Annotated in this window: 50 protein-coding genes, 1 tRNA gene, 1 other RNA gene, 2 pseudogenes and 1 riboswitch (1 of these 55 only partly in view); of the genes and pseudogenes, 35 read left to right on the top strand and 19 right to left on the bottom strand. The window is 40.8% G+C overall.

The features are described 5' to 3' along the window. The 3 genes from glyA to ACYQ0H_RS02905 form a co-directional block, all read left to right on the top strand. On the top strand, positions 1-420 hold the 3' end of the coding sequence (glyA, locus tag ACYQ0H_RS02915; RefSeq protein ID WP_459811345.1) for a serine hydroxymethyltransferase. The gene continues 828 nt to the left of window position 1, outside the view; the window shows 420 of its 1,248 coding nt (coding positions 829-1,248); its start codon lies beyond the left edge, outside the window; the stop codon is at positions 418-420. A 166-nt stretch (positions 421-586) separates the two neighbouring features. Next, the gene (locus tag ACYQ0H_RS02910) at positions 587-763 is read left to right on the top strand and encodes a hypothetical protein (RefSeq protein WP_459811344.1); all 177 of its coding nucleotides are present in this window, start codon (positions 587-589) and stop codon (positions 761-763) included. 18 nt (positions 764-781) lie between these two features. After that, positions 782-1,036, top strand: a complete 255-nt coding sequence (locus tag ACYQ0H_RS02905; protein ID WP_459811343.1) for a spore coat protein — start codon at positions 782-784, stop codon at positions 1,034-1,036. Positions 1,037-1,164: 128 nt separating this feature from the next. Here the strand turns inward: ACYQ0H_RS02905 and ACYQ0H_RS02900 are convergent, their stop codons facing one another. From ACYQ0H_RS02900 to ACYQ0H_RS02880, 5 genes are all read right to left on the bottom strand, one after another. Continuing rightward, positions 1,165-1,812 carry a GyrI-like domain-containing protein gene (locus ACYQ0H_RS02900; protein WP_459811342.1) on the bottom strand — a complete coding sequence of 216 codons (648 nt, stop codon included), beginning with the start codon at positions 1,810-1,812 and terminating at the stop codon, positions 1,165-1,167. Positions 1,813-1,817: 5 nt separating this feature from the next. Next, a complete protein-coding gene (locus ACYQ0H_RS02895; RefSeq protein WP_459811341.1) occupies positions 1,818-2,189 on the bottom strand; it encodes a DUF3795 domain-containing protein in 372 nt (123 codons plus the stop codon). A 79-nt stretch (positions 2,190-2,268) separates the two neighbouring features. After that, positions 2,269-2,619, bottom strand: coding sequence for a pyridoxamine 5'-phosphate oxidase family protein (locus ACYQ0H_RS02890; RefSeq protein WP_459811340.1), 351 nt, complete (start codon positions 2,617-2,619; stop codon positions 2,269-2,271). Between the two features lies 1 nt (position 2,620). Beyond that, on the bottom strand, positions 2,621-3,070 hold the full coding sequence (locus ACYQ0H_RS02885) for a GyrI-like domain-containing protein (protein ID WP_459811339.1): 450 nt from the start codon (positions 3,068-3,070) through the stop codon (positions 2,621-2,623). A 63-nt stretch (positions 3,071-3,133) separates the two neighbouring features. Further along, positions 3,134-4,036, bottom strand: coding sequence for a helix-turn-helix transcriptional regulator (locus ACYQ0H_RS02880; RefSeq protein ID WP_459811338.1), 903 nt, complete (start codon positions 4,034-4,036; stop codon positions 3,134-3,136). A gap of 270 nt (positions 4,037-4,306) precedes the next feature. Between ACYQ0H_RS02880 and speD the strand changes: the two genes are divergently transcribed. The 10 genes and pseudogenes from speD to nspC all read left to right on the top strand — a co-directional run bounded on the left by speD (position 4,307) and on the right by nspC (position 12,152). After that, the gene (gene speD / locus ACYQ0H_RS02875) at positions 4,307-5,116 is read left to right on the top strand and encodes an adenosylmethionine decarboxylase (RefSeq protein WP_459811337.1); all 810 of its coding nucleotides are present in this window, start codon (positions 4,307-4,309) and stop codon (positions 5,114-5,116) included. A gap of 44 nt (positions 5,117-5,160) precedes the next feature. Then, positions 5,161-6,648, top strand: coding sequence for an aminotransferase class I/II-fold pyridoxal phosphate-dependent enzyme (locus ACYQ0H_RS02870; protein ID WP_459811336.1), 1,488 nt, complete (start codon positions 5,161-5,163; stop codon positions 6,646-6,648). Between the two features lie 15 nt (positions 6,649-6,663). After that, a complete protein-coding gene (speE, locus tag ACYQ0H_RS02865; protein ID WP_459811335.1) occupies positions 6,664-7,512 on the top strand; it encodes a polyamine aminopropyltransferase in 849 nt (282 codons plus the stop codon). After that, on the top strand, positions 7,505-8,353 hold the full coding sequence (speB, locus tag ACYQ0H_RS02860; protein ID WP_459811334.1) for an agmatinase: 849 nt from the start codon (positions 7,505-7,507) through the stop codon (positions 8,351-8,353). The genes speE and speB overlap by 8 nt, the downstream gene beginning before the upstream one ends. A gap of 64 nt (positions 8,354-8,417) precedes the next feature. Continuing rightward, positions 8,418-9,002, top strand: a complete 585-nt coding sequence (locus ACYQ0H_RS02855; protein WP_459811333.1) for a hypothetical protein — start codon at positions 8,418-8,420, stop codon at positions 9,000-9,002. A gap of 31 nt (positions 9,003-9,033) precedes the next feature. Further along, positions 9,034-9,132 (top strand): annotated as a pseudogene (locus tag ACYQ0H_RS02850) (DUF1963 domain-containing protein); the annotation flags it as partial. Positions 9,133-9,178: 46 nt separating this feature from the next. Continuing rightward, positions 9,179-10,381 carry a saccharopine dehydrogenase family protein gene (locus ACYQ0H_RS02845; RefSeq protein ID WP_459811332.1) on the top strand — a complete coding sequence of 401 codons (1,203 nt, stop codon included), beginning with the start codon at positions 9,179-9,181 and terminating at the stop codon, positions 10,379-10,381. Positions 10,382-10,504: 123 nt separating this feature from the next. After that, a complete protein-coding gene (locus ACYQ0H_RS02840) occupies positions 10,505-10,738 on the top strand; it encodes a hypothetical protein (protein WP_459811331.1) in 234 nt (77 codons plus the stop codon). A 14-nt stretch (positions 10,739-10,752) separates the two neighbouring features. Further along, complete coding sequence (locus ACYQ0H_RS02835) at positions 10,753-11,013, top strand: hypothetical protein (protein ID WP_459811330.1); 261 nt, start codon at positions 10,753-10,755, stop codon at positions 11,011-11,013. A gap of 8 nt (positions 11,014-11,021) precedes the next feature. Beyond that, positions 11,022-12,152 (top strand): carboxynorspermidine decarboxylase, encoded by a 1,131-nt coding sequence (gene nspC / locus ACYQ0H_RS02830; RefSeq protein WP_459811329.1) that lies wholly within the window; start codon positions 11,022-11,024, stop codon positions 12,150-12,152. Between the two features lie 56 nt (positions 12,153-12,208). Here nspC and ACYQ0H_RS02825 read toward each other — a convergent pair whose 3' ends face one another. After that, positions 12,209-12,991, bottom strand: a complete 783-nt coding sequence (locus ACYQ0H_RS02825) for an HAD family hydrolase (protein WP_459811328.1) — start codon at positions 12,989-12,991, stop codon at positions 12,209-12,211. A 537-nt stretch (positions 12,992-13,528) separates the two neighbouring features. On the opposite strand from ACYQ0H_RS02825, the gene ACYQ0H_RS02820 reads away from it, so the two are divergent. Then, positions 13,529-15,790 carry an LTA synthase family protein gene (locus ACYQ0H_RS02820; protein WP_459811327.1) on the top strand — a complete coding sequence of 754 codons (2,262 nt, stop codon included), beginning with the start codon at positions 13,529-13,531 and terminating at the stop codon, positions 15,788-15,790. A 399-nt stretch (positions 15,791-16,189) separates the two neighbouring features. Here ACYQ0H_RS02820 and ACYQ0H_RS02815 read toward each other — a convergent pair whose 3' ends face one another. Further along, entirely contained in the window at positions 16,190-17,221 is a 1,032-nt protein-coding gene (locus tag ACYQ0H_RS02815) for an NlpC/P60 family protein (protein WP_459811326.1), read from the bottom strand. 426 nt (positions 17,222-17,647) lie between these two features. Between ACYQ0H_RS02815 and hrcA the strand changes: the two genes are divergently transcribed. From hrcA to rnpB, 5 genes are all read left to right on the top strand, one after another. Continuing rightward, positions 17,648-18,676 (top strand): heat-inducible transcriptional repressor HrcA, encoded by a 1,029-nt coding sequence (gene hrcA, locus ACYQ0H_RS02810; RefSeq protein ID WP_459811325.1) that lies wholly within the window; start codon positions 17,648-17,650, stop codon positions 18,674-18,676. Then, positions 18,657-19,250 (top strand): nucleotide exchange factor GrpE, encoded by a 594-nt coding sequence (grpE, locus tag ACYQ0H_RS02805; protein ID WP_459811324.1) that lies wholly within the window; start codon positions 18,657-18,659, stop codon positions 19,248-19,250. The genes hrcA and grpE overlap by 20 nt, the downstream gene beginning before the upstream one ends. A gap of 55 nt (positions 19,251-19,305) precedes the next feature. Next, a complete protein-coding gene (dnaK, locus tag ACYQ0H_RS02800) occupies positions 19,306-21,168 on the top strand; it encodes a molecular chaperone DnaK (RefSeq protein ID WP_459811323.1) in 1,863 nt (620 codons plus the stop codon). Positions 21,169-21,298: 130 nt separating this feature from the next. Continuing rightward, complete coding sequence (gene dnaJ / locus ACYQ0H_RS02795) at positions 21,299-22,438, top strand: molecular chaperone DnaJ (RefSeq protein ID WP_459811322.1); 1,140 nt, start codon at positions 21,299-21,301, stop codon at positions 22,436-22,438. A gap of 342 nt (positions 22,439-22,780) precedes the next feature. Further along, an RNA gene (gene rnpB / locus ACYQ0H_RS02790) (RNase P RNA component class A) lies at positions 22,781-23,131 on the top strand. A gap of 106 nt (positions 23,132-23,237) precedes the next feature. Here the strand turns inward: rnpB and ACYQ0H_RS02785 are convergent. From ACYQ0H_RS02785 to asd, 4 genes are all read right to left on the bottom strand, one after another. Further along, positions 23,238-25,349 carry a PTS sugar transporter subunit IIABC gene (locus ACYQ0H_RS02785; protein WP_459811321.1) on the bottom strand — a complete coding sequence of 704 codons (2,112 nt, stop codon included), beginning with the start codon at positions 25,347-25,349 and terminating at the stop codon, positions 23,238-23,240. A gap of 270 nt (positions 25,350-25,619) precedes the next feature. After that, positions 25,620-26,378, bottom strand: a complete 759-nt coding sequence (dapB, locus tag ACYQ0H_RS02780; RefSeq protein WP_459811320.1) for a 4-hydroxy-tetrahydrodipicolinate reductase — start codon at positions 26,376-26,378, stop codon at positions 25,620-25,622. A 58-nt stretch (positions 26,379-26,436) separates the two neighbouring features. Continuing rightward, positions 26,437-27,327, bottom strand: a complete 891-nt coding sequence (dapA, locus tag ACYQ0H_RS02775) for a 4-hydroxy-tetrahydrodipicolinate synthase (protein WP_459811319.1) — start codon at positions 27,325-27,327, stop codon at positions 26,437-26,439. A gap of 40 nt (positions 27,328-27,367) precedes the next feature. Then, on the bottom strand, positions 27,368-28,450 hold the full coding sequence (gene asd / locus ACYQ0H_RS02770; protein WP_459811318.1) for an aspartate-semialdehyde dehydrogenase: 1,083 nt from the start codon (positions 28,448-28,450) through the stop codon (positions 27,368-27,370). Positions 28,451-28,624: 174 nt separating this feature from the next. Further along, a riboswitch (Lysine riboswitch) is annotated at positions 28,625-28,814 on the bottom strand. A 135-nt stretch (positions 28,815-28,949) separates the two neighbouring features. Between asd and queA the strand changes: the two genes are divergently transcribed. From queA to ACYQ0H_RS02750, 4 genes are all read left to right on the top strand, one after another. Then, positions 28,950-29,993 carry a tRNA preQ1(34) S-adenosylmethionine ribosyltransferase-isomerase QueA gene (queA, locus tag ACYQ0H_RS02765; protein ID WP_459811317.1) on the top strand — a complete coding sequence of 348 codons (1,044 nt, stop codon included), beginning with the start codon at positions 28,950-28,952 and terminating at the stop codon, positions 29,991-29,993. 168 nt (positions 29,994-30,161) lie between these two features. Next, positions 30,162-30,245 (top strand) — tRNA-Leu (locus ACYQ0H_RS02760). 205 nt (positions 30,246-30,450) lie between these two features. Next, on the top strand, positions 30,451-31,617 hold the full coding sequence (locus tag ACYQ0H_RS02755) for an FtsX-like permease family protein (protein WP_459811316.1): 1,167 nt from the start codon (positions 30,451-30,453) through the stop codon (positions 31,615-31,617). Between the two features lie 5 nt (positions 31,618-31,622). Beyond that, a complete protein-coding gene (locus tag ACYQ0H_RS02750) occupies positions 31,623-32,816 on the top strand; it encodes a hypothetical protein (protein WP_459811315.1) in 1,194 nt (397 codons plus the stop codon). Positions 32,817-32,976: 160 nt separating this feature from the next. On the opposite strand, the gene ACYQ0H_RS02745 is transcribed toward ACYQ0H_RS02750, so the two are convergent. Next, positions 32,977-35,943, bottom strand: coding sequence for an ABC transporter permease (locus ACYQ0H_RS02745; RefSeq protein WP_459811314.1), 2,967 nt, complete (start codon positions 35,941-35,943; stop codon positions 32,977-32,979). 41 nt (positions 35,944-35,984) lie between these two features. After that, positions 35,985-37,037: an efflux RND transporter periplasmic adaptor subunit gene (locus tag ACYQ0H_RS02740; protein WP_459811313.1), complete on the bottom strand. Its 1,053-nt coding sequence runs from the start codon at positions 37,035-37,037 to the stop codon at positions 35,985-35,987. Positions 37,038-37,385: 348 nt separating this feature from the next. On the opposite strand from ACYQ0H_RS02740, the gene ACYQ0H_RS02735 reads away from it, so the two are divergent. Further along, positions 37,386-38,264 (top strand): leucine-rich repeat domain-containing protein, encoded by an 879-nt coding sequence (locus ACYQ0H_RS02735; protein WP_459811312.1) that lies wholly within the window; start codon positions 37,386-37,388, stop codon positions 38,262-38,264. Between the two features lie 108 nt (positions 38,265-38,372). Here ACYQ0H_RS02735 and ACYQ0H_RS02730 read toward each other — a convergent pair whose 3' ends face one another. The 3 genes from ACYQ0H_RS02730 to ACYQ0H_RS02720 all read right to left on the bottom strand — a co-directional run bounded on the left by ACYQ0H_RS02730 (position 38,373) and on the right by ACYQ0H_RS02720 (position 43,252). Then, on the bottom strand, positions 38,373-40,991 hold the full coding sequence (locus tag ACYQ0H_RS02730; protein WP_459811311.1) for a hybrid sensor histidine kinase/response regulator: 2,619 nt from the start codon (positions 40,989-40,991) through the stop codon (positions 38,373-38,375). A 136-nt stretch (positions 40,992-41,127) separates the two neighbouring features. Next, the gene (locus ACYQ0H_RS02725) at positions 41,128-41,493 is read right to left on the bottom strand and encodes an Hpt domain-containing protein (protein WP_459811310.1); all 366 of its coding nucleotides are present in this window, start codon (positions 41,491-41,493) and stop codon (positions 41,128-41,130) included. 85 nt (positions 41,494-41,578) lie between these two features. Beyond that, complete coding sequence (locus tag ACYQ0H_RS02720; protein ID WP_459811309.1) at positions 41,579-43,252, bottom strand: putative bifunctional diguanylate cyclase/phosphodiesterase; 1,674 nt, start codon at positions 43,250-43,252, stop codon at positions 41,579-41,581. 563 nt (positions 43,253-43,815) lie between these two features. Here ACYQ0H_RS02720 and ACYQ0H_RS02715 point away from each other — a divergent pair. The 9 genes and pseudogenes from ACYQ0H_RS02715 to ACYQ0H_RS02675 all read left to right on the top strand — a co-directional run. After that, positions 43,816-44,535 (top strand): LytR/AlgR family response regulator transcription factor, encoded by a 720-nt coding sequence (locus ACYQ0H_RS02715; RefSeq protein WP_459811308.1) that lies wholly within the window; start codon positions 43,816-43,818, stop codon positions 44,533-44,535. 381 nt (positions 44,536-44,916) lie between these two features. Then, a complete protein-coding gene (locus ACYQ0H_RS02710; protein WP_459811307.1) occupies positions 44,917-46,869 on the top strand; it encodes a glycoside hydrolase family 5 protein in 1,953 nt (650 codons plus the stop codon). 21 nt (positions 46,870-46,890) lie between these two features. Continuing rightward, positions 46,891-49,266: a hypothetical protein gene (locus ACYQ0H_RS02705; protein WP_459811306.1), complete on the top strand. Its 2,376-nt coding sequence runs from the start codon at positions 46,891-46,893 to the stop codon at positions 49,264-49,266. 348 nt (positions 49,267-49,614) lie between these two features. Next, positions 49,615-50,805, top strand: coding sequence for a hypothetical protein (locus ACYQ0H_RS02700; RefSeq protein WP_459811305.1), 1,191 nt, complete (start codon positions 49,615-49,617; stop codon positions 50,803-50,805). Between the two features lie 257 nt (positions 50,806-51,062). After that, positions 51,063-52,400 carry a hypothetical protein gene (locus ACYQ0H_RS02695; protein ID WP_459811304.1) on the top strand — a complete coding sequence of 446 codons (1,338 nt, stop codon included), beginning with the start codon at positions 51,063-51,065 and terminating at the stop codon, positions 52,398-52,400. A gap of 136 nt (positions 52,401-52,536) precedes the next feature. Beyond that, the gene (locus tag ACYQ0H_RS02690; RefSeq protein ID WP_459811303.1) at positions 52,537-52,971 is read left to right on the top strand and encodes a hypothetical protein; all 435 of its coding nucleotides are present in this window, start codon (positions 52,537-52,539) and stop codon (positions 52,969-52,971) included. Between the two features lie 144 nt (positions 52,972-53,115). Continuing rightward, a complete protein-coding gene (locus ACYQ0H_RS02685) occupies positions 53,116-53,367 on the top strand; it encodes a spore coat associated protein CotJA (protein ID WP_459811302.1) in 252 nt (83 codons plus the stop codon). Then, positions 53,360-53,614, top strand: coding sequence for a spore coat protein CotJB (locus ACYQ0H_RS02680; RefSeq protein ID WP_459811580.1), 255 nt, complete (start codon positions 53,360-53,362; stop codon positions 53,612-53,614). Before ACYQ0H_RS02685 ends, ACYQ0H_RS02680 begins: the two co-directional genes overlap by 8 nt. After that, positions 53,614-53,814 (top strand): annotated as a pseudogene (locus tag ACYQ0H_RS02675) (manganese catalase family protein); the annotation flags it as partial. The gene ACYQ0H_RS02680 and the pseudogene ACYQ0H_RS02675, both read left to right, overlap by 1 nt. Before the next feature lie 28 nt (positions 53,815-53,842). On the opposite strand, the gene ACYQ0H_RS02670 reads toward ACYQ0H_RS02675, so the two are convergent. Further along, entirely contained in the window at positions 53,843-55,351 is a 1,509-nt protein-coding gene (locus ACYQ0H_RS02670; protein ID WP_459811301.1) for a recombinase family protein, read from the bottom strand. Between the two features lie 276 nt (positions 55,352-55,627). Beyond that, complete coding sequence (locus ACYQ0H_RS02665) at positions 55,628-56,173, bottom strand: tetratricopeptide repeat protein (protein ID WP_459811300.1); 546 nt, start codon at positions 56,171-56,173, stop codon at positions 55,628-55,630. Positions 56,174-56,394: 221 nt separating this feature from the next. Between ACYQ0H_RS02665 and ACYQ0H_RS02660 the strand changes: the two genes are divergently transcribed. Next, a complete protein-coding gene (locus ACYQ0H_RS02660; protein WP_459811299.1) occupies positions 56,395-56,586 on the top strand; it encodes a helix-turn-helix domain-containing protein in 192 nt (63 codons plus the stop codon). Positions 56,587-56,868: 282 nt separating this feature from the next. Here the strand turns inward: ACYQ0H_RS02660 and ACYQ0H_RS02655 are convergent, their stop codons facing one another. Further along, on the bottom strand, positions 56,869-57,204 hold the full coding sequence (locus ACYQ0H_RS02655) for a helix-turn-helix transcriptional regulator (protein ID WP_459811298.1): 336 nt from the start codon (positions 57,202-57,204) through the stop codon (positions 56,869-56,871). A gap of 209 nt (positions 57,205-57,413) precedes the next feature. Between ACYQ0H_RS02655 and ACYQ0H_RS02650 the strand changes: the two genes are divergently transcribed. Beyond that, entirely contained in the window at positions 57,414-57,617 is a 204-nt protein-coding gene (locus ACYQ0H_RS02650; protein ID WP_459811297.1) for a helix-turn-helix domain-containing protein, read from the top strand. The last annotated feature ends 54 nt before the right edge of the window (positions 57,618-57,671 follow it).

Raw genomic sequence — 57,671 nt, 5'->3', positions numbered from 1 at the left:
GGAGAGGCGCTCAAACCTGAATTCAAGGCCTATGCGGAGCAGGTAGTAAAGAACGCACAGGCTCTTGCAAAAGGTCTTGTAAGCAGAGGCTTTAATCTTGTTTCGGGCGGCTCTGACAATCATCTTATGCTTGTGGATCTTCAGCCGTTTAATATTACGGGAAAAGAGCTTGAGAAAAAGCTTGACGAAGTTTATATAACAGTAAACAAGAATGCTATCCCTAATGATCCTCAGAGTCCGTTTGTAACCAGCGGTGTAAGAATCGGAACTCCTGCGGTTACTACAAGGGGACTTGTTGAAGAAGATATGGATAAGATCGCAGAGTGTATTTATCTTACCGCTGCTGATTTTGACAATAAGGCTGACGAGATAAGAGCCGTTGTAAAATCAATCTGCGACAAGTATCCGCTTTACGAATAATAATTATAATTTGATCATAACAAAAGCTTTTCTGTAACTTCGTTTAGTTATAGAAAAGCTTTTTTTGTGCAATGAAATGCTTATTAGAGTTTTTTCTGAAAACAAGGTATAAGAGGCTTTCGGTTACACATAATATTACCAGAAAATTTTAAGGAGGTCATAGATCATGACAACTAAAGAATTATTGTATATCGAAGACGCGCTAGGCCATGAAAAATACTTTATGTCTAAGTGCAAGGAAACCGCTGCTCAGATTCAGGATCCTGAACTTAAATCCTGTATAGAAATGATGGCTCAGAAGCATCAGCAGCTTTTTCAGAGCTTTTACAGCTTGCTTTCATAATCAGAGGAGGAAATTATAATGGACGATAAAAATTTAATGGAAAATATTCTTTTGCTTGAAAAAGGAGTATGCGATCTGCTTATGCACGGAACGATAGAGTCTACTACTTCAAACGTTCATCAGACGTTTAATACAGCTTTGGGCAGCGCGCTTAATATGCAGGATCAGATTTACGATAAAATGACAGCTAAAGGCTGGTATCCTACCGAACAGGCAGAGCAGAATAAGGTTTCAAAGGTAAAGCAGAAATTCAGCAGTCAGTGTTCAGGCTAAGGAAAAGAAAAAAAGATTAAAGCGCCGGGTTAATATAGATCCGGCGCTTTTGTATTCCTGTTTTCTATTATAGCTTAAAAGAAATTCATAACTGCAATCGCTTCATCAAACGACAAATCAGATATGTTCTAGTACCTTTTTTCCTTTATCGGATGCCTGATAACCGTTTTCAGTTTTTCAGCCGCACATCTTCTCGGGTCGGAAAGATAGATCTCATGGTGCAGACGCTGCTCTGAAAGATCCTCAGAATATCCGTTTTCTTCAGCAAAGCGTTTCATACGTTCTATGCTTTCAGGCTCATCATCATATGAACCCTTGTGCATTATCTGAACGCATAATCCCTCTTTCATTTTTATAAGCCTAGCCTTTGACAGATCAAGCTCAGGTTTTTTCTTTTGCAATGCTGTTTTTGCGGCTTCAAATACCTCCTCAGTCACAAATTCCGGCTGTCGTATCATTGAGATCCATTTGAATTTCGATTTATCAGTAACGTTCAGACCGTCAAAGGCAACTCCGTTTGCATACCAAAGTCCCTCAAGCGGCGGTATGACATACTCGAAATATCCTTCAGGCTGCGTACCGTTCATTTTTGACATTTTAATGCTGTATGATAGAGCGTACAGTATATTCAGAGCCTCTCTGTATTCTTTGCAGATATTCGGGTCACCCTCGCCGTTAACAGCTATATAAAGCATTTCCGGAACGTCTATGATCGACGGCTTTGTCTTAGGTCGGTATAGGTCCTTGTATTCTTTTTTGTAATCAAGCTTGTCCATTATTTTCACCCCTTTTCAATAAAATTCATAAGTGCAGAAATATCTTTAAAATCATCGTAATCGCCGTTTATTCCGCTGCGGTGATAAACGACACCTTTTTTCTCGTTTCGTTCAAGGCAGTCCAGCAGATGTTCTTCGCCGTATTTCCTTGCGAATTTTGTAAATGCCAAAGGCTTTATTTTGCCTAAAAGTCCTTTTCGGCAGTCTGTATCATCACACTCATAGCAATGTAAAATTTCTTTCTCCAAAGAACATTTTCTGTTTTCACACCGATCATTGTCGGGACATTCACCCGAGTTACAGCCGCCGCAATGCTCATTTTCTGAGCATAGGCAGCAGGCAAGACCACATCTTGCAATTCCAAGCTCACGTTTCATTGTTCATCTCTCCTGTATGTATGATTTTCAAAGTCCCACTGCTCTGTATACGGCTTATCATCCTCGTAAATCCAAGACGTTACAAGCCTCGGTGTAATTTCAAGCACACATTCATTGGCAGCTTAGACCAGCGTAAAACAGCGTCGGGGAAATACCGCTTCATTGCAGTGATGAAGAATTCATTGTCATAAGGTTTTCCTATAATTCGGCAATTCCCCTCTAGTGAAAAATTATTTACACACAAGGATATATTTGGGTTTGCCTTGATCTGCTGACATTTAAGATAACGCTCGTCCGTTTGGCAGTAAAGCTTTCCGTCAATGACAACCACGCTAATTGCTCTTGAAGTAACACTGTTTTCCGCACAGGCTGCTAAAACCATAACGCCGTGACTGCCGAGTTTGTTCCACAAGCTATAAATACTATCCATATTACTTTAATCCTATATAAATATGTATTTCTGCATTTTCACAGTCGCTGTTCTGATATTCTTCAAAATCACATATAAAGGAACGATCCAAGTCCATTTTCCATAGCTCCTGCCAAAACTTTTGAACAGCAGTCAGCATATTACCTTTGACGATAAATTTTGCATATCTGCCAAAAGGTATTTTGCACACATCAAAGCTGTCGGTAGTATTGCTCTCTGCTTCACAGGCAACCATGACAGTATAATCGCCGGTTTCGTTTGAGGCGTAATCTGTATAGATACCCATAGACTTGCTGCCTGTCTTTTTGGAAATAGCAGGGTAGCCCTCTTCGGAATAAAATTTCTTCCACAGGTTTCCTATAACCTGTTCCATGTCGGGAGAAGTGTTGTTTGTACGTGCCGAAAAACCAACGACAGTTTTTTCTGCTAAGGTTACAATTTCATAATTCATAATAATTACCTCGTTTCATATTTGATACGGCAATTATATCACAGCAAATATGACAGCAGTATGTCAGGTTTGATATTTGTCAGAAATATTTTTCAGCAGCTCCGCAAATTCCGTTCTGAACTCAGGCGGTGAAATTATCTCTGCATATTCACGAAAGCCTAAAATATATGAATAGAACGACGGTTTATCAGACCAAGTGAAAGTAATAATAATGTTTCCGTTTTCGTCCTCGTTAAAATTTTCTGTGCCGAATTCGTCAACGATACGCCATTTCACCGACTTGTCGAATTTCACCGCTGCGGATATTTCACCCTTTGTATGTCGCAGCTTATCACATTTGTATTCGGGAATTTCCCGCTGTGAAAAGGTTTCGTCTGTACATTTAAGCTCTGTCATTCTTGTAAGCTTAAACATACGGTAGTCCTGCCGCTTGCTGCAAAATCCCCACACATACCAGCTTGACCACTGAAAAACCAAGCGGTAAGGCTCGATACTTCGCTGCTCGGTGCGTTCGGGAGAATAATATCTGAACGTAATAAGCCTGTACTGTTCAATTGCGTCTTTAATAAGCTCAATCTTTGATGACACAGCGTTTTTATTCCACGCAGCAAGGTCGATTATTATGTGATCATCGGCATTTATAGCGCTGCTTACGGAAAGCTTATCCATAAGCTGACGGTAGCGGTTTGTTCCGCTAACGCTGTCAAGGCTTTTCAGTCCTGCAAAGATCGCTTTCATTTCAGCTGATGAAAGCAGAGTGCGGTCGATTTTGTAGCCGTCCATAATGGAGATACCGCCGCCCTGACCCTGTGATGTAACGATTGGGATTCCCGACTTGCTTATATCGTCAATGTCACGCAGGATCGTACGGCAGGATACCTCGAATTTATCTGCAAGCTGGTTGGCGGTTATTTTGTCCTGCTGTAATAATATTGATAAAATGCCTATAAGGCGGTCGAGCTTCATAGCTGATTAATCCTTTGTTTATTTATTATGTAAGTGATCTTCTGAATTAATTTTACCATAAAGCGACTGCGGTTTCAATATAGAAGGATATAGAATTTAATTAAACGGAGCAGTCTGCCTCTTATTCTGAAAAATCTGAAAAATTATATAAAAAACTATATACAACTGAATAAATATGTGTTATAATGACACTGTATATTGATAGCTGTTTTCAAGTGCGGTACAATTATCCGCCGTGCTGTAAAGCAGAGTATTATCTGAAAGGAAGGGATGTTAGGGTTGGAGCAGAAGCTTACTCTGTACGGGTTCAATAACCTTACAAAGACCCTTAGCTTTAACATCTATGATGTTTGCTATGCTAAAAGCGAGAGAGAGCAGAAGGATTATATTGCCTATATTGACGAGCAGTATAATTCAGAGCGTCTGACAAAGATTCTGTGCGACGTAACGGAAATGATAGGAGCGCGGATACTTAATATATCAAAGCAGGACTATGAGCCGCAGGGCGCTTCGGTCAATGTTCTTATTGCCGAGAAGGAGCTTGACGAGGACTCGATAGATATTTCCTGCAATATGGGCCACTATACTGCCGAGCATAAGACGGTTCATGCTCATCTTGATAAAAGTCATGTTACAGTTCACACATTTCCTGAATATCACCCTGACAATTCAATATCTACCTTCAGAGTTGATATTGACGTTTCGACCTGCGGAACGATCTCTCCTTTGAATGCGCTTAACTATCTTATAGGAAGCTTTGACTCCGATATTATTACTATAGATTACAGAGTAAGGGGATTTACGCGCGACGTTCTCGGCAAGAAGTTTTTTATTGATCATAAGATCAATTCTATACAGGAGTATATAGATAAGAATACGCTGAACAAATACGACGCTATAGACGTAAACGTATATCAGTCGAATATTTTTCATACAAAGCTGCTTATAAAGGATATAGAGCTTCAGAATTATCTTTTCAAAAAGGACGTCTACGAGCTTTCTCCCAAGCAAAGACTTGATATAACCGACAGTCTCAGACGTGAAATGATAGAGATATTCAGCGGTATGAATATCTATTAGTTTTGTTTATGTCAGGAGCAGGGAGCTGATTTGCAGGATCTATTATGCTTGAAGCTTCCGGCTTCTCAGGAAAGGAAACTGGAAAATTGGAACTTACTCAAAATAACGCTCCGATTTACGAAGCTTTGCAGAAGCACCTTAAAAACAGGGTCGTAAGGCTTGACGTTCCGGGACATAAGGGCGGACGTATGAATAAGGAGCTGAGAAGCTTTTTAGGCGAAAACTGTTTAAAGTCAGATGTGAATTCTATGAAGCCGCTTGACAATCTGTGTCATCCGGTTTCTGTTATAAAGGAAGCTGAGGAGCTTGCAAGCGAAGCTTTCGGGGCAAAGCATACTTTTTTCATTGTAAACGGAACTACTGCGGCGGTTCAGGCTATGATATTTTCCTCCTGTAAAGCGGGAGATAAGATAATTATGCCCAGAAACGTACACAGAAGCGCGATCAATGCTCTGGTCGTATGCGGAGCAATACCTGTTTATGTAAATCCCGGCACAAACAAAAGGCTGGGAATTCCACTCGGTATGTCTGTTGAAGATGTTGAAAAGGCAATAAGGCAGAACCCGGACGCAAAGGCCGTGCTTGTCAATAATCCGACCTATTACGGAATATGCTCTGATATAGAACGGATAGTAGAGCTGGCTCATTCAAATAATATGCTGGTGCTTGCCGACGAGGCTCACGGAACTCATTTTTATTTCGGAGATGGTCTGCCTTGTTCCGCAATGAAAGCGGGTGCGGATATGGCGGCGGTAAGCATACACAAAACAGGAGGCTCTCTTACACAGTCCTCCTTTTTGCTGTGCAATAATAACGTATCCGAGGGCTATGTAAGGCAGGTCATAAATCTTACACAGACTACCAGCGGTTCATATCTTCTTATGGTCTCGCTTGACCTTGCAAGAAAGAATCTTTCTCTAAACGGCAGAGAAATGTTCAGAAAAACCGTTGATTATGCGTCCTATGCAAGAGAAGAAATAAATAAGATAGGCGGATACTATGCGTTCGGAGAAGAGCTTGTAAATAATGACGATATATATGCCTTTGATAAAACAAAGCTTTCGGTCCATACCCGTGCCATGGGTCTTGCCGGAGTAGAGGTATACGATATTCTTAGGGACGACTACGATATTCAGATAGAATTCGGTGATATAGGCAATATACTTGCAATAGTTTCAGCGGGAGACAGGGAGCTTGAAATTGAACGTTTTATCTCAGCACTTTCTGAGATAAAACGGCTTTACGGAAAAGACCCGTCCGGAATGTTCGACCACGAATATATTAATCCTACGGTCGTTCTTGCACCTCAGCAGGCCTTTTACAGCAATAAGAGATCTGTTCCTATCAAGGAATCCTGCGGTATGATCTGCGGGGAATTTGTAATGTGCTATCCTCCCGGTATACCGATACTTGCTCCGGGCGAAAGGATCACTGCTGAAATCCTCGATTATATCGCCTACTGCAAGGAGAAGGGCTGCTTTATGACTGGTACAGAGGATATGGAGATAAATTATATAAATATTGTTGTGTAGAAAGGCGGAAATATAATGGAGCTATGGTTTACCGAAAAGCACACGGACGACGTTAATTTTACAATCAAGGTAAAAAAACAGCTGTATTCTGCAAAAAGCTATTATCAGCAGATAGATATTCTTGATACATTTGAGTTCGGCAGAGTGCTTGTGCTTGACGGCTTCATAATGCTTACTGAAAAGGACGAGTATATATATCATGAAATGGTTACTCATGTTCCTATGGCGGTCAATCCCGATATCAGAAATGTTCTGGTAATAGGGGCGGGCGACGGCGGTACGATACGCGAACTTACAAGATACGATACAATTGAAAATATAGACATGGTCGAAATAGACGGACAGGTCGTGGAGGTATGCAAGGAATATCTTCCGCAGACAGCCTGTAAATTCAATGATCCCCGAGTAAATTTATATATTGAGGACGGACTGAAATTTGTAAGAAGAAAGAGCGGTGAATATGACCTTATAATTGTAGATTCAACCGATCCTTTCGGACCGGGAGAGGGATTGTTTACAAAAGAGTTTTACGGCAACTGCTTTAAAGCGCTCACCGACTGCGGTATTCTTATAAATCAGCATGAAAGCACTTATTACGACAGCTACGTTGATATGGTAAAAAGAACTCATAAGAGAATCGGAAGCGCTTTTCCTGTAAGCATGGTTTATCAGTCGCATATACCCACTTATCCGTCAGGTCACTGGCTTTTCGGTTTTGCCGCAAAAAATCTGCACCCAGTATATGACTTACAGGCTGATAGATGGGAAAGTTTAGGACTGAAAACAAAGTATTACAATACAGATCTGCATAAAGGCTGTTTTGCCCTGCCAAACTATGTAAAGGAGATATTGGCAGATGAATAAAAACGTTTATACTTTTATAGGCTGTGACTGCGAATATGAGGATGCAAGGATCGTGCTTTTCGGAGCGCCCTATGACAGTACTACCTCATTCAGACCGGGTACAAGATTCGCTTCCTCTGCAATGAGAAACGAAAGCTTCGGAATAGAAACCTATTCGCCTTATCAGGATAAGGATCTGCTTGATATAAATGTGTTCGACAGCGGAGATCTGGAGCTGCCTTTCGGAGATCCCTCTCAGGCGCTTAATGATATTGAAGAATGTACTGAAGAAATTTTAAACGACGGAAAAATTCCCTGCATGATAGGCGGAGAGCATCTTGTAACGCTTGGCGCAGTCAGAGCCGCCGCTAAGAAATACATGAATCTGCATATAGTTCATTTTGACGCGCACGCCGATCTGCGTGACGATTATCTTGGTGTAAAAGAGTCCCATGCCTGTGTGCTTCACAGGTGCTGGGATATTGTGGGCGACGGGCATATTTATCAGTTCGGAATACGCAGCGGTGACAGAGATGAATTCGTTTTTGCACAGGAGCATACCTGCATGAACAAATTTAACTTCGGCACCCTTGAAGAAGCTGTACAAAAAATTGGACAAGAACCTGTGTATTTCACTCTTGATCTGGACGTTCTGGATCCGTCTGAATTTCCCGGAACAGGTACTCCCGAAGCCGGAGGCGTAAGCTTTACTCAGCTGCTGAACGCGGTAAGAGAGGTTTCAAAGCTTAATATTGTAGGTTTTGATGTCAACGAGCTTTCGCCGGTTTACGACCAGACGGGAAGATCGACGGCGTTAGCCTGCAAGATACTGAGAGAAATACTTCTGGCGTTTTATAAATAAAGCTGCACGATTTGAACGGAAATTTAACGGCTTAGCGATGTCTTTCAGCTAGGAGGTTTTGACGATGGGTGTAATTGCCGGTGGAGATAAAAGCTTTTCTTTAAAAGATGCAGAAGCCTTTTTTAAGAGATTTGATGGGTTTGGATTTCATATGAGTCGTGAAGAGCCTGACAACTACAGCCGTTTTAAACAAATGAATATCGGAGAAGCTGCTCTTGAGAAGTGGCGGCAGGATATTATCGGCGGATATTTTGAAAAGCTGGATGGCAATGACGATGACCGGCTTTGGTCATATCACGACAGGATAATTGCCGTTGCGTTCTGCACAAGCACCCGCTTTGAAGAGAATGCCGCAAGGCTTTTAAACGATATGGAAAAGCTTGAAAGCACACTTTCAAAGCAGCAGAAAATTTTAATGATAGAAAATATGGCAGGCAGAAACGCCTTGCACTCCGATTCAGGTGTGCGGTTTATCTGTGAAAGAACGAAACAGCGTGAACAAATGATTTCGGTTATGCAGTCGTTTATGAATTTCGATTGCAGCGATAGAGATAATCTTAAGCAGGGCGGCTGGAACAGGATTCAGGATAGGTTTTTGGCAGCTGTCAGGTCATACGGTGACGCTGTGAAGGCTTACAAATCGTGTTGATACGGGTGATTGGATCGTTACCTTCAGGAATATGTGCGGCGACTGCGTAGTAGAAAATTTCTTTATAAACAGAGATGACTTGAAAAAGCGTGATTTCAGCAAGGTTTTATATAACTGGAACTGCTGCTGAAAAAGAATACAAATTTTGATTTTATATATGAGAGGACTGATTTAATATGTCAAGAGCATTAATTATTGGCGCAGGCGGAGTTGCAGGAGTTGTAATTCACAAGTGCTGTCAGAACAGCGAGGTTTTTACAGACATCTGCATTGCTAGCCGTACAAAGGCTAAGTGCGACAAATTTAAGGAGGAGCTTCAGGATAAGACCTCAACCAATATAACCACAGCGCAGGTTGACGCTGATAATGTTCCTGAGCTGGTCGCTCTGATCAAGGAATATAAACCCGACATCGTTATTAATGTTGCACTGCCTTATCAGGATCTGCACATTATGGACGCTTGTCTGGAGTGCAAGGTCGACTATCTTGATACAGCGAACTACGAACCTGAGGATACTGCAAAGTTTGAATACAAATGGCAGTGGGCTTATAAGGAACGCTTTGAAAAGGCGGGCATTACCGCCGTTCTTGGCTGCGGCTTTGATCCGGGAGTTACGGGAGTCTTCTCAGCTTATGCTCAGAAACATTACTTTGACGAAATAAATTATATTGATATTCTTGACTGTAACGGTGGAGATCATGGATATCCTTTTGCAACAAATTTCAATCCCGAAATAAATATAAGAGAGGTTTCTGCAAAGGGAAGTTACATTGAGAACGGCAAATGGATTGAAACGCAGCCTATGGAAATAAAAAGAGTATATAATTTCGATCAGGTGGGTGAAAAGGACATGTATCTGCTTCACCACGAAGAGCTTGAATCTCTTGCTCTAAATATAAAGGGAATAAAAAGAATCAGATTTTTTATGACCTTCGGACAGAGCTACCTTACACATTTGAAATGTCTTGAAAATGTTGGAATGACTTCAATAGAACCTATCATGTATGAAGGCAGAGAGATTGTACCGCTTCAGTTTTTAAAGGCGGTCCTGCCGGATCCGGCTTCACTTGGTCCGAGAACTGTCGGAAAAACAAATATAGGCTGTATTTATCAGGGAAAAAAGGACGGCAAACCTGTTAATTACTATGTTTACAATGTCTGCGATCATCAGGAATGCTATAAGGAGGTTGGATCACAGGCTGTTTCATACACAACCGGGGTTCCTGCTATGATCGGTGCAATGATGGTGCTTACAGGCAAATGGAAAAAAGCTGGAGTTTACAATGTTGAAGAATTTGATCCGGATCCTTTTATGGAGGCTTTGAATAAATGGGGACTTCCTTGGAAAGAAAACTTTGATCCGGTTTTGGTAGACTGATTTGTGTTAATTAATGCCCCCTGTCTTTCAATATAAAAGAATGACCGCTGTTTAACGGACATCGGTACATTGCATAAGGCGGGAGGCATTGAATTGCTTATGCATATTAATTAGGGGGTTATTATGAAAATTGAAGAAGCGTTATCACGTTTTATCGGACAGGAATGTCTTATTTATGTTTGCTGCAATACGGCGACCGGATCGGTTATCGAATGTACCGTTACGGAAATAGGCGACGGTTGGCTTCGGGCGGAGCAAGAGGATAAGACGGAAAGCATTGTAAATATAAACAATATAGTCAGGATCCGTGAATATCCCCGAAATAAGAACGGAAAAAAGAAAATCGTTTTTGACTAGAAAGGACATTTAAAATGCTTATTTTACTTGACGATATAAAGTTTAATGATAAAAATGATTTTTTCCTTTATATAAATCATTTCTTTAAGGATAAGGAAATTTTAAATGAGGACGCATTATACGATCATCTTGCTGAAACGAGTGAACATCTGGAGTTTATTATTAGCGATTTTGACGAGGTAAAAGAAGAAGGCAGGACCTTTGCAAATAAAATTATGAAAATACTGCTTGACGCAAGAAACCGTAACAGGAATATAAAATTAACGATAATGTAGAGGTAGAAATGTTTGATTTGAATAATGTAAAAACCCCCTGTTATATTGTGGATGAAGCCGAACTTATGAGAAATCTTGAAATACTAAGAAATACTGCCAAAATATCGGGCTGTAAAATACTGCTGGCTCAGAAGGCTTTTTCTATGTATTCGGTATATCCGCTTATTTCGAGGTATCTTGACGGAACTGCTGCAAGCGGACTTTTTGAAGCAAAACTGGGAAGAGAGCACTTCGGAAAAGAGGTCCATGTTTTTTCTCCGGCATATACAGAAGATGAAATGGATTCGCTGGTAAAGATCGCCGATAATATAGTTTTCAACAGCTTTCGTCAGTGGGATAAGTATAAGTATAAGGTCAAGAGCTGCGGAAGAAATATTTCCTGCGGAATAAGGGTCAATCCTGAGTACTCGGAAATAGATACGGAAATATACGACCCGTGTGCGCCTAACTCCAGATTGGGTGTAACGGCGGATCAGTTTGACGAATCAAAGCTGGGCGGAATAGACGGACTTCATTTTCATACTTTGTGCGAGCAGGACTCTGATACTCTTAAACGAACGCTGACGTATTTTGAGAAAAGCTTCGGCAAATACCTTTATAATATGAAATGGGTAAATTTCGGCGGGGGTCATCATATTACACGCAAGGATTATGATATTACAACTCTTGTTGAATGTATAAGCTATATCAGTAAAAAATATGACGTTCAGGTCTATCTGGAGCCTGGGGAAGCAGTAGCTTTAAATGCAGGCTACCTTGCGGCTCAGGTGCTTGATGTAGGGGTCAACGGTATGAATTACGCTATTTTGGATACATCTGCCGCCTGTCATATGCCTGACGTGCTTGAAATGCCGTATCGTCCTTTCATTATGGGTTCAGGAATGCCAGGTGAGAAAAAGCATACCTATCGTTTCGGAGGACCTACCTGCCTTGCCGGAGATATAATAGGCGATTATTCCTTTGATTCTCCGCTTAAAGAAGGAGACAGGCTTGTGTTCTGCGATATGGCTATATATTCAATGGTAAAGAACAATACTTTTAATGGTATGCCGCTTCCGTCTATTTATCTGAATACTGCCGACGGAGAACTCAGGCTTATAAAAAGCTTCGGATATGAGGATTTTAAATCACGGCTTTAAGTTAAATAAAAAGCGCCTATACGGACAGATATCCGTAAGGCGCTTTTGCTATATGATTATTTTATCAGCCTGCTGATCTCTTTTGTTACGGAAAATTCGTTATTTGTACCCGTGGAAAAGTTCGCAGTCTTTTTTACCATAGGGTGAGCGTTTTCCATTGCAAAGCTGTAGTATGCGTGTTCAAGCATTTCAATATCGTTGAGATAGTCGCCGAATGCCATTGTTTCTTCATATGAAGCACCAAGCTTATTCTGTAGTATCTGAATACCTCTGCCCTTATTTATTCCGGGATTCATTATATCTACCCAGTAATATCCGGAAAGTGATACTGTAAGATTGCTACCGAAGCGGCTGTTAAGAACAGGCAGACCGTTTGTTTCAATACCGTCCTTTCCGTAAATTGCTATCTTGAATATATTGTCCCGGCAATCGTAAAGCTTTTCCATGTATACGGTATTATTATAATACCTGGCAACCTCCTGCTCGTATTCAACGCTTTTAGAACTGTAGTAGGTTCCGTTCTCGCCGCATAGCAGAGGGCATAATTCGTTTTCATAGCAGGTCTTCAGAATTTCATGTACCGCTTTCTGAGGAATTACTGAACGGCTGATGATCTCTCCTTTATCAACGATATATGAGCCGTTGTCGCAGATGAAAGAAATTTTTTCGGCAATAAAGCTGAACTGATCGATAAGTGCGGAATAGCTGCGTCCGCTGGAAACAGCAAATGAAATTCCTTTTTTGTCAAGTATATCAATAATGTCTGTAAAGTCAGGCGGAAGCTGTTTTTCGTCGTTTACCAATGTTCCGTCAATATCGGTCGCTATCAGCTTTATCATAAATATCAATTCCTTTCGGCATAGGAGATCAGTCAGCTGCAAACTATAGTAATTATATAATATTTGAAATGAAAAATCAAATGTGAAATATATCCATATCAAAATGTACTGAAGCTGAATTAAAGTATTAGTTGCTGCAATGCATAAATATTTGAGTATATAGTTGAAAAAATCTATTAAGATCAACGTTTGATATGATAAATAATAGTGTTTTTTTACAAATTACACAGTGAAAAACTTTCAAATTTCAATGTTTTGCCTAAGAAATGCAAATTTCTAATTATTTACAAAAATTTTGATTTATGATGGATTGTGAAAAACGGCTGAAAGTTTATCTGTTTGTGTTGACATTGCAGTAAAATAAAAGTAAAATAGATATGGTGAAAAAATTATTCAGAACGGTTTGGTGCGGCTAAACGTTTTGTATTTTGCTATACTTGACTTTTTTCAAAAAAAGAATTACAATAATGTTTATGGTCAATCAGATTATGCGGGGCATAGATCAAAAAGCGCCGCCGTATAGAAAAGGAGAATAAAATGGGAAAAATATTGAAATCAGCGCCAGGCCATATAAAGGCTTATGTTTGCAACAATGTGCTGTTTCTGACCTTTGTTTTGTCATCGCTTATCAATTCGTTTTTATTGAGAGCGTTTACCGTAAAGTTCAGCTATAATCAGGTAAAGCCGCTTCTTGCGGATATTGCTGCAGTGCTTTTTATCGGTTTGTTTGCATATTGCTTCAAACCAAAACGCAGGTTTGTATATTATATGATCTGGACGTGCGTTTTTGCTTTGCTTTCTGCGGGAAATTCGATTTATTATACAAACTATAAATCTTTTATTTCCGTTTCGCTTATTTCCACAGCTTCTCAGCTGGGAGGGGTAATAGACGCAGTTACCGAAAATATAATGGAGCCTAAGGATCTTATATTCCTCTGGTCAATATTATTTCTGATCGCTGAGTATGTTTTTATCCGCAGGAAGAATCCTGATTATTTTATAAGGCTTCAGGAAAAAAAGCTGGGCAAAAAGTACGCTTTGGGAACCTTGGCGGTTTCTGTAAGCGTAGCAGGGATCTTTGCAACTACGCTTACCGGTACGGATGTATCCCGTCTTGCAAAGCAATGGAACAGGGAATATGTTCTCGGAACCTTCGGACTGTATACATATCAGATCAGCGATACTGTTTCCTGTATACACGCAAAAGTCAATATGATGCTTGGTTTCGATGAAAGCGAGCAGGCGTTTAAGGAATTTTACAACGATAAGGATGAAGTCGATAAGGTAAGCAACGATAATGAATATTCAAATATCTTCAAGGGTAAAAATGTTCTGACTATACATGCCGAAAGTATTCAGCAGTTTGCTCTTGATACCTACATGAACGGAGAGGAGCTTACTCCTAATCTGAACAAGCTTGCCAGGGAGGGTCTGTATTTCTCTAATTTTTATGCTCAGGAAAGCGTCGGAACTAGTTCGGACAGTGAGTTTACTTTTTCAACCTCGCTTATGCCTGCGTCAAGCGGAACTGTAGCTATAAACTATTGGGACAGGGATTATACCTCTATTCAGAGTATGCTTAGAGATATGGGCTATTATACGTTTAGTATGCACGGTAATAACGGGTCTTATTGGAACAGAATGAACCTGCATAATTCTCTTGGCTATCAGAAGTTTTTTAATTATACTACCGATTTTAATATTGATGAAACTATAGGTCTTGGTCTTTCCGATAAATCGTTTTTCAATCAGGCAGTTCCTAAGATCAAAGATATTGCGGATCAGAACAAGAACTTTTACGGAACTCTTATAATGCTTACCAATCATACTCCTTTTACGGATATAGAGAGGGTAAGCGATTTCGATGTGGATTTCAAGTATAAAAAATACAATGAGGAAACCGGTCTTTATGAGGAGATATCCGCTCCTTTCCTCGAAGGAACTAAGCTTGGCAGCTATTTCAAGTCGGTTCATTACGCCGATGAAGCTATCGGTCAGCTGATGGAGGAGCTTGATGAGCAGGGTTTGCTTGATAATACTGTTATTGTGATCTACGGCGACCACGACGCTAAGGTTAAGGAAGAGGAATATGAGTATTACTATAACTATAATCCTTTTACCCAGGAAGTTCTGAGCGACGATGATGACGGATATATTCCGGTAGATGATTTCTATTACAATATAAACAGAAAAGTTCCGTTTATAATCTGGTCTAAGGACGGAGGCTATGAGCCTAAAGAGATCACTCAGGTAATGGGTATGTACGACGTTCAGCCTACTTTGGGAAATATGCTGGGCTTTGAGAATAAGTATGCGCTCGGACATGATATATTCTCTATTGGAGATGATGAAGAAAATATCGTTATTTTCCCAAATGGAAATTTCCTTACCGATACTATTTATTATAACAGTCAGAAGGAAAAGTATTTTGATATAACCGGTTATGAAAATGTTGCAAAATATGCTTCCTGCAATCAGGTCTATAAGGATACTCCGAACCCTATCTATTCTGAGGAAGTGCACGGTATATATAAAACCGCCAAGGACGAGGTTTACGGACGTGAAGCAGCGGATCTGAGAATTAATGACGGAGTGGTCGATGAAAATTATATAAGCGAGCTTTCCAGTTACTCAGAGGAAAGAATAAATATTTCAAACGCTATAATCTATTATGATATGATAAATAAAACCGACCAGGGCTTCGGCGACGGAATGAACTCGACTGATGTGGGCAAGGATAAATTCTCGATCTTCTCTCCGCCTTCAGCAGACGAGCGCGACAGATTGTTTGCAGCCTGATCACCTATATAAGATAATTATCAGTAACGTCCGTATACTTTGATCGGTATACGGACGTTTGTTTTTAGTCAGTTTAATTTTTCAGCCTATTAGTTTCCTCCCGGTCCGTCGCGTCTGTCCCTTTTGTCAGGTTTTGATTTCTGGTGAGTTGTTACCCATTGGTTGTTGCCGGCAGATTTCTTGTTTTTATCAGACATATTTTTTGCCCATGCGCGGAATATTATATACTGCTGAAGGTTCGTGCATGGACTTGCCTCCTTTCCGAATTTAGTTTTTGCCGGATAATAAGGAAGTATTCTTAAAAGGCGTTTTAATATTTATATAAAAACAAACCGGACTAAATGAGGCAAATTGCCGCAACAAGTCCGGTTTTAGAATTTTCAGTTATAAAACTAAAATTTATATCAGTCTTCTGACAGTATTAACTCTGTAATATTTGAGATAGGATATAGGCTGTATCTTTATTCCGTCCCTTGAATTCATAGCGTGGACCATTTTATCTCCGCCTATATACATTGCCACATGACTGTAATTGTTAAGAACAAGAATATCACCCGGTTTCATGTTCTTTACGCTGACGGATTTTCCCTTTGAAGCCTGAGTTCTTACGCTGTGGGATATCTTTACTCCGATTTTTGAGTATGCCTGCATAGTCAGTCCGGAGCAGTCGGTAGCCTTAAACGAAGAACCTCCCCAGACATATCTTCCTCCGTTCATGCTTGCGGCATAATCGCTTACTATTCTGCGTTTGGCTTCGCTTTCGGATATTCGGTATACGTTTTTCCCTCCGTCAAGCTTTGCATATTTGCCTTTATATTTTCCCTCTGTTATTTTTATGTATGTTCCGCTGTATGTTTTCTGAGGCAGATATGAAATCAGCGTTCCCTTGGCGTTGGAAAGCCGGCTTACTGCTGATTGACGTGAGTCTGTTTTCGATGACTTGACCATTTTCTTGTTTTTTGCGGTGTACAGCTGAGTTCCTTTGTTTATGCAAAAATAAGTTTTCGACTTTGTTTTTGCTTTTATTGTAGATGAATAAGCTGATTCCTTTCCGTTATTTACCGCCTTGACCTTTATGCTGTAGTTAGTTGAGGGTTTAAAGTATTTTCCGTTATGATAAAGATTTATCGTATTCTTGTTCGACTTGACTTTTGACAGATTTACTTTGACAGACAGATGACCGCTTACATATACATTAAATACTGTTCCCGATTTGTATGAAGAAGCATTGTCGATAAGAATTTCAATTTTGTCTCCATAAGTAGTTTTAACAGAAATTTTCGGTTTAGATAAAGAAGCATCCGCAGCGGAGGCGGATATAACAGTTATTTCTGAAATTCCGGTGCTTTGTACAGGAAAAACAGCTCCCGTTATCACCATTGCCGTTATTAGTGCAGTAACTGCGATTTTTTTGAATATAATAATTATCACCCTTTCAAGTTCTGCGCTGTTTGTGTTTAAATTACAGCGTAATAAATCAGCCGTTATCATCTGCATATATAATTATATCAGATTTTCGGCCTATTTACTACTTTTCTGAAATAATTTCGTACCCTTGCTGTAACCTATGTAACCATTTTGTAATTAATTTAGTTGCATTGCACAAACAAAATTACATAAAAAGTAAATAATGCTGTTTATTTCATGCGTCTGCTGCTTTATTTTAAGCTTGTTTAGGTATATTGTGTATGATTGCACAAAAACCTGCTGATAATAAAAATAAAATTTAGTAAAAAAATATTTTAAAACCCCTTGACAAAGTATTAAAAAGGGTATAAACTATAATTAGCACTCAGAGATAATGAGTGCTAACACTCTGAAATATTAAGTGCTAAATAATCGGGCAGGTGAGAAAGGGTGGACGGCCGAAAATTAAAAATTCTGACGGCGGTTGTAGAGGAGTATCTAGTAACCGGAGAACCTGTCGGATCCAGGGCGATAATGTCATATGTAAATGCGTCGTCGGCAACGATACGAAACGAGATGGCGGAGCTTGAGAAGCAGGGCTATCTGGAGCAGCCTCATACGTCAGCCGGCAGGATCCCGACTTACCTCGGATACCGTGTTTACGTTGACAATCTGATGGAAAACAATCAGCTGAGCGAAGACGAAAAGCGCCGTCTGGACGCAATGCTTCCCGAAGGTGCGGTTACCGAAGAGGATCTGGTGCAGTCGGCTTCAATGGCTTTGGCGGAGCTTACAAAATGCGCTGCGGTAGTCGCCAATGCAACTCCTAAATTCTCTGTAATTTCAAAGGTAGAGGTCATACCGACGGGAAAGAGAATGTATGTTATCCTTATGATAACCTCAAACGGTACAATAAAGAATAAGGTGTGCAGGCTGGAGTTCGATCTTTCACATGAGCAGCTTGAATTTTTTGATAATTATCTTCAGCAAAATCTTCAGGGAGTTCCGCTTGGAGAAATCTCGGAAGAAATGTTTGAAAGTATAAAAACTGCAATGGGCACATATATGATGACTTTAGCTCCGCTGGTTTCAGAATTGGTAAAGCTTTCAAAGGAACTTGTAGCTCAGGATATTTCTGTTGCCGGTGCGGCTAATCTGCTTACCTGCAAGGATTTCAACCAGAACGAGATCATAAGTTTCCTTGATAATAAACGGGAGATCATGTCATTTATAAACGAAAGCTTCAGCGGCTTGCAGGTTATGTTTTCTCCCGAAAAGGACGAATTTGTAATACACAATTCATCTATTATTGCGGCTCCTTTCCGAAAGGACGGCAGACAGGCGGGCGCTTTGGGACTTATAGGTCCTATGAGAATAGATTACGCAAAGTTTATTCCCTATCTGGAATATTTTTCACAGCGCATAACCGATCTTATATCCGAAAAAGGTGATGAGTCCGATGAGGAAGAAAAAATCTAAGAAAGGCGGGCGTAATAAATTGGCTGACGAGAAAGAAATCTTAGACGAGCAGGAAAACAAAGAACAGGAAACACAGAAGAAGGAGGCTGCGGCTGAAAAAAATATTGAAAGCGAAGCCGGAGAACCGGAGAAAACCGAGGAGGAAAAGCTTAAAGAGCAGCTTGACGCCGCTAACGATAAGTATTTAAGACTTATGGCGGAGTATGATAATTTCAGAAAGCGTTCAGCAAAGGAGCGGCTTGAGATCACCGATACCGCAAAGGGAAATGCAGTAAGCGAAATACTTCCGGTATTTGATAATTTTGAACGGGCGCTTGAAGCTGAAACGACTGATGAAACCTATAAGCAGGGCGTTGAAATGATTTTCAAGCAATTCGGTGACTGCCTGAAAAAGCTGGGAGTTGAGATCATAGATCCGACAGGAGAGGTTTTCGATCCCAATATTGCAAATGCGGTCAATCAGATAGAAGACCCTGAGCTTGGAGAGAATATTGTTGCACAAACTTTCCAAAAGGGATATAAAATCGGAGATAAAGTAATAAGATACGCCATGGTAGTAGTGGCAAACCCGTAGTTTATGGGCAAGCCTTTAAATAAAAAGTATAATAACTATTGAAAGGAAGATCATTATGAGCAAAATTATAGGTATAGATTTAGGTACGACTAACTCCTGCGTAGCAGTTATGGAAGGCGGCGAAGCGGTAGTAATTCCTAACAGCGAAGGAGCAAGAACTACTCCGTCGGTAGTAGGAGTTTCAAAAAACGGCGACAGACTTATAGGTCAGGTCGCAAAAAGACAGGCTGTAACTAATTTTGATAATACGGTTATTTCTATCAAAAGACATATGGGCTCAGATTATAAGGCGAAGATGGGCGGAAAGGATTATACCCCTCAGGAGATCTCTGCAATGATCCTTCAGAAGCTGAAAGCTGACGCAGAGGCTTATCTCGGTGAAAAGGTAACTGAGGCTGTTATCACTGTTCCGGCTTACTTTACCGACGCACAAAGACAGGCAACAAAGGACGCAGGTCAGATCGCCGGTCTTAATGTAAGAAGAATTATCAACGAGCCTACAGCTGCGGCACTTTCATACGGTATAGATAAGGAAGACGACCAGAAGGTTATGGTATATGACCTGGGCGGAGGTACGTTTGACGTTTCCATTATTGAAATGGGTGACGGAGTAACCGAGGTTCTTGCAACTGCCGGAAACAATCGTCTGGGCGGCGACGATTTTGACCAGAGAATTATTGACTGGATGGTAAGCGAATTCAAAAAGTCCGAGGGCGTAGATCTCTCTGCTGATAAAATGGCTATGCAGAGATTGAAGGAAGCAGCTGAAAAGGCAAAGATCGAGCTTTCGTCTACTCCTTCTTCTACAATAAGCCTTCCGTTTATTACTGCTGACGCTACAGGACCTAAGCATCTTGAAATGACGCTTACACAGGCTAAGTTCAATGAAATGACAGCCGATCTTGTTGAAGCTACAATGGGACCGGTTCGTCAGGCGCTATCAGACAGCGGACTTTCAGCTTCGGAGCTTCAGAAGGTTCTTATGGTCGGAGGTTCTTCAAGGATCCCCGCTGTTCAGGAGGCTGTTAAGAAATATATGGGCAAGGAACCGTTCAAAGGAATCAATCCTGACGAGTGCGTAGCTCTCGGAGCTGCATATCAGGGCGGAGTTCTTGGAGGCGACGTTAAGGACGGTCTGCTGCTTCTTGACGTAACGCCGCTGTCCTTGGGACTTGAAACAATGGGCGGTATCTGTACAAAGATCATTGAGAGAAATACGACTATCCCTACTAAAAAGTCGCAGATCTTCTCAACTGCTGCGGATAATCAGTCGGCTGTTGATATAAATGTTCTTCAGGGCGAACGTGAATTTGCAAAGGACAACAAGCAGCTGGGTATGTTCCGCCTTGACGGAATCGCGCCTGCACCTAGAGGAATCCCTCAGATCGAAGTAACGTTCGATATTGACGCAAACGGTATCGTACACGTTTCGGCTAAGGATCTCGGAACAGGCAAGGAGCAGAATATAACAATTACCTCTTCAACCAATATGTCTAAGGACGATATTGACAAGGCGGTAAAGGAAGCTGAAGCTTTTGCTGCTGAGGACGCAAAGAAAAAGGACGAGGTAGACGCAAGGAACCAGGCAGATCAGCTTGCGTTCCAGGCTGAAAAGTCGCTCGGAGAATTCGGAGATAAGGTTTCTGCTGATGAAAAGGCTCAGTGTCAGGCTAAGATAGACGCTCTCAAGGAGGCTCTCAAGGGAACGAATATTGATGAAATAAAGGCTAAGCATAAGGAACTTGAGGAAACCTTCCAGAAGATAGCCACTAACGTATACCAGCAGGCTGCTCAGGCTCAGCAGGCGGCAGGAGGACAGGGCTTTGACCCTAATAATATGGGCGGAGGAGCCGCTCAGAACGGCGGAGCAAATAACGGCGACGATGTAATTGACGCAGAATTTACTGACGCTGAATAATTTGAAAATATACGCAGACCGCAGAGCGGAAGCCGATCCGTAAAGATTGGCTTTACTCTGCGGTTAGGCTGTATATAACGGCGGTCAGGATTATCAGTATAAAAATTCCTAAATCAAGGGAGTATGTTATATGGCAGAAAAACGAGATTATTACGAGGTACTCGGCGTTTCAAAGGGAGCGTCTGACGATGAAATAAAAAAAGCGTTCCGTAAGCTCGCTAAGCAGTATCACCCCGATCTGCACCCGGACGACAAGGAATGTGAGGCGAAGTTCAAGGAAGTAAACGAAGCATATGAGGTACTTTCTGACCCTGATAAAAAGGCCAAGTATGATCAGTTCGGTCACGCCGGTGTAGATCCCAGCTTCGGCGCAGGTCAGGGAGGCGGCTTCAGCGGTTTCGGCGGCTTCGGAGATATGGACGATATTCTTAATTCATTTTTCGGCGGCTTCGGAGGAGGACGTTCGTCGAACCCTAACGCTCCCAGAAGAGGCGGGGATATTGAAGCAAGCATTGCAATTGATTTTATGGAGGCTTGCACAGGCAAGAAGGCAACAGTAAGGATAAACAGATCAGAAAGCTGTCCCGAATGCCACGGAACTGGTGCAGCCGCAGGAACAAGTCCAAAGACCTGTCCTGACTGTCACGGAACAGGTCAGGTAAGGGTCTCGCAGCGTACACCTTTCGGAAATATTGCTTCAACGTCAAGGTGCGGACGCTGTTCAGGTACAGGTAAAATTATTGATACGCCGTGCGGTGTCTGCTCAGGAAAGGGTCAGGTAAGAAAGGCTTCCACAAAGGAAATAGAGATACCTGCAGGAGTGGACGACGGTCAGACGCTGAGGGTTCAGGGCGGAGGCCATGCCGGAACTAACGGAGGTCAGAACGGCGATCTTCATGTTCATATTACTGTAAGACCCGATCCTATTTTTGAGCGTGACGGCTACGATGTATGGACAGATATACCTCTTACTTATACTCAGGCAACTCTGGGAGCGGAAATAGTCGTGCCTACAGTTGACGGAAAGGTCAAGTATAACGTTCCTGAGGGCACACAGACAAATACGGTATTCCGTCTGAGAGGAAAGGGTATCAAAAAGCTTTACCGTTCAGACCGCGGAGATCATTATGTCCGTGTAAATGTAGAAGTTCCGAAAAACCTTACAAAGGAACAGAAAAGTCTACTTAAAAAGTTTGACGAATCTCTGTCCAATAAAAATTATCAGAAAAGGGAAAGCTTCTTTGATAAGCTGAAGGATAAATTCAAATAATAGTATAACGGCAGTTGTGATCTATTTAATACAGCTGCCGCTATTTTTTGTTTCTTGTAGGTTCTTTGGTTTTGCTTACATATTTGCAATACTGTTACAGTATCATCCCTATGGGTTATAAAGACAAACCGTCAAGCGCAACCGGCTTTATATTAATCTTCTTTTCTTTTTATTCAGTGCAGGCTGTTCCTTCTCTGACGGATTTTAATTCAGGTGTCTGCGGTATTGTTGTTTATCTAAGTTCGTTTATGATATATATTTTTAGAAAAAAAGGATCAAAGAAACCACTGTAAGCTGATTACTGATTGACAAACACTAAATTTAATGCTATAATGTAAACTGCGAGCAGGCTATACGGTAGCGTGAACGTTAAGTTTATGAGGAAAGTCCGAGCATCACAGAGCAGGGTAGCTGATAACATCAGCCGAGGGCGACCTTAGAGCCAGTGCAACAGAAATATACCGCCGGAGCTTTTTGTTTCCGGTAAGGGTGGAAAGGCGAGGTAAGAGCTCACCGGAGCAATAGAGATATTGCTGCCATGTAAACCTTATCCGATGCAACACCAATGGTAACCGTTAAGTCAATGGCTGCTCGTCAGGCTTGCGGTTATAGGTGGCTTGAGCTGTCCGGCAACGGCCAGCCTAGATAGATTACCGTACAAGACAAAACTCGGCTTATCGGTCTGGTCGCAGAAATAAAAACAGACGCTTATTCGATTTCTTAGGATAAGCGTTTTTGTATTTCAAAAATAATTAAACTCCGGCTCAAGGTATAATCACATGAACCGGAGTTTATCTTTTTATTCTATTTCAATAATTTTTTCTCCCGCAGTAATTTTTCCGCTTGCAGCAGTCCTTACAGAACCGTAATCCAGAGTATTGCAGATTATCATCGGAGTAGTGACCTTAAAGCCTGCTTTCTTTATTTCTTTTATATCAAATGAGATCAGCAGATCGCCCTTATGGACTTCCTGACCGTCGGATACATGAGCATTGAAGTATTTTCCGTTAAGCTTTACCGTATCAATTCCGATATGGAGAAGTATTTCACATCCTGATGATGAAATGAGATTTACAGCGTGATTAGTGTCGAATATCATGTCGACCTTTCCGTCGCATGGTGCGTAAAGTTTGCCGTCGTAGGGTTCTATTGCGATTCCGTCTCCGAGAACCTTGGAGGAGAACGCTTCGTCCTCAACATTTTCAAGCTCCACTATCTTACCGCTGAGGTGTGCATACAGTACTTCTGCTTTTCCTTTGGCAATGTCGGACGATCTTTCAGCTGCTGTATTTGTATTTGCAGCGCCCAAAAGCTCGTCAAGCCTGTCAGAAGCGTCGGTATCAAGGAAATCTTCAAAATCAGATTTTACGACTGAAACCTGAGGCCCGTAGATAACCTGAACTCCGTTGCCCTTGTGAATTACTCCGGAGGCTCCGCTTTCTTTCAGCAGTCCGTCGTCTACAAGCTTTGTATCAATAACTGTGATCCTCAGCCTTGTGGCGCAGCAGTCAATATCCGATAGATTTGATTTTCCTCCCAGTCCTTTTAAAATCAGAGCGCTTGTTCTGTCGAAGGAAGATTTTTTATTTTTCTCGTTCATATCCTTTCGGGTATAAAGCTTTGTTTCCTCGTTATCAGCTTCTCTTCCCGGAGTTTTGAAATTAAACTTTTTTATCATATAATAGAAAATAAAATAATAAATAACGGCATAGAAAAGTCCTGTGATAACTATCCAGATCCAGTTTGTTTTGCTGTTGCCCTGAAGAATACCGAATAAGGTAAGGTCAATAAGACCTCCTGAAAACGTCATGCCAACTCCTACGTTGAAGATATGCATAAGCATATATGAAAGTCCGGCAAGAACACAGTGAACTGCATACATAACAGGTGCAACAAATAGGAATGTGAATTCCAGCGGCTCTGTAATACCTGTAAGCATCGAGGTAAGCGCAGCAGAAAGCAGCAGACCGCCGACAAGCTTTTTCTTTTCGGGTCGGGCAGCTTTATACATAGCGTATGCCGCCGCAGGAAGTCCGAAGATCATGAATGGAAATTTTCCCGACATAAATCTGGTTGCAGATACTGCAAACTGTTCGGTGCTTTTTGAAGCAAGCTGAGCGAAGAAGATATTCTGTGCGCCCTGTACGGTAACTCCGTCAATTATCATAGAACCGCCGAGCTGTGTCTGCCAGAACGGCATATAGAAAACATGGTGAAGACCGAACGGTATAAGCGCTCTTTCAATAATACCGTAGATCCATGTTCCGGCGTAGCCTGACTGGAGTACGAGCTGGCCGAGATGGGCAATTCCGCTCTGAACAACAGGCCATATAAAAAACATCAGGATCCCGACAGCCAGATAGACTATACTGCATATAATAGGTACAAATCTTGTGCCGCCGAAGAATGATAAGGTCTGCGGCAGTTGGATCTTATAAAATCTGTTATGCAGCGCTGCAACGCCCAGACCTACAATAATTCCTCCGAAAACACCCATCTGAAGAGTTGTGATTCCAAGGGTCGAGGTAGTGGAGTTTGCCGCCATTGCTTCGACGCCGCCCTTAGCGGTAATAAGAGCGCTTATAGCCGTATTCATTATAAGGTAGCTTATAGCTCCTGAAAGTGCGGCTACTTCTTTTTCCCTTTTTGCCATGCCGATTGCGACGCCCATTGCAAAGAGCAGAGCAAGGTTATCAAAAACAGCGCTTCCTGTTTTGCTCATTATGTCAAGGATAGTATAAAGGAGTCCGCCTTCTTTAATAATATTTGTAAGGCGGTACGCTTCAAGCGTTGTAGGATTTGTAAAGGAGCTTCCTATACCTAAAAGAAGTCCTGCAACTGGAAGAAGTGCGATCGGCAGCATAAACGAACGCCCGACTCTTTGCAGCACTCCGAATATCTTATCTTTCATATGATACCTCCGTTATCTGTTTTGAAATAATGTAATTGACGTTAAATTTAGTATTTAGATTTACCTCAAAATTATGCATTGCCGAAGTTCTATTTATAATAAAAGTAAGGTTTGTTCTATTTTAACTGCCAATTTTTATTTCAAAAAATAAAGCGCAAAAGCTTTTGTTATAACGGAATTTGTATCTTGATCAAGAGTTGTTTAATTACTGTTTTGGATACTATAAAAAACAGCGGACATAATTTTAAGTCCGCTGCGGTTTGTATTGTCTCAGCTTTCCTTCAGCAGGTCGCTCATAGCGTATAGTCCTGCCTGTTTACCTTTAAGGAATATTGCTGCATTTACCGAACCTACGGCAAATACGGATTTTGAATGGGCTTCGTGCTTGAGTGAAATTACTTCGTCGCGTCCTGCGAATATTATTTCATGCTCGCCTACTATCGTGCCGCCTCTTATTGCGTGCATACCGATCTCATTTTTAGTTCTTTTTGCTCTTACCGAATGTCTGTCATAAACGTAATTGTATTTATCCCCCAGCTCAGAATTTATAGCGTCCGCAAGCATTATAGCAGTGCCGCTCGGAGCGTCGATCTTCTGATTATGATGCTTTTCCAGTATTTCAATATCAAACTGACCGCCTAAAACCTTAACGGCTCGTTTTGCAAGGTCTGCCAGAAGATTGATCCCGAGTGACATATTGAATGTAAAGAAAATAGGAATACTTTCAGCAGCTTTATGTATTTTTGAGATCTGTTCCTTTGAATAGCCTGTTGTAGCTATAACGGCTGCTACTCCGTTTGTAAGACAGTATTCAAGCAGCTCGTCAAGCAGGGAAGGATGTGAAAAATCAATTATAACGTCCGGCTTGATTTCAAGCTTTGATATTTTTTCGTAAACCGGGAAATCGGCGTAGCGTTCTGCGATTTTATCTACACCGGAGGTTACACGGCAGTCGCTGCGGTTTGAGATTATATCATAAATTACCCTGCCCATTTTTCCACAGGCTCCGCATATAGCTATATCGGTCATTTTAATCATTCCTTTCTAAATAAACAGGGCGAAAACAGAATTCGCCCTGTATTTCATATTACTTGATAAGTCCTATAGACTTCATAGAATCGGCAAGCTGCTTTTTCTTAGCGTCGCTCATTTCGACAAGAGGAAGTCTGCATGGTCCTGCATTAAAGCCCATAAGATTCAGCGCTTCCTTTACGGGAATCGGGTTAACATCGCAGAACAGCATTGAAGTAAAGTCGTGTATTTTAAACGCTTTTGCTCTGGCTTCTTTGTAATTGTTTTCAAGACAGAGCTTGCAGATTTCGTGAGTTTCAAATGGCAGGCAGTTTGAAAGAACTGAGATAACGCCTTTTCCGCCAAGGGACATGATAGGAATTATCTGATCGTCATTTCCGGAATAGATGTCGAGAGAATCACCGCACAGTGCGGCTATCTCGGCTATCTGTCCTATGTTACCGCTTGCCTCCTTTACGGCGGCTATATTGTCAAGCTTAGCAAGCTCGGCACAGGTTTTAGGAGCGATATTTACACCGGTTCTTGATGGTACATTATACATTATTATAGGTATGGAAACTGCATTTGCAATTTCAGTATAGTGTCTTACAAGTCCTGCCTGAGAGGTCTTATTGTAATAAGGCGTAACTACCAGCAGGGCGTCTACACCAAGCTCTTCGGCTTTTTTGGAAAGATTGACTGCATATTCAGTATGATTTGAGCCTGTTCCTGCAATAACAGGAACTCTCTTATTGGTTTTCTCAACTGCATACCGGATACATTCAATATGCTCGTCATCGGTCATTGTAGCGCTTTCACCTGTAGTTCCGCAGATAATAATTGCGTCAGTGCCGTTGTCGATATTAAAATCTATCAGACGTCCCAGCTCATCAAAATTGATCGAACCGTCGGCGTTCATAGGTGTAATTATAGCTACTCCGGCACCTGTAAAAATAGTGTTTTTCATAAGTGAACTCCTTTCAGAAAGTTCTATGTCATTATGTGAATTAGTCGAAATATCCCTTAGCCGCAAGAAGCTCTGCCAGCAGAACAGCTCCTCCTGCCGCACCCCTCAGGGTATTGTGTGAAAGGCAAACGAATTTATAATCGTACTGGCTGTCCTCGCGCAGTCTGCCGATAGAAACTGCCATTCCGTTTTCAAGATTTCTGTCAAGCTTAGCCTGCGGCCTGTCGTCTTCTGTAAAGTAGTTAAGGAACTGCTTCGGAGCAGACGGCAGTTCAAGCTCCTGCGGAATACCGCTGAAATTCTTCCAGGCTTCAAGGATCTCGTCCTTTGAGGGTTTGTTTTCAAAGGATACAAAAACTGCGGCAGTATGTCCGTCGGAAACGGGAACTCTCAGGCACTGAGTTGTAATTGAGGGTGAAGCTGCGTCAACGATCTTATCTCCCTCGATATGTCCCCAGATCTTAAGCGGCTCTTTTTCGGATTTTTCTTCTTCCCCTCCGATATAAGGTATTACATTGTCGAGAATTTCAGGGAATGATTCAAAGGTCTTACCGGCTCCTGAAATTGCCTGATAGGTGCAGGCGAGAGCTTTTGTAACCTTGTATTTGTCCATAAGAGGAGCAAGCGCGGGAACGTAGCTCTGAAGCGAGCAGTTTGATTTAACCGCAATAAAGCCCTTCTTTGTACCCAAACGCTTTCTCTGAGCGGAGATAATCTCGATATGCTCCGGATTTACCTCTGGGATAACCATAGGAACATCGTCGGTATGGCGGTGAGCCGAGTTGTTTGAAACAACGGGACATTCAGCCTTAGCGTATTTTTCTTCAAGAGCCTTGATGTCATCCTTTTTCATATCTACTGCGCAGAAAACAAAATCGACCATAGAAGCTATTTTTTCAACATCTTCTTCGGCGTTCATAACAGTCAGCTCGCCGATAGCTTCGGGCATTGGCTCAGAAAGCTTCCACTTTCCGGCAACTGCGTCTTTAAGCTTCTTTCCGGCAGAGCGCGGAGAAGCTGCTACACATACTACATTGAACCATGGGTGTTTATCAAGAATAACGGAAAACCTCTGTCCTACCATTCCGGTTGCGCCAATGATTCCAACATTTAATTTCTTCATTGCAAAAAAACTCCTTTAAAAATAGTTAGTTGTTTTTGTGTGCATTATCGCTAAAATAAAGTCTTATTACGGCGTAAATTTGCACAAAACATAAAATTTAAACAAACAATAAAAAAACTGGTTGAAAACCAGCTCATCATACAATATAATAAGAATGTTGACACATTTAAATAATATGCCGATAGCACTCCATCATAAGTAATGATGACAACTGGAGTTCTGTTAAAACTACAGTCAGCAGTCAGGTATCCCAAGCCTGTGCTTCGGCAGTCGCACCTTTCACATTTAAGAATAAGCTTTGGGAAGCTGTGATGTCAGACATCTCAAAAATGCTACTGATTTTGACCGCACCTCTATCTGTTCTGTTTAATCATAACAAATAATATGCCGTATGTCAAGACTATTAGCAGAAAATTTATTAATATTTTGTAAAACAACCGAATATGCAGCTAAGAATCGCTGTTTATTCTTTCTGCAAGCAGGAAACGGAGATAAGATCATGCTGGATTTAAAAAATATGAAGAAATCTGATTTTAATTATGAGCTGCCGGAGGAGCTTATTGCCCAGACTCCTATAGAGCCGAGAAATGCGTCAAGGATGATGAAAATCGGCCGTGCAGACGGAGGAATAGAACACAGCCGTTTCTATAATTTATGTAATTACCTCAAGAAAGGTGATTTGTTGGTTCTAAACGATTCCAGAGTCCTTCCGGCAAGAATTTACGGTGAGAAGGCGGACAACGGCTCATTTATCGAATTTCTTCTGCTTGAACAGAAAGGAAATATGAAATGGGAAATACTTTGCCGTCCCGGAAAAAAGGCAAAGATCGGTACGCGCTTTGTATTCGGGGGAGGAAAGCTTTCCGCCGTAATAACCGATATTCTTGAAGACGGCAACAGAATAGCCGAATTTGAATGCGAGGGAAGTTTTTTTGCTGCGCTTGACGAAATCGGTCAGATGCCGCTGCCTCCGTATATCAAAGAAAAGCTTGCCGACAAGGAGCGTTATCAGACAGTTTATTCACACGAAATAGGTTCTTCCGCAGCGCCTACGGCAGGACTCCATTTTACAAAAGATATGCTAGAAGATATTCAAGCGAGAGGAATAAACATAGCGTATGTTACACTTCATGTAGGACTGGGAACCTTTCGGCCTGTAAAGGAGGACAGGGTACTTGAACATAAAATGCACAGCGAACACTATGAAATACCAGAGAGAACCGCTATGATGATCAATGAAACTAAAAAGCACGGCGGCAGGGTAATTGCGGTAGGGACAACCTCCTGCAGAACTCTTGAAAGTGTTGCGACGTTTTACGGAGAGATCAAGCCATGTGAAGGATATACTGATATATTTATTTACCCGGGGTACAATTTCAAGGTCCTTGATGGACTTATCACAAATTTTCATCTTCCTGAAAGTACGCTTATAATGTTGGTTTCCGCTTTTTTGGGATACGAAAACACAATGAACGCTTACAAAATTGCGGTAAAGGAAAAGTATAGGTTTTTCTCATTCGGGGATTGTATGTTGATTTTGTAACAGGCAGATTTTATAAGGCGAATTCTATACGGAAATAGTATTTGACCTTTTAATGGAAAAATATTTTCGCTTAGATAAAATTGAAATTAACAAATTGTAAAACCAAAAATAATCGCACAAAAGCTATTGACAAACTTAATATCAGATGCTATAATAGTAAAGTCGATTGCGGCAGTGCTGGAATAGGCAGACAGGCACGTTTGAGGGGCGTGTGTCTTCGACGTACGGGTTCAAGTCCCGTTTGCCGCACCAATTATGTTTAAAGAGCGGAATCCACAATTCATTTGTAATTTGTGGATTCCGTTCTTTTATTTGTTAATAACTGTATGTTAGAATATAAGAGTCTCTGTAAAAATAACAAAGATTGAGGTAGTGTATTGAAATATGTTAAAATATATGATATAATTAAATATACAAGGTAGGATTTTCTCAGCAGTGATATTTCAAAGGAGGATAAATGAAATACATATTTAAGAATATAAAAAGCTTTGTACAGAATAATATTTTATTTTTTTGCTTGTTTATAATTTGTCAAATAACATCATTTATTGTTTTGCTGTTTTCGTTCGGAGCTTTTCAAAACTTCAAAATTATTAAAAATCAAACGATTGAACAAACCTCCTTTGAGATATGCTTTGGAAATTTAATAGAACAATTCCGATATGATGACGGCAGTATATGTTGTACAGGCGACGGAAGCGTTGATAACGGTTCTGTAAAAAAGCTTCTTGATCTCCTTGATGAAAAAACTCTTGAGGAACTGGAGTTGATTGTTTATTTTCCGTATTTTAATAATACCGATCTTAAGTTTGCCGAAGGATATGATCATATATCCGTTGCTTTCAGATTAAAATATCTTAAAGATGAAAAAACTTTAGCGCCGTACGGCAGCTCGTCTGTAAGCTCGGGAGTTCCGTTGACATATGAGGAATTTATGCAGGGCAGCAATAAAATAACCTTGCCATGTGATTATAGTCAGGAATACCTTGGAGCTGACGTTATCATAGCAGACAAGCATTATGTGGTTTGCGGAATAGAAACTATGGATGATTTTATTGGAATGTCTTATTTTAACTCTCCGAACGATATAGACGGTATTGAAAATATAAGCTTTTACTTTAATGACCTAGCAACAAAATCAGCATATAACGATATTGCTGACGCCTGTAAAGAGGTATATGGAGATTATGCATATGTACCGAAAATAGAAACCGTATCATCAGACAAACTGCCATTTTACAATTCAATAATGGCGGTATCAGTTTTGCTTGCGCTGCTTTCAGCCGTTACTCTTATGCTATTATATAAATATGTTCTGCAAAAACGAAGCAGAACTATTGCTATATTAAGACTGAATGGGTGCAGCAAAGGAAAATCAAGAAGAATTTGTATAGCAGAAATTATTATTATTTCCCTGATATGCGCGGTGATTGCCTACGCTTTGTATTTTGGTTTTTTAATTCATGTGTTATCGCACTACTTAATATATATCAAAGCTGTTTACAGTACCAAAAATATTGCTGTTATGTTTGCGGTAAATGTGCTTGCAGTTTATATGGTTACAAATATAATGATAGTACGTCAGCTTTCAGCTAAACCTGTTGAACAGTTAAAGGAGAGGTGACGGAAATGATAAAATATTCAATGAAGCTGCTTAGAAGAAACCTGCTGACAAATATTTTTATAGCTTTGCAAATCGCAGTTACACTTTTAATGATAATTTTAAGCGTGTCATCTGTTATGTCTAAAATAGAATATTATCTGCCTTTGAGAAAGGTTCTTTCTTCTGAAGGTATGTGTCTTTTTGCTTCAGGATCTTATATTGATGATCTTTCAAATTACTATAGCTATAATGATATAATAAATATAAGCGATAATATTGAAGAAATATACAGTACGGAAACCACTGATTTCCTTATGATACCAAATACAGAAAATGAAGATGAGGCACATCCTGATTTTGTTGTTTACAATAAGAATATGTATGACCTTTACAAACCGCAAATGCAAGAGGGGAAATGGCTGTCCGATATCAAAGGCGATAAAAACTATATAAGCGCCGTTGTAAGCTATTCCAGTAAGTATAATGTAGGCGATACTATTGAAGTATATGACTACATAGACGAAATTTATTATCCGCTTAAAATTGTAGGAAAAACTGCTCAGAAAGCAAAGTTTATTACTAATTCATCGATAAATGAATTTGCAAAGGATTTCAGAGATCTATACGGAAATATTGAAGGCAATATGATTTTTATAAGACACGACGATATTGAACTTACTCCTATTTCAGTTTCACCGCAGGGAATTATATTTATAAAATACGAGGACGGGCTATCTGATAAAGAAGCCGACGCAATCAAAGGGGAACTGTTCAAAATGGGCGGCTTTCTCAATCTTTCAGACGAACTTAATAAAAAAAGCATTGAATATCTTTCTGAGGATATTATGCTTATCCTTCCTATATGTATCTGCGTGTTTATAATATCTTTAATATGCACTGTAGCATCGTCCGCTATTGCTGCGAAATGCAATATGAAAACGTTTCTGATAACATATATATGCGGAGCAAGATGGAGATCTAATTCACTGATAAGCCTAATAAACTCCGTTATTACATCGCTGGCGGGAGTTGTTTTGGCTGCCGCTGCATATATTGTGATTTCAAAAACTGGTATTGCTGAATACTTCTGCCTTGAATTTACAAAATATGAATTTCTGTTCTGTTTGCCCGTTTTATTAATTAATATAATTCTGCCGGTTATTCTGCCGTTATGGATAATTTCCAAACAGACGCCTAAGGAACTTATAACAGAGGAGTAAGGAAAAGCATGATAAAATTCTTAGTGAAGAACACCTCATATTGCAGCTTATCAAAGGAAAGTAAGCTATATTAAAAAACACAGTCCATAGGCAGTAAAGCCGATGGACTGTGTTTTTTTGTGAGCCGCAAATAAAGCTTTTTCTTAATTACAACAGATAGTTAATCTTCTCCGAGCTTCAGTGCCTGAGAAATTTTTATCTTTGAGATCAGCCTTCCGAGAACGATAAATCCTGTTAGCAGCATTAGTCCGATAACAGCATAAAGCTTGAGGTAATCGCTTCTCAGCGGTATTACAGCGAATCCTGGGACCTGCTCCGAGGCATTATACAGCGATTGGAAAAGCGGTACGAACAAGTCGCTGGCAAAACCTCCGATAAATATTGCAGCGAATATGGAAACTCCGGAAACCAGCAGCTGTTCATAGATTATCATCGCTATTACTTCTCCGTAGCTCATTCCCATTGCTCTAAGGATTCCGAACTGGAGAGTACGGCTCTTTATAGAGAGTATCCAGTAGATAAGGAAGCCTATAATGCACATTATCATAATTATTATAAATCCGAGGGTGAGCGCTCCGTTCATTCCCTGAAGCATAGGGTCGGTTTTCTCACTTATGATCTCCTGACTTTTTACGTTTAGCATTGTAGGAGTTATTTTACTGTCCTCAATGGATCTATAGAATTCCTCAGTTGTTACGCTGTCGTCGAGATCTATCCAGACCTGATAAGGTTCAACCGCAGTCTGAACTCTTACATAGTCGAAATTCATAACTGCGAAATCCTTGTAGTTCCCGTTTTCGTCAGTTTCATACGGGTTCATTGCAGGCCAGTAATCCACGAAAGCGAGTACAGTGACTTCAAATGACTCGTTTGAACCCCAAGAGCAATTTACAGTATCGCCAAGCTCAAGTCCGTATTTATCCCTGAACGAGGAGGAAAGGATAACTCCTGCATTGTATTCGCTCAAAGCGTTGAGATATTCGTTTATGTGGGCAGGAAGAAGTCTTTCTTCAAACCAGCATACCTTTGAAAATTCGCTGGGTATAACGGTCATTAGCTTTACCCTGTCAGAATAGTCGCTTGTTCTGGCTGAGGACTGATAGTCCTGCATAAAGTCCTCGCGGTCTTTTTCCTCATCGTTCTTCGATGAACTGGAAGCAACTTTCATTTTACTGCTCTGAATAGTTATGCCGTCTTTTACAAATACCTTGGTTGCGGTATTTACGCCGGCAAGATTTTCAAAACGCTCGAAAACGGGTTCTATATATTCAATGCTTTCTTCGCCTTCAGTTTCCTCTTCTTCTGAAACTTCTTGAGTGCTCTGCAAAGCTCCGGCGGCAGACTGAGGGGGGGAAACGGAAGAGGATGTCTTGCTGCTTTCCCATTCCTCGGCTATCGTTACGTCTGCGCCTGTAGAATATGAAACTCTTTCTTCGGCGTTTCGGTTGAGCGCTCTTGCAGTATTAGCGAAAAATACGCCCAGGGAAACGGTAAGAATAAGGAAGATCATCAGGAAACGTTCCCGTCCGTTGGCACATCTGCCTATATTGTTGAGAGAGACATATGCCGACGGAGACCATATCCGTTTTCCTATTTTGGAAATAAGCCTTATTATTGATGGGTAGATCCTTATAAAAAACAAGCCGAGTCCCAGTATAAATGCTGTAGAAGCAATAAACATAAGGGGATTTACCGTTGCCGTTGTATCGGTAAGACCTTCGGCAATAAGTTTTTCCTGCTGTTTATTGTAAAAATACAGCCAGGCCGCAGAACCGCCTGCAAGAATAAAATCAAGACACAGCTTCTCCCAAAGAGGGAATTTCTTCTTTTTGGACTTTGACTGCTTATGCTCTACAATAGTAGTTTTAGTTGCGGGAACTATAGGTACCATAGTAGTTATAAAGAAGACTATGACCGCAAGTCCTGCGTATAAAAATGCGTCTTTTGTCATTGCTATAGGCAGCGATTTTCTGTTTACAAACTCAAGGAAGCCGTTTGACGCACCTAGGATCCTGCATAGACCCATTCCTGCAAACGGACCTGTTACTGCTGTGATTATACCTAGAAACAGCGATTCCATTGCATAAATAAGCATGATCTGAAACCTGCTTGCTCCTCGGCTCTTGAATACAGCAATCTCGTTTTTTTCCTGCTCAACATTGAGCTGTGAAACCATAAAAAGATAAACCAGTATCATCATTATTACCGGTATCTGCAAAAGCCAGAGAATCAGCCTCAGCTTTGAAGCTCTCTCGCCGTAATCCTCCAGAATTGAAGCGGCAGGAAGATTAAAGGTTATTTTATTATCGCTGTACGCAAGCGCCTGAGCATCGGTCTTTTCCAGCATAGAGGACATATTGTTCATGTTCATGTGCTGGTAGTCCATAGCATAGCGCTGTGAAAATTTGTTTATATTTACCGCTCCGGAATCCAGCGCGCTGCCGTAAAGCAGATCGTAGTCCATAAACATAGTATTAAGGTATTCGCTGTCCAGTCCCTCAGCCCAGTAGGGATCGTTTTCGTCGGCAACATCAAAGGTTCCGACAATTTCTATCTTTATTGAAGCTGAAGAATCAAAAACGTTTGCTATTTCATATACTGTCCCGGTAACGAGTCCCGAAACCTTCAGTGCCTTTTCTGTGGTTATAACCTCGTAAACTCCGTCGCTGCGGCGGTTTTTATCGTACATTCTTCCCGATTTTACCGCAATATGCTCGTCTATTCCGGTCATAGCTCCGAGAGTAAGACGGGAAGCGGATTCGCCTGCCGCGGCCTCTATAGTTGTAACGTACAGATATTCGTCAGATATGTATTTCTTCTGGGTCAGTATAGGGCAGTCAAGATCGTTGTACGATTCTGCGACCAGAGATGATACGCTGTCTATTTCCTTGCGCTGCTTGTCGGCGGAAATGTCGAGAGTTACAGAATAAGAGGTATTATACGCTCCGGGATAAATTTCATTTTCAAGCTGAAAAGCCTCCATGTCCTTTACCAGCATTCTCTGAAGCGAAGCGTTCATATATATCGGAATAGTACTCATCATTGCGCTTGCCATAATAAATCCTATAAGCAGGCAAAGCACCATCCATTTAGTGTTCCGCATTTTGCGGAAAAGCAAAGTAAACATCTGCAATAATCCTTTCAATAAACTGCTTTTATGGTAAAACGTTATCTGAGAACAAGCTCGTCACCCTCGTTAATTCCGGAAACTATTTCGGTCTGCGAACCTGTTTCCAGACCCGTTTCAACCTTGACAGCGGTTTTTTCGCCGTCCTTCAAAACATATACAACTTTATCTCCGTCAACAGTTTTTATAAGATTATTGGATATAACAACAGCGTCCTTTACGCTGTCCTGAATAAGAATACAGTCTGCAAGCTGTCCAACAGAATCCGTAGGGACTTTTTCGGTAAATCTGACATAAACAGTTTCGGTTTCAAAGACAATTGACGTATCGTCTGGTTTATCGTGGCTCTGCGACTGCTCCTCCTGATAATCGGCCAGCTCGTCAGGCGTCATGAAGACCTCACCTTTATAATATTTATCGTCAATTCTGATCTTTACCTCTGTGCCAATTTTATATACTCTGGAATCGTTTGGCTTGATAGCTATGTAAAGTCCTGTTGTATCTATTACTGTAGCTATCGCCTGTCCGGTATTTACGCTGTCTCCTACCCGTACATCGGAAAGAGAAGAAACTATTCCTTTTACCGGAGCTTTAAGTGTTGCGGCTTCTTTCTGAGCATAAAGCTTGTCTAGTTCATTATTAAGCAGTTCTACATCTACATAAGCTTTATCTATTTCCGACTGAGTTCCGCCGTTTTCGTATATTACGTCAACGTTAAGCCGAGCACGTTTGAGATACAGCTCCTTTTCAGCGATCTGATAATCAAGCTCCTGCGTATCAAGCTCGCATATTGGATCGCCTTCTTTTACAGAATCGCCTGCGTGAACATAAAACTTGCTGATCGTTCCGCCCTGCTTCTCGTAGACAAGGTTATACTGTTTTTCTGCGGTAACGGTTCCGGAATTGACGACCTTTTTTTCAAGATCCTTTTTCTGAGCCGTAACCGTGGTATACTTTACTTCACTTGCTTTAACGGTAGGGGCGGGCAGGATCTCCTCCTCGTCCGGAAGCAGATAACAACCCGATGAAAGTAAGGCTATTGCTGCGGTAATTGCAGCACAGGTCATGTTCTTGTATATTTTTGTATTTTTCATAGCTTTGCTCCTTAAATTAATACACTTATATATTTATTATACCAAAATCCGCAGTTGATTTCTATATGTGATTATACAAATTTTCTCCGCTATTTCTGTGACTATTGACTATATATTTAATACAGTGTAATAATGAAATTTATAGGGTAGTATATCTAAAAAGCAATAAAATGAACTAAAGTTTAAGATTACATTTTCTATCGTCTTAGCGAAAACGTTATTTTCATATAAAATAAATAATTTTATGAAAAAACTATTGCATTTCAAAAAAATATGTGCTATAATGTGTATAACTTTTAAAGTTGTTAGCTGATTTTATCATAATTTTATAATTCGGAGGTAGCTGTTATGAAAAATGAGACCGGTCTGATGTTTACTTACAATAAGGTGGAGTATTTTGATATGCAGAATAAACGCAGTGTTGAATACGCTGAGGTCACCGGTTATAACGGCCGTGCAGAAAGGGTGGAGATACCGTGTGAAATAGACGGTATTACAGTAAAAGCTGTTGCTCACGGCGCTTTTTCAGGCTGTGGATTTATAAAGTCGGTCAAAATACCTAATACCGTCAGGGATATATGCTTTGAAGCCTTTTCGGACTGCGTTTCTCTTGAGTGTGTACAAATACCTAAAAGCGTTACTTATATAGGGAACAGGGCGTTCTGCGGCTGCAAGTCGTTAAAATTCCTATCGCTTCCTTCATCTGTTGAAATAATAGGTGATAAAGCGCTGGGATACAGCGATATACAGACAAAAACCGAAGGCTTCTTACTGAGCGGGAAAAAGCTTTCAGCCGTATATAAATACGCTAAAGCAAATCGTTTTGATTTTGAAAAGACCGGAGAGCGTGAATCGCCGTTTACTTATTCTGTAGAAAGGGTCTATGACAGATCAAGCGACAGAAATATAAGATCCGCATGTATAACCAACTACTGCGGAAACGATGAAAACGTAATAGTTCCTTCTGAGATAGACGGATATCCTGTAAAAATAATCGACGGCTGTGCATTTGCAAAGACTTGTGTTAAAACAGTTATTATACCTGAGGGAACGGAAAAAATACTGTCTGGTGCATTCCGCGGCTGTAAAAAGCTTGAAAGCGTATTTCTTCCCAATACGCTAGAATTTATCGGCAGCTATGCTTTTTCGGGCTGCGAAAGGCTTGCGAAAATATCTGTTCCTAAAAATGCAGAGGTTGGCGCAATGGCGTTTGATACCTGTGCATAGTCAAAGACCCGAAATTAGACTTCCGTTATTGTAAAACGTATATATGAAAACCACTTATGATCAATGTCATAAGTGGTTTTTATATTTATTCTATTGTGTCGGGTAAGATCAGCAAAGACGTGAAAGTACAGAGCAAAGCTGCTGAATATCAATAGGCTTGCTTATATGACAGTTCATTCCGGCAGCCAGTACTGCTGAAATATCCTCTGCAAAAGCATTTGCCGTAACCGCAATTATCGGTATCGTCTTTGAATCCGGTCTTTCGGATGCGCGAATCCGCCTTGTTGCTTCACAGCCGTCCATGACCGGCATTTGAACATCCATTAATATGGCGTCAAAATAGCCTTCACCTTTTTCGATAAAACGTTCAAGCGCTTTTTTTCCGTTTTCAGCGCATTCAACAGTCGCTCCGTTCATCTCCAGCAGTGATTGTGCAATTTCCATGTTAATTGCGTTGTCTTCTGCCAGCAGAAGCCGTTTTCCGTTAAGAGTGTTTCCGTCCTCAGCTGCGGCCGATTTTGTCAAACCGAAAGCGCCGTTAGTAACGTTCACCAAAACATTATAAAGAGAAGATTCAAACAGCGGCTTGGCAATAAAAGCATTTGCTCCAGCCGCACGGGCGTCCTCTTCGATCTCAGTCCAATCATATGCAGTAATAATTATTATCGGCGTATCTAAGCCTATTTTTTCACGGATCCTGCGGGTAGTTTCTATTCCGTCCATATCCGGCATTTTCCAGTCTATAAGGCAAACGTCAAATCCGTTTCCTGCTTCCCAATGTGTTATAGCTGTTTTTACCGCTTCTTTTCCGTTCAGAACCCATTCGGCATTGATCTTCATTTTTTCTAAAAGCAAGGCAGTATGCAGACAAACGTCCTTTTCATCATCAACGATAAGTACGTCAAGCGATTCCATATTTATATCCTTGCATTGATAAATATCAACATTGCTTTGCTCAAAAGGAAGTTCGACGGTAAAAGTAGTGCCTTCGTTCGGCTTGCTTTTGACATCTATATTTCCTCCCATAAGCATAACAAGATTAAGAGTAATTGACATTCCAAGTCCGGTACCGCCATACTTTCGGGTGATCGAAGCGTCTGCCTGCTCGAAAGGAACATAGAGCCGTGAAAGTCCGTCCTCGTCCATACCTATACCTGTATCTGATACTACGAAACGCAGCCAGTTCTGATTGTTCCTCTTCGGAAGGTTTGTTACCTCAAGGCTTACTTTTCCGCCGCTGGGAGTAAACTTTATTGCATTGGAAATAAGATTAAGAAGTATCTGATTAAGCCGCAGTGAGTCACCTATATATGTAGTATGCTCTGAAAAACCGGAGGTCCTTTCTGTAAATTCTAGCCCCTTGTCATGAGCCTGCATATATATGACTGATACGAAATCGTTAAGAAACTGGAATAGGTCAAACGGCTCCTGATTTAATCTCATTCGGTTGCTTTCTATACGCGACATATCAAGCACATCGTTGATAAGCATCAGCAAATGCTTTGATGAATAGCTAATTTTTTTAAGGCAGTCCTCAACGCGGAGCCTATCTTCAATAGAAGCGGCAGCTATCGTTGTCATGCCAATTATTGCATTCATAGGAGTCCGTATTTCATGGCTCATACGCGACAGGAAATCACGTTTTGCATTATTTGCGTTTTGAGCGCTTGCCAGAGCGTCCTTAAGCGCCTGATTTATACGCCTCTCCTCTGTTCGGTCAGTCAGTGTCATTATAAACTTATCGCTTTCTTTTCCGCCGACACGGTATATACGAAGCTGAAGCCAGTGAGACTGAGTGCTTTTTGGATAGTTGTATTCGATTATATCGTTCCAGGACTTGCAGTTCTCGGAATATACAGATTTCTTTATTTTGTCTGCGTCAGCTTCGTTCATATAATCAAAAAGAATTTTACGTTCTTCGCGCAGCTTATCAGCAGGTATTCCCAGAACCTTGACCGTACTTCCTGATACAAAATCGCATTGCTTTTTACTGAGTTCAAAAATAAGGAAAGCTTCGTCAACGGTATTGGAGAGAATATCAAACTGCTCATTTTTTTCGTACAGTCTTTGACTGAGCTTTCTGACAGATGATTGAAAATACAATAGACCTGAAGCAGTGGCAACAATAAGAACTATTGACCATGTAAGCGTAGTTCTTCCCATCTTGTTTGCTGAGTTGAAGATATTCTGCTGAGTATCACGGACATAAGACAGTATATTCTGAGCGTTTTCTTCAAATTTATCATACAGCGGATATAGATGCTTTTCTTCGTAATCGGTAATTTTATCTGTATTTGATTCTGGAAGCTCCGCAAACTGCATCAGAAGCTCATGGGCTTCCAGGATTTCATTATATGAATTTCTGAGTGCTACGGTATCCTTCTTAGGCCCGAGATACAGGTTTTCGACGTCGTTCAGCAGATCTTCCATTTCCTTATTCAGATTATTAAGAGCTAAGCTTACTTTTTCAACGTCTTCCGGCTGATTATAAGCCTGAAGGCGTTCTGTTCTGACGCGCATCTGGGCAAGATTTGTTCTTATATTTCCGACATCACCGTTTACTGTAAAAGGATGCTCGGTAAGCAGAGCCATCTGTGTGGACAGGTGCTGGTTGCCGAAAATCGTTACTACAAAAAACAGCAGCATAAGTAAAAGCAGCAATATAGTACCTATTAACGTGAATTTTCTTATCAAAGTAATTTCCTGTCTGACTTTAGGTCTGTTCATATTAATCTTATCCTTTTTAACATTATTTTTCAGAACGATCAAAAACTTTTTTATACGGCGGCTGATCACAGCTATAAAGATCAGTTTAAAGGAAAATAAAGCACATCGCCGGATAAGAAGAAATCAACAATTCAAATCAATCAGAAGCTGTAAGTAATTCTCTTAGCCTTTCAACTTCGGTAAATGAGGTCAGTATATCTTGGTAAAGGGCAGGGTAGTCATTACGCGGCTCGCGTGAGCGCAGCGGCTCGACAATTCTGTTTATTGTTTTATAATACGGGGTAAGTCCGAGATTTGCAGCTACTCCTTTGAGAGTATGTGCGGCTTCAAAGGCTTTTTCAAGATCTCCGCATTCGATCGCGCCGCCCAGCTTTTTCAGATTATCGTCCTGAAACAGCATATTGAATATTTTCATATACATAGCCTCATTCGACATGAAACGCTCCATGACCGAATCACAGTCGCCGCCGTAGCTTTCAAATATCTCACGAAATTTTTTCACTGGCTTGATACGTCCTTTCAAGGATTTGATCTACAGCATCAGGCGCTGTAGGCTTCGGCAGATTTACTGTAATGCGGCAATATACTCAGCACAGCGTATATATATCTTCGCTGCGCAGGAGCTCTTCAAAGCTGCAAGCAGGCATTGGTCTGGAGAAAAAGTAACCCTGAGCCTGATCGCAACCCAGATCTCTGAGCCGTTCAAGCTGTTCCGAGGTTTCAACTCCCTCGGCTATAACGCTCAGATCCATACTATTGGCAAGATCAATAATAAATTTAAGGATTCTCTGATCGGAAGCCGCAGTTTCGTTCTGGATAAATTTCATATCTAACTTTAGAATATCCAAAGGCATTTGGTTAAGCATATTCAGCGATGAATAACCGCTTCCGAAATCGTCCATTTCAATAACAAATCCGTACCTGCGAAGCTCGCTTACCGTCTGTATTATCTGTTCAGGATTGTCCGTATAGGCGCTTTCTGTTATTTCAAGATGAAGACGCGACGGAGGAATATCGTAGCGTCGTACAATATCAAGAAGCGTATCAGTAATATCGGCATTATATATATCCGCTCTAGAAACGTTTACAGAAACCGGTATGGCGGGATAGCCGTTATCGTCCCATTTCCTCAGTTCCTCACATACTTTTTCCCAGACAAATTTATCAAGCTTTGAAATAAAGCCGTTTTTTTCAAAGAGAGGTATAAATTCAGACGGCGGCTGCAGTCCCCACTCCGGGTGTTCCCAACGTACAAGCGCTTCGGCTCCGCTGAGCTGCCGGTCTGTTATTCTGTACTTTGGCTGAAGATAAACTACAAACTGACCGTCTGAAAGCGCAGATTCCATGCTGTCGGTTATCGATTGCTCTTTCAGAAGCTTTGTGCGAAGTTCGCTGCCGTATTTTGCAAAATATTTTCCGTACTGTCCTTTTATGCTTCGTGCCGCAAGCAGAGCGCGGTCACACATCTGCTCCACAGGAATTAAACGGTCTTTTACTTCATATACTCCGTATTTCAGCACTATTGCTTTATATCCCGACATATTTTTTATCATTGAACATGATTCGATAAACATATCGTCGCTGTAATCCCAGTGATGTTCCAGCAGACACACGAACTGATCTGCGTCAAGCCTTCCGAATATTCCGTGTTCACCGACATATCTTCGGTAAACGTCCGCTACAGATCTGAGAAGATTATCACCGGCTTTGATTCCGTATATATCGTTTACCAGCTTGAAATTTTCTATATCTGAACAAATTATATCATATTTCTGCTCGGGGTGCTGAAGTATTATCTCTTTGATCTGCTGATAAAAAAATTCTTTGTTGTAAGCTCCCGTAAGCTTATCATACTTGAATTGGTTAATCATAGCAGCGGTCTCACGCAGACGGATTATTCCCGCGACCCTGTGAAGGATTATCTGGCTTTTATACGGTTTGGCTACAAAATCCGTTGCGCCGTGCGAAAGAGCGGCGACCTCGTCCGCTTCTCCGTCGCTCTGAGTGGTAACTATGACCGGTATAGATGAGAATAAAGGATCTTCCCTGATCGCAGATAAGAAAGCGTAGCCGTCCATGACAGGCATTACTATATCGAGAAGTATCAGCGATATATCATTGTTATGCTCCTTTAAAACTTTCAGTGCGTCCTGTCCGTTTTCCGCTTCCAGTACCCTGTATCGGGAAGCAAGAATAGCGCATAGCGTCATTCGGTTAACAGCATTGTCTTCTACTACCAGGATCGTCTTCTGCGATATCATACTTTACCATCTCTTTACTTTAATTTAAGACCGGATATTTTCATATTCTTTTTTATTCAATTTAAACTTCACTAATTATATTCTATCACGGTTTATCTATAATTGCAATCTTTTTTTTAAATTTGTCGGTTTTGATATATTTTTAAGGTTTGGAAGCGTCAGGATTATCTCTTTTTACCTTAAAAAAGGGATATATGCGATCTGCTGCCGCTTACTGCTATTATACAGTATTTTCTGGAATAATACAATATATTTTCTAAAAATATGTAACGCTCGAATTTTTTTCTACAAACCTGTATAATTTTCGGCAGATTATTTGTGCATATTTACGATTGCTTTGTATTATATACTGCTCTGATTTAAATGGAACAAAAGTAAAATATTTCTATGAAAATAATTATTATTAAATTTAATTTGTTGTGGATATTGTCTACAGACTTTCAATTTTTTTGTGCAATCAAACAAAAAATTCGCTTTTTTCTGTAATCGTTTGCACTATTCGGCCTTTTTGATTGTTAAATATTATAGAGTGTATTTTTTAATAATTGACAGGATGTGCTTATATGATAAAAGTAGCCGTCATCTGCAAATCTATTTATGACAGTAGTTTGATCAAGGAAACACTGGCAAGATACGATATAAAGTATGACTCAAGCTTGAATATTTCCTGTTTTGATTCAAACGGCAGGCTGCTGCGGGAATATTCAAAGTTCAACAGGTTTGATCTTATCTTTATCTGTATCGGTTCTTTTGACAGCGCTTCAGATATTTCAGGAATTGAGCTTGCCGGTAAGATAAGGAACTGTTATTTAGATGAAACGGCGGAACTGGTTTTTATATCGGATACAGAAGTAAAAGCTGTTGATACTATAAAATTAAAGCCTTTTGACTATTTGATCTCACCGCTTACAGAATCAGAGGTAACTGCTTGCATCGATAGGTTTATAATAGGTCACTGCAGCTGCAGAAGCTTTAGATTTATTAAAAACCGAATGGAAAATACGATCATGATCTCTCGGATACGTTATATTCAAAGCAGCGGAAAGCATATTATTATTCATACATTCAATGAAAATATCGAAATATACGGTAAAATATCTGAATTGATGAATGATGAATGCTTTAGAAGCTTTATACTGATCCATAAATCTTTTCTTGTTAATCCGGTTTATATCGAACAGTTTTCGGGCAGCAGGGTATTTATTTACGGAAGCGAAAGAGAAGAGCTTCCTATAAGCAAAAACCGGCAGGAAGATGTAAAGAAGAAACTGTTGAAGATCTAAATTTATTGTAAAGATAGCTTTGTAAAAAGTTACATATACTCAGGTGCGTGATCTCTGAAATATATTGAAATTATCCAATGTCGTAAGTTGTAATAAAAAGTCTGTTTTTATTTACGCAATAAATTCATAATTTCCAATTATACCATTTAGCCATATTTTTTTACCGTTTAAGCAAAAAATATGTTTAATTGTGCTATTATAGAAGCATAGCTTACAGAAGATAAATTCAAATGACATTCTGCATAGCTGTAATCGAATACAAGTGCAAAGTCATTAATAAAGATAAAAGGGAGGTTGATTCCGATGTACTGAAAAGCTGTAAGTTATAAACGGTTTTGATATTCAAAGCTGAATGTCTATTGTAAAGGAGGTTTATTTATTATGAATTTAGTAAAAAAAGTCATAAGTATGGCTTCTGCAGCGGCGGTTGCTTGTACAATGGCAACCGCGGCGGGGGTCAGCGCTTTTAACGAGGGTACATATACGGGAAGCGGAACGTATATCGCTACTTACATGAAGAACGCTTATTACGGCAAGAGCTCTTTTGAGATCAAGTATAAGTATAACAGTCTTGATGCGGACGGAAAGTATGCTGAAGCCGACGGAAGCTTAAAGGATGTTGATTATTCGGATACTTTTGATTTCCTTGTGTTTGATACTAACTGGGGCGGATGGAATCCGACAGAAGTAGGGCAGGCGGCTCCTCAGGTTGGCGTAGAGTATACAGCTACTGTTTCGATAGCTGATATTGAAGGCAAACTTGCCGCAGGAAGTACACCTTACGGTATCAATCTTCAGACGGGTAAGATCGGCGATACAAGCGTATCGATCGTTTCTCTTGAATATGTTGACGCTGTTGTTCCGGGTGCAGAAGTAACGATTACGGGTGACTGGACTAAAGGCACGGGCGGAACTATGACAGTTGAGGGTTCTGGAGCTTATGTTACGACAAACGAGTGGAACATAGATGTTTCGCAGTTCTCGGTAAACGGATTTGAAAATCCGACAGTTGACGTAACTGTCGAGTATACTTCCGCGCCGAATACATTTGTTCAGGCAGAACTGCTTAAAAGCGACGGAAATCCTGTAGTATCAAATTATCCGAATGTTGACGTATCTGGTACCTATACCTACACTACAGAGATACCTGAGGATATGACCTCTTTCGTAGCCTGCTACGATCAGTGTAAGGTCAAGAAGATTCATATCTATGACAATCACGAAGGCAACGCTCTTAACGTTTCCGGACAGACCGCGAATACCATTAACGCAAATCTCGCGCCTTGCTGGAATCTCGGAAATTCATTTGATTCTGTAGATAACAGCGGAAATGTAGGAGAAACGGTATGGGGTAACCCGGTTGTAACCGAAAAGCTTTTCCAGGCTGTAAGAGATCAGGGTTTCAGGAGCGTAAGAATTCCTGTAAGCTATCTTAATATGGTAAGCTCCACAGGCGATGTTAACGACGCTTACCTTGACAGGATTCAGGCTGTTGTTGACAGAGCGATGGACTGCGGACTTTATGTAATTATTAACGTTCATCATGACGGAGGCGACGGAGTTACAGGAAAATGGATCGACATCAGTCTTGACAATTCAAGTCAGGCGTTTGCAGCCGTTAAGACTAAGTACAGCGCTATGTGGACAGAGATCGCTCAGAAATTTGCAAACTACAATCAGGCTCTGCTGTTCGAGGGAATGAACGAGCTTATGATCAGCGGAAAATATCAGAGATCTCAGTTTACAGACGCTGAGTTTGAAAATGCATACTCAAATATTAATGATCTGAATGAGGCTTTTGTCAATGCGGTGCGCGGAACAGGCACAAACGACGGAAACGACGACCGCTGCCTTATTATGCCGGGCTACAATACCGACATCAACCTTACCGCTGCCGGATTTGACGAAGGACTGTTTGATATGCCTGAAGATTCGACGGCAAACAGACAGATTCTTTCGGTTCATTATTATGATCCCTATGATTTTACTTTGAACCAGTACGGAACAAGCTTATGGGATCAGTCAGCATACGGCGAAGCTTATATGGCGGCTCAGCTTGCCAAGGTAACCAACAAGGGCTATCCCGTATTTATCGGAGAGTATTGCGCAAACTTCAAGAACAATATAAGCGCTGTTGCTTTGTACAATAAGACTCTCAACCAGAAGGCTAAAGCTGTTACCAATGTAAGCGTATCAACAGCTTACTGGGATAACGGAGTTATAGGTGTAAGCGCCAACGGCTCCGGACTTATCGACAGAAGGTTCAACGCTGTTACCTCAACGGGTTCAACAATTATTGCTGAACTTATGTCGGTATATCCTACGGCATCATAAAATTTAAAGGAGTGATTTGCTTTGAAAAAAATCAAGTTCATTCATCGCCTGGTCGCTTCTGCGACCAGTGCGATGATTTTGCTTTGCGGGGGCGGAGCGTCGCTTTCAGCGGTTGCTGAATCGGAAATATATTCTTATGAACTTTCGGCAGACGGTAATTATTATTATTTGAGAATAAACGAAGTGAACCGTAATCTTACGAGTTATCCTGATATTCCCTCTGAATATAACGGACTGCCTGTAGATGTAAACAATCAGTTCTTTAACTGTGTGAACGCAACTTCGCTCGATATACCGAATGTCAATGCCACACCGGAGTTTCTTTCGAGTCATAATCCATATAAGGTAACTGCAGTGACTGATACCGGTAGCTCCCTTAAATCTTTAACGATACGTTATACTGGTTACTTACAGTTAGGATTAACAAATGCCCAAAATTTGGAAGAAGTATATCTATATTGCAGTCAACTGAAACTTACAAAGATTAAATTCAAAAATAACAGTGCAGATGCAGTTTGGCATGTAGCAAATGATGACGTTAAGGCGACTCTTACCGGCATGGGAGTAAGCGAAGAAAAAGTCACAGTAGATCTTTCAAGCGGTAAATCCGACAGCACTTTGAAGATCAGCGCCAGCGCCGAGTCGATGACATACGGCGAGAGCGATATTACTGTCAGCGTTGAGGAAAATACCAGCGGAGTGCCGGTTGCATATCAATTCTCTAGTAATAAAGATTTTTTATATGTTACAAGCGACATAATTGTCGGTTCTGACGGAAAGATCGTTCCGAAGCATGCTGGAACATATTATATGCGGGCTGTAACTCCCGAAACGGACGATTACAATTCGGCGATGAGCAACGTTGTAAAAATTACCGTAAATTCCGCAGACAAAAGCGATTTTACAAACGCTTATAATGAGGCGCATGAATTATGGTACAAAACCAGAGAGGATTATACTGAGGAAAGCATGACGGCTTTAAGAAGCGTGTATACAAAGTATGATGAATATACAAAAGATATCTTGCATACGGCAGCTGAGTATGAGGCGGCTGAAAATGAGATTCGCGAAGCTATAGGCAAGCTTGTTAAAATTGACGCAACAGAGGCTAAAGAAGCTTTGAAGAATGCGATAGATAAAGCCGAGGCTCTGGTTCAGACCGATTACTCGGAAACAACATGGTCTGAACTTAGCACGGCTCTTGAGGAAGCCAGAACGGTTTATGCAAATGATAATGCCGGGGCTTCTTCAATAGTTGCGGCGGCTGAAAAGCTTACTGCGGCTATTGAAAAACTGGAGTCGGCTCCTATCGGACTTCCGTCGTTCGATTGCGCGGTACAGTTCTCCAATACAGGATGGTGGCCGCAGTACAATATAACAGAAACCTTTGAGGGCAACGGTACCTTTACGATCAAGATTGATACGTCTGCTCAGGCTACGACAGAAGCTTTCGTATTTAATGTTGATCTGCTTAAAGCAGTTACAAGTTATCCTAACATCAAAGCGGTTCTTGATTCGATCAAGGTTGACGGAACTGAAACGGCTTTTGACGCTTCTAAAATTCAGTACGGCGATCTCGAAAGCAATGGTAATTACCGTATAGAAATATACAATGATTACGGCTCGACAAAGAAGAATCCTCCTCTCGATCCAAAATCGCTGGCAAGCTCAAAATCAATTGAAATTACGTTCACGGTTAGCGGTATCCCTGAAAATGATCCTAAGGGAGAGCTTCAGAAGCTTGCAGACGAAACTGAAAAAATGCTTTCAGAGCTTATTGAAGGAGATTATACTGCTGAAAGCATTGAAGCTGTAAAGACAGCGGTTTCGGAAGCTAAAGCGCTTTTGGAAAAGGAAAGCTTATTACAGAGCGAAATTGCTAACGCTAAGTCTGCGATTACTTCAGCTGTAGATTCTATGGTAATTGCAGATACTACGGAAGCGTCAGCTGAACTTGAAAAGGCTGTTGAGTCGGCAGATGCTCTGAATAAGAACGATTATACTGACAAGTCGTGGAAAGCTGTAGAAGATGCTTTGGCTAAAGCCGAGGCTATTACCGATAACAGCACAAATTCACAGATAAAGGCTGTAACCGAAGAGCTTAATAACGCTATAGCTTCACTTGTCAAGGCGTCAGCTGACAGCACATCGGACGGTTCTTCTGATACGGAAAGCAATTCAGATAACAGCAGTTCGTCAAAGACGGAAGATACTTCTTCAGGCAGTTCGTCAGCAGACAGCAAAGCTTCATCATCGAATACAGGGAATACAGGATCATCGTCAGCTTCATCAAAGGCTAACGATCCTGTTGCCAATACCGGTATGATGACGGGAGGAATTTCTGTTATCGCAATTATCAGTCTTGCTGCCGCCGCTGTGGCGAAGAAGAAAAAGTAAGAGTTAGCTTATCTTAAATTATTAGGAATCAATGTCTGAAGTATGACTTTAGACATTGATTTTTTTTATAATTAGTTTTAAGCTGTGTTAATTTGAGATTAATTGATCAATCGAAATTATATTTGGTTTTTGCTAAAATATCGACATTTTTCGACAATATATGGGAGATTAGTTATTTAATTGCTAAATATATGTACAATTTGTCAATTAACACAAAAATGTGCCTGCAAATTTGTGAAAAATTTTGATAAAAAATGTGAAAAATCCCTTGATTTTATTGGAAATTAGTGATATAATGTAATTGGATTTGAAAATAATCCATAAACTATATAAATAGGAGGTTTTAGAATGAAAACCAAGAAACTGTTAGCGGCAATGACGATGAGCGCTTTGGCATTGAGTATGATGTCGATGGCGGCGAGCGCAGAGGACACTGATCCTGTTGTTCCGGAGCCGGAAGTGAATGTTACTGTTCTTCACAACGGACCGCTGGACAATACGGAGCTTACCCCTATGCAGCTTGGAAAGGGTATCGAGGGTGCAAAGATCCGAGTTACCTACACATCGCCACAGGAAGAAGGCTATGGCGTTATCGGCGTTGCCGGAAAAGCAAACGACGACGCATGGACATGGCTCCAGTCGGAAAACAACCCTGCTTTTGCTTCGGAGGGCGAGGCTGTTACAAGTACTGTTGAAATGACCTATGACGAGTTCGTGACCTTTGCGGATATCGGAGATGATGTCCGTACATATGTATTCATGGACTGGGGTCTTGAAGGCGCAGACTGTCTTATCGAGCTGGTAGCTCCCGTTGAGCATTTCGTTGAAGTACCTATCTATGATGACGTTCTGGCGTCCGAGGGTCTTGACGTTACGCCTGGTGAGCTTGGAAAGAATATTCCGGGCGCAAAGGTTCGCTTTACCTATACATCTGCTAACCCGGAAGGCTGGGGAGTAGTAGGACTTGCAGGCAAGGAAAAGGGAACATGGGCTTGGCAGAGTGCAGGCAAGTCGTTCGCTTCCGAGGGTGAAAGCTTTGAAAGTGTTCTTACCTATAGATACAGTGATTTTGTAGCTGCTGCGGGAGTAGGCGATGATCTTGAATCGTTCGTATTCCAGAATTGGGGACTTGCAGAGAATTCTAATTTCAAGGTAGATCTTCTTATCCCTGTAGAGGCTGACGCAACTTCTGTTACCGTTAACCTTTATACAGGAGATCTTGCCGATAATGCGGCGACGTTTACTCCTGTACAGCTTGGAGCGACTGTTCCGGGTGCAGAGCTGAAGATCAGCTATACCGGAGCCGGCGAAGAAGGCGAAGCTGCCGTTGGTATCTGCGGAAACGGAGCAGAGTGGTATGTAGGAACAAACTGCCTTGCTTCTGTAGGAATGGGAATTGATAATTATTATCAGGACACATATGAGAATTTCGTGGAATTTACCGGAATTACTGCTCCTGTTAGCACATACATCTTCCAGAACTGGGGTCTGTTAGAAGGAACAGAATGTTCAATTGATCTGATCCTCCCTGTTGTTTAATTTCAATCTTATAAGATATGGGACTTGCTTTTTTGTAAGTCCCATATTTTTGTGCAATTTTTGTAGTTGCAGAAATTATATGTATTGTTATCGTTTTCTAAGCAATTTTCACAATAATTCACAGTAAATTTTGTGGAATATTTATCTAGAATTTTGCAAGAAACTACTTGAAATTAATGTAATAAAATGCTATTATATTTACTGAGGAATAACATTCGTTCTAACTGAGAAAAATTATTTTGGAGGTAGATGACATTATGAAATTAAAACGGCTGCTGGCGTCGGCAATGGCGGGTTTTATTGCAGTTGGTGGAGTTGTAGGCGGCAGTATTATAGGATCCGCTGACGAAACAATATATGAGAGGGAAGTTTTTAACGGCGCTCTTGGGGGTTACGGAACAGCATATCAATTAAGGTATGATATTTCAGAATATCCCTTCTGTAACGGAAAGAACGGTGAAAAAATACGAGTTACATTTAAAAACGGCAGTGATGTAATTAACAATGGAGTTAATATTAAAGCAATTTGCTTAAATAAGACCGACCAAAGTGATGTTGCAAGAAAAACCAAACTTATAAAAACAACCGGTATTCCTGAAGCGGAGGTTACAGAAACCTTTGATTTAGGGGAATTTCTAAGTGATGTTACTCATAACGATAAGACAGGTGTTAACGGTGAATCTGCTCGTGATGATGTTGTAGCTTTAGCTTTTGCTACTGCCGGAAGTTCCAAATTGGGTAACCTCGTATTAAATAATGAAATTAAAGTTGAAGTTCTTACTCCTTTAGAGAAAGCGCCTGCAGAGTCGTCCTCTGAAGCTGAGTCTTCGTCAGAAGCGGAATCTTCATCTGCGGATGTATCGTCATCAGAAACTGATCCCTCTGACCTGACTGTATATAAAGAGATTGATTTAGGTAATTTTGATGTCGGCACATCATGGGGTTCTTCTAAGGGACTTGCAGCTGATAATTTTGCAGACGCAAAAGCGGGTGATACGGTTACCTTGGATTTTACGGAAAACAGCTCAGAATATTATTGGCAGCTTAAGATAATGAGCGCTGCCGACGGCTGGCCTCCTCTCAGCGGACCTTCTCCTTTAAATGCTTATCAATGTGTGGAGCTAGCGGCAGGAGATATGACATTTTCATTTAAACTTACCGAAGATGACGTAGCTACGCTGAAAGCTAACGGTATGATGTTAAGCGGCTACGGCGTGACATATACAAAGCTTACGCTTGCTGCACCCGGCGGTGATTCCTCGTCTTCTGATGTATCATCAGAAACCTCATCGGAGGTATCCTCTGAAACAAGCAGTGAGATCAGCAGTTCTGATGTTTCATCTGAAGCAGTAACTTCATCTGAAGCTGATTTGTCAAGCGCAGATACAAATACTTCATCAACAGCGGATACGTCTTCAAAATCCGATGTGAGCGCAAGTACAGCTGTTTCGTCAGCAGCTTCTTCAAAGAGCGCGTCTTCCGCAGGTTCAAAGCCGTCTGATTCAGTTCCTAATACAGGAGTAGCCGGCGGATTGTCCGCAGCTGTTATTCTCAGCATTGCAGGAATAGCTGCTATAAAAAAGAAGAATAGTTAAAAATAAAATTTAAAATTAAAGAACAAAAATATTCCTTGTAATAAAACTGCACTGTTTAATACGGTGCAGTTTATTATTTATAAGAGTATATATTTTAAAAACGGGTATAATTACATATGAAAGGAGATGCTTTTAAATGGCTGAAAATGATACAACAAAGCTTCTGACAGAATGTAATTCGGGAATACAGATGGGGGTTGAGTCATTAAACGAAATGCTTCCCTCTGTAAAGAATGAAAAGCTTAAAAAAGTAATGACAGAATGTAGGGAAACACATAAGCGGCTGGGCGATAAAACTCATAAGCTTCTTAATCAGTACGGACAAAGCACAAAGGAACCGCACCCTGTTGCTAAGAGTATGTCATGGATGAAAACCAACTTTAAGCTGGCAGTTGAAAACTCTGACAGTACGATTGCCGATCTGCTGACCGACGGCTGTAATATGGGCGTAAAATCACTTAACAGATACCTAAACCAATACACCGGGGCAGATGAAGAGGTTACCGAAATAACAAAAGATCTGATAAAGTCGGAGCAGAAGCTTGTAACCGATGTAAAAGAATTTCTTTAAATAAATTAAGAGCCGAAGAATTATCTCCGGCTCTTAATTTATTCTGTTTTATTCCGGTATCAGAAGTAACCGGATACTTGTTTCGGACATATAATAAAGTGTTACGCATTGTGATACAGAACAAGTAACAGGAGTGATTTAATAATGGATTTTATGGAGAGCGGACTGCTTGGAAAAATCCTTGACGCAGAGGACTCAAAACCCTGCATGGGTAAAAACTGTCCCATGCCGCAGGGTGCGTTTCCTCCGGATACGCCTGTAGCAATGGCATATGTGCCTTTCCAGAGCTGGGAAAAGCCGTATGACTCTGACGCAGGCTTATCGAGAGGTACGGTTTTTCCGTCGCTTGATAAACCGTTTATCGGAGAGGAGGCGGTAAGGCGTGGCAATGTCTGAAAAGCAGCGTTTAATGAGAAAGGTACAGGCTGCTACCTTTGCCTTAGTCGAGGCTAACCTATATTTGGACAGTCATCCGACTTGCCGCAATGGTCTTGAGTATTTTGAGCAGCACAAGGCTGAGTATGAGAAAGTCGTCAGGGAATATGAGGAGAAGTTCGGTCCTCTGACAGCAGGTGCGTCGAACAACCCGAAGAGATGGGAATGGGTAAGTACGCCGTTTCCCTGGGAAAGGGGTGAAAGTTAATGTGGCAGTATGAAAAGAAACTGGAATATCCGGTTAACATCAAGAACCCTAATCCTGCGCTTGCAAAGGTAATTATCAGTCAGCTTGGCGGCCCGGACGGCGAATTGGGAGCTTCATTAAGGTATCTTAATCAGCGTTATGCAGCGCCGTGCAGAGAAGTTCAGGCTATATTGACAGATGTAGGAACAGAAGAATTAGCTCCTCAATGATATACATAACTTCATCGCTTTAAAATACAAGCTCAATATCGATCTCTGCGAGGTTTTGGTGATACCTATCCGACTTGGGGCGGTAATAGGTTATACGCTTTATTACGCTTCTAAGCAGCGTGTTCTGCTCCTTTACGTCAAGAGTTGGGTACAGTTCGAGGACCTGACGGACTTTTGTTATACGTTCTTCATAGTTGATTGGCTGCGGAGCGTTCTCTCTTGCGGCGACAAGCTTGTTTTGTAAATCTTTTCTGCGCTGTTCCAAAGCTTTCTGTCTTTCCAAAAATATTTCCTGCGTATAAATACCCTGCTCGAGCAGGTCGTAAAGCTTATTCTGCTGTGCATTGGCCTGTTCCAGTTCCTGCTCAATTTTTTTCACAGCAGACCGATACGTCTTAAATTCGGCACTAGACTGTTCAGGCTGAGCGGCTGCAATTTCAAGCTCGCCTAACTTTTCAGTCAAGCTGTCGATAACTGACTTCTCTATTACCTCAAAGGGAGAAGAGGATATTTCGCAGTATTTATTCGCACATATAATACGCGGCTCGCTGTTTGCATAGGTCCTGTATACCATAGCTTTGCCGCATTCACGACAGTACATAAGGTGAGCAAACGGGTTCTTCAGTTCATGCTTTATCTGCGTTCTGGGGTTGCTTCCGTGCTTTTTCTGAGCCGCATTGAAAATCTCCTCACTGATGATAGCTTGATGTTTACCCTTGATCAAAACTGTGCTCTCACTCGTGCTGCGAGGACGGGTAACAATGATCCTGCCGTCCTGTACTGATTTTTTATTCGGACGCCAATTCCAACGGACTTTACCAATGTAGATCGGATTTCGTAATATATCCCTTACGCTGTGCATGGTAAATTTACCGCCCTTTTTAGGCTGAACACCGATAGATGTCAGATAATCGGCAATTTTGCCCGGGGTCATATTTTTGTTTACATAGAGATCGTAGATCATGCGGACGTAGTCAGATTCACCGTTTTCTGCAAGAGTGTACCCCTTTGCGTCTGTCAGGCGTACCTTATCGTAGCCGAATGGGGGGAGCGAACCTATATAATTGCCCTCCTTGATACTTGCAAGCCGTCCTGCCTGAAGCCGGCGGTTAATAGTTTTATACTCCCGGCGGGACATAAACAGACCAAACTCAAAATACTCCTCGTCAAACTCGTTCAGCGGGTTGTAGGTTTTCTGAGGCGTTATTATAAGCGTATTGGTAAGCTTAAAGGTTTGGGCGACGGTGCCCTGATCCTTTGTGTCGCCCCTTGCAAGACGCTCAAGCTCCATAACAAGCACTCCGTCCCACAGATTATTTTCGACGTCACGCAGGAGCTTCTGCATTTGAGGTCTGGCTTCGATACTTTCACCGCTGACGATCTCCTCGTAGATTTCGCCTATAGTAAGATTCTGCTTACGGGCAAGCTCGAGGAGAGTGCGTTTGTGGCGCGCAAGCGTTTCACCGTCACCGTATTGCTCCAACTCCATGTCTTTTCGGGATTTTCTCAGATATATGCAGTAGGGCATTTTTTGACCTCCTTTGCAGTGGTTTTAATTGCATAATTTATTGCCGTCCGAGCACCAGCAAAGCTCGGACGGCGTTTTTTATTTATCCGCCGCAGACTTTACAAGCTTCGTATCCTGACTGTTCGGCTTGATCCTTGGTCATTTCCGTACAGCCATCAGGTGACAAATACCATAACAAGCATTGCAGATATTACTCTGTTGTAATTGCCATAATTGTTGCTAATAATTTTTTTATTTTTTTATTCCTCCTAATAATTATATATAAATCTGTTTGCTTTATTTCTTTTTTCTTGGTCTGTATACATATCCTCTTCTTTTCTTTTCAAGTACATCATCAAAAGAATATGCAAAAGCTCTTTTATGCATAAAAAGTCTTGGGTTATTTAGTAATGATAAATAATATTCTTCGGCTTTATCAACGCTGATTTTAACATAAATATCGCCTATTCTTGTGTAATCAGACGGATTTGTTTTACCGTCAATTTTTATGCATTTCTGTAAACAAATAATTGCCTTATCAAATTCATACTCTTTTTCATATAGTGTTGCCATATCTGAATAAATAGTCCAAGTATTAATTGATGTATGCTCTGTATTAAGTCTGAAACCACTTTCAATATATTTTTCAAAGTATTCTATTGATAATTTGCGATATGAAGCACCCTCCCACATATAAGCATATGCAACTCCTAATAAGTCAAGTGGTTTGCTTGAATCCTTATATTTGTTGATGACTTTTTGTGCAAGCTTATGACGGCCTGGTCCTATAATTGCATAATTAGCAGAAATGACATCATAAGCACTTTTGCGGAATAACTCCATAATATTATTCTCCCATTACAAATTATTCATATTTCAATCCTCTCCCTCTGTGCAGAGGGAGACTTTTACAGCCGGTAAGTCATTATAGCACCTACCACAATAAATTTATATTACCATTATACAACACATTTTCAGAATTTTCAATATAATATCTTGTTATTGTCTTAATATGTCGTAATGATTTAATATATACCTCATATAATAATACCGGAGGTGTCATTATGTACGAAATAAAGTTAAAAGAGCATAGGGTAAAAGCGGGCCTTACGCTAAGACAGTTGGCGAAAGCCACAGGAATCAGCAAAAGCACGTTGAATAATATTGAAAACGGAGCTACTGATCCCCATATTTCAACTGTCGTCACATTAGCTAAATTTTTTTGTTGTAATTTGTCGGAACTCATAATTTTTTAAATTCCTGTCCATTATATTGGACAAGCTTGCACTTTTTGATAAGTTCTTGTGTTAATACTTATAGAGGGGGAGAAATTTTGAAATATTTAAAAGAAAATTTGTTCTAATCCCTTGACAAATCTGAACGCTTGTTCTATAATATAAGTAGTAGAACAAGCGTTCAAAGAAAAAGAAAGGATTGTTACATAATGAGTGAAGAAGAAAAACGCAGGGAATTAATCAAAAGTATCATTGATAAGTTTGAACAATTAGAGAGGAAAAGACAAAAGAAGAAGTCTATTGTCACTGTTCCTCCTTCCACAAAAGATAATCCATAAATCTGTCTAGTTCACGTAAACTATCGGTACTAAGCGATTCCAACTTTAACTCAAGGGCTCTTTTCCCATCTATGATGGGGGAGGGTCCTTTTGTTTGTTCACTAATTCCTAATATGTACTCAGATGATATGTCTAGATATAAACATATTTTCAGGAGTGTCATTGTACTTAAATCACGCTCATTGTTTTCATAGTTTCTATATGCTCTTTCAGATATTCCAAGTTCCTTTGCAATTTCGCCTATTTTTATTCCTTTTTGCATTCTAACCCTTTTTAAACGTTCGCCTACTGTTGCTTCCATAATTTTATCACCGCCTTTGCAACTATTATAGTACAAATCGTGCCCAATGTCAACACCTTTTGCAACTTTATCGGAACAATATGTACAAATAACACAATATTACATTGAACATTTTGTGCAACTTATGACTTGACGTCGGAACAAATTGAGCGTATAATAATAATTGCAGGGAACGAAATGTTCAAAAAACGCAAAAAGAAGGTGAAAAGATGGATGTTTTCAATAATATTCGTGCAGAGGTAAGCAGACGAGGCTGGACACTTCAAGAGTTTTGCGATAAGCTAAAAATTTCGCGGTCTCGTTTTTACCGTTGGGAAGACACTGGCGATTTTCCTATGAGCTATCTCATAAAAATATCTGAGCTATTCAACATGTCTCCCGATGATATTCTCGGCATTTCTAAAACTGCATAGGAAAGGAGCATAGAAAAATGAAAGTAAAAATCAAGGGTAGTACAATTTCAGCCC

The sequence above is a fragment of the Hominimerdicola intestinalis genome (assembly GCF_054655215.1).
Note: the sequence above shows the minus strand (reverse complement) of the source record. Positions and strands in the feature narration are given on the sequence as shown.

Bases quoted from the DNA above. Each gene is read 5' to 3' on its own strand.
- ACYQ0H_RS02910 (WP_459811344.1), top strand. From the start codon at position 587: ATGACAACTAAAGAATTATTGTATATCGAAGACGCGCTAGGCCATGAA.
- ACYQ0H_RS02905 (WP_459811343.1), top strand. From the start codon at position 782: ATGGACGATAAAAATTTAATGGAAAATATTCTTTTGCTTGAAAAAGGA.
- ACYQ0H_RS02900 (WP_459811342.1), bottom strand. From the start codon at position 1,812: ATGGACAAGCTTGATTACAAAAAAGAATACAAGGACCTATACCGACCT.
- ACYQ0H_RS02895 (WP_459811341.1), bottom strand. From the start codon at position 2,189: ATGAAACGTGAGCTTGGAATTGCAAGATGTGGTCTTGCCTGCTGCCTA.
- ACYQ0H_RS02890 (WP_459811340.1), bottom strand. From the start codon at position 2,619: ATGGATAGTATTTATAGCTTGTGGAACAAACTCGGCAGTCACGGCGTT.
- ACYQ0H_RS02885 (WP_459811339.1), bottom strand. From the start codon at position 3,070: ATGAATTATGAAATTGTAACCTTAGCAGAAAAAACTGTCGTTGGTTTT.
- ACYQ0H_RS02880 (WP_459811338.1), bottom strand. From the start codon at position 4,036: ATGAAGCTCGACCGCCTTATAGGCATTTTATCAATATTATTACAGCAG.
- speD (WP_459811337.1), top strand. From the start codon at position 4,307: ATGTTAGGGTTGGAGCAGAAGCTTACTCTGTACGGGTTCAATAACCTT.
- ACYQ0H_RS02870 (WP_459811336.1), top strand. From the start codon at position 5,161: ATGCTTGAAGCTTCCGGCTTCTCAGGAAAGGAAACTGGAAAATTGGAA.
- speE (WP_459811335.1), top strand. From the start codon at position 6,664: ATGGAGCTATGGTTTACCGAAAAGCACACGGACGACGTTAATTTTACA.
- speB (WP_459811334.1), top strand. From the start codon at position 7,505: ATGAATAAAAACGTTTATACTTTTATAGGCTGTGACTGCGAATATGAG.
- ACYQ0H_RS02855 (WP_459811333.1), top strand. From the start codon at position 8,418: ATGGGTGTAATTGCCGGTGGAGATAAAAGCTTTTCTTTAAAAGATGCA.
- ACYQ0H_RS02845 (WP_459811332.1), top strand. From the start codon at position 9,179: ATGTCAAGAGCATTAATTATTGGCGCAGGCGGAGTTGCAGGAGTTGTA.
- ACYQ0H_RS02840 (WP_459811331.1), top strand. From the start codon at position 10,505: ATGAAAATTGAAGAAGCGTTATCACGTTTTATCGGACAGGAATGTCTT.
- ACYQ0H_RS02835 (WP_459811330.1), top strand. From the start codon at position 10,753: ATGCTTATTTTACTTGACGATATAAAGTTTAATGATAAAAATGATTTT.
- nspC (WP_459811329.1), top strand. From the start codon at position 11,022: ATGTTTGATTTGAATAATGTAAAAACCCCCTGTTATATTGTGGATGAA.
- ACYQ0H_RS02825 (WP_459811328.1), bottom strand. From the start codon at position 12,991: ATGATAAAGCTGATAGCGACCGATATTGACGGAACATTGGTAAACGAC.
- ACYQ0H_RS02820 (WP_459811327.1), top strand. From the start codon at position 13,529: ATGGGAAAAATATTGAAATCAGCGCCAGGCCATATAAAGGCTTATGTT.
- grpE (WP_459811324.1), top strand. From the start codon at position 18,657: ATGAGGAAGAAAAAATCTAAGAAAGGCGGGCGTAATAAATTGGCTGAC.
- dnaK (WP_459811323.1), top strand. From the start codon at position 19,306: ATGAGCAAAATTATAGGTATAGATTTAGGTACGACTAACTCCTGCGTA.
- dnaJ (WP_459811322.1), top strand. From the start codon at position 21,299: ATGGCAGAAAAACGAGATTATTACGAGGTACTCGGCGTTTCAAAGGGA.
- ACYQ0H_RS02785 (WP_459811321.1), bottom strand. From the start codon at position 25,349: ATGAAAGATAAGATATTCGGAGTGCTGCAAAGAGTCGGGCGTTCGTTT.
- dapB (WP_459811320.1), bottom strand. From the start codon at position 26,378: ATGACCGATATAGCTATATGCGGAGCCTGTGGAAAAATGGGCAGGGTA.
- dapA (WP_459811319.1), bottom strand. From the start codon at position 27,327: ATGAAAAACACTATTTTTACAGGTGCCGGAGTAGCTATAATTACACCT.
- asd (WP_459811318.1), bottom strand. From the start codon at position 28,450: ATGAAGAAATTAAATGTTGGAATCATTGGCGCAACCGGAATGGTAGGA.
- queA (WP_459811317.1), top strand. From the start codon at position 28,950: ATGCTGGATTTAAAAAATATGAAGAAATCTGATTTTAATTATGAGCTG.
- ACYQ0H_RS02755 (WP_459811316.1), top strand. From the start codon at position 30,451: ATGAAATACATATTTAAGAATATAAAAAGCTTTGTACAGAATAATATT.
- ACYQ0H_RS02750 (WP_459811315.1), top strand. From the start codon at position 31,623: ATGATAAAATATTCAATGAAGCTGCTTAGAAGAAACCTGCTGACAAAT.
- ACYQ0H_RS02745 (WP_459811314.1), bottom strand. From the start codon at position 35,943: ATGTTTACTTTGCTTTTCCGCAAAATGCGGAACACTAAATGGATGGTG.
- ACYQ0H_RS02740 (WP_459811313.1), bottom strand. From the start codon at position 37,037: ATGAAAAATACAAAAATATACAAGAACATGACCTGTGCTGCAATTACC.
- ACYQ0H_RS02735 (WP_459811312.1), top strand. From the start codon at position 37,386: ATGAAAAATGAGACCGGTCTGATGTTTACTTACAATAAGGTGGAGTAT.
- ACYQ0H_RS02730 (WP_459811311.1), bottom strand. From the start codon at position 40,991: ATGAACAGACCTAAAGTCAGACAGGAAATTACTTTGATAAGAAAATTC.
- ACYQ0H_RS02720 (WP_459811309.1), bottom strand. From the start codon at position 43,252: ATGATATCGCAGAAGACGATCCTGGTAGTAGAAGACAATGCTGTTAAC.
- ACYQ0H_RS02715 (WP_459811308.1), top strand. From the start codon at position 43,816: ATGATAAAAGTAGCCGTCATCTGCAAATCTATTTATGACAGTAGTTTG.
- ACYQ0H_RS02710 (WP_459811307.1), top strand. From the start codon at position 44,917: ATGAATTTAGTAAAAAAAGTCATAAGTATGGCTTCTGCAGCGGCGGTT.
- ACYQ0H_RS02700 (WP_459811305.1), top strand. From the start codon at position 49,615: ATGAAAACCAAGAAACTGTTAGCGGCAATGACGATGAGCGCTTTGGCA.
- ACYQ0H_RS02695 (WP_459811304.1), top strand. From the start codon at position 51,063: ATGAAATTAAAACGGCTGCTGGCGTCGGCAATGGCGGGTTTTATTGCA.
- ACYQ0H_RS02690 (WP_459811303.1), top strand. From the start codon at position 52,537: ATGGCTGAAAATGATACAACAAAGCTTCTGACAGAATGTAATTCGGGA.
- ACYQ0H_RS02685 (WP_459811302.1), top strand. From the start codon at position 53,116: ATGGATTTTATGGAGAGCGGACTGCTTGGAAAAATCCTTGACGCAGAG.
- ACYQ0H_RS02680 (WP_459811580.1), top strand. From the start codon at position 53,360: ATGTCTGAAAAGCAGCGTTTAATGAGAAAGGTACAGGCTGCTACCTTT.
- ACYQ0H_RS02670 (WP_459811301.1), bottom strand. From the start codon at position 55,351: ATGCCCTACTGCATATATCTGAGAAAATCCCGAAAAGACATGGAGTTG.
- ACYQ0H_RS02665 (WP_459811300.1), bottom strand. From the start codon at position 56,173: ATGGAGTTATTCCGCAAAAGTGCTTATGATGTCATTTCTGCTAATTAT.
- ACYQ0H_RS02660 (WP_459811299.1), top strand. From the start codon at position 56,395: ATGTACGAAATAAAGTTAAAAGAGCATAGGGTAAAAGCGGGCCTTACG.
- ACYQ0H_RS02655 (WP_459811298.1), bottom strand. From the start codon at position 57,204: ATGGAAGCAACAGTAGGCGAACGTTTAAAAAGGGTTAGAATGCAAAAA.
- ACYQ0H_RS02650 (WP_459811297.1), top strand. From the start codon at position 57,414: ATGGATGTTTTCAATAATATTCGTGCAGAGGTAAGCAGACGAGGCTGG.